Raw genomic sequence first — 57,671 nt, forward strand, 5'->3', positions numbered from 1 at the left:
TTATCTGTGTGCTTGCCTATAGATTATGTACCCTGCTTCGCAAGGAACTTCATCAAAAAGGCATTGACTGCAGCATAGATCAGTGCCTTGAGTCTATGAATGCGATCAACAGGGTCACCACCTTCTATGGTGATATAGCAAAGCCCAAGAAGATAGAGGCGTTCATCGAAGGTGATGAACTGGCATCACGGATCGAAGAGGTCTACGGACTTCAGCAAAAATACTATAGTTAGGTATACGGCTTGACTTGCCTGAAACGCAGATGATTACTGCGTTTCGAGGCATTAGCCTTTTATAACTTGTAAACTTACGCTAGTACAAAAACAATGCTTATAGTTGTGGCATTGTTTTTTGTGCGTTATGATGACACTGAAGATTATTATGATAAACGTGAATGATATTTGTGATTTTGAAAAGTAATACATTATCACATAAATAATATTGTGAAATGGCTGAAATATAGTTTTGGGGTTCCTGGAATCTAGGATGAATGGGAATTTTTTGGTAGAAGTGAGGCGTGAGTAATGGCTGGCAGCAGTAAGGTAGAACAAACGATTAATAAAAAGATAGATTGGATTGACGTATATAGAGGTCTGGCAATAATTTTAGTAGTGGTAGGCCATGCAACAGGCAAATTTAATATGATTATTTATCAATTTCATATGGCAGCCTTCTTTATGATATCTGGGTATACCTCAAAATTAGAACAAAAATCATTTACAAGCGTTTTTATAGAGAAATTTTTTGCGTTGGTAGTTCCATATTTTGGGGTATCCTCAATAGGAATTATTTTTGTGAAAGTATTAGCTCGATTGGGATATTACGATAGACTTTTTCCGAAAGAATATTTGCTTGATATAAAGTCAATGTTTATATGTTTATTCCGGGGAGAATTATATGTTCAGTTTTTAGGGGCCATGTGGTTTTTGATTGCTTTGTTTGGGGCATTCATAGTACAAAAAATAGTTATTGATATTTTAAAGGTGTTCATAAAAAAGTATGTAATTATAAGAATGGCAATTTCTTTGTTGCTATATCTGGCAGCGTATTATTTTATTAGAAATGGGATTAGAATAAGGTTGCTATTTATAGATTTGGATTTTGTATTATTAGCACAGCTATTTATTTGTTTGGGTGATTGTTCCAGGAGGTTGGTGGCTGTTTGGGATCAGGCAGATAATCGCCGTATATTTTGTGCATTTATCTATTTATGCGTTGGCATTTACATATTATATTACTTTGGATTTGTTAAGTGGAATGGTATCGACTATCCAAGTAGATATTTTCATGAGCCATTTATAGATTTATTATGTCAGGTAAATGGATCAATTGTTTTATATTTCTTTTCAAGGATAATATGTAGTGTCTCAAAATTGATTAAAAACGCATTGATATATGTAGGGGGACATACCCAGGGAATTATTTTCTTTCACTTTCTGTTCTTTAAGTTTGTTTTTGTAATATTTAATTATCTGGGTATTATGTCAAATGAGGAGGTAATTGGAGCTGTACCGACTCAGGAGATAGGAAACAAATATTGGTTAATAATATCTGCAACATCAATAGTTGGTAGTTTGGTATTATTCTATTTTTTTAGCAAGGTACCGGTTCTAAGATTTTTGTCAGGGCTTTCAAGGAATAAGTATAAGGCCATTAGCGCTAAAGTCGAGAATTTGTTAGGTAAAAAATAGGATATGAAACTTAAATAGACATGTGAGGTAATAATGAAATCAGTTTTAAGATGTATTGTACTTAGTGCCGTATCAGCATGGATGCTTTTTTCTGCGTTGGATTTTGTGTTTTCAGCAGATGGGTTGAAAGATTATTGTATTGTAAATAATAGCTATTTTCCTTATATGGTAATTGAGTTAGGAATAGTAGTTTTATTTCTTCTGGTAGGGGCAATATGGAGTAATTTGGTAATACCTATATCTGTAATGATTGTCTTTTCATATGTATCTATTTTGTTTTTACCAATTGTATTTGCTATTTTATATGTGTTAATCACAATTATTGTTGGAGAGTCCATAAACAAGAGGGCTATCAAATTATGTGATAAGGGAAATCTTGAAGTGGATTTTCTTATTGGTGCTATGGTATTAACCATTGTCTATGCAGTAATGTCGATGTTCTCTATAGGAGGTTTGAAAAATCTCCGAATAGTGTTTGCTTTTTGTGCTGCATTGGCAATATGTGATAACTTTGGCCTCGTTAAAGAAAAATTAAATAAAGTTGGTAAGATTCTTTTGCAAATGCAATGTACTAGAAATAGGTACTTTGTTTTTTCGCTAATGGTGATTCCAATAATAATACAAATTGGTAGATTAAATAGCTCTATAGATTATGATTCTGCATGGTATGGGCTTAGAGCTCCATATATTTTAGATAATATTAGTGGTATATATGATAAAATTCCGTTTACTGCTGTTGTGTACACATACTCTAAGGGATTTGAAACGTATTCACTTCCATTGTCAAGCACTGATTGTTACGCATTTGTTCCAGCTTTAAATGTGATTTTTACCGTTATGATAATCAGAACAGTATATTCCTTTTGTAAAGAGTTTGTATCAGAAAAAAAATCACTTTTTGCAGCCATAATGGTTTCAATAGTTCCGGGGATTATGAATATGTCAACTACTGCTAAGAGTGATACTATGACGCTGATGATACAACTCTTTTTAATGTATTTTTTTGTCTTATATCTAAGCAGTAGTGATTTTAGGTTTTTGGGGATGACATTTGCTGCGTATATTTACGCACAAACTTTGAAGCCAACTTCTGCTGTGTTTTCAACACTTATCTTGCTTAGTGTTTTTTATTGTTTGTTACTTGATAAGAAGAATAGAGTAAGGATTAACAATATAGGGATTGTTAGTATACTGTTGGCGTTGACAGATTTGGTTTTTATATGGGCGAGAACATATATATTAACAGGTGTTCCTGAGACGCAAGTATGGGGGGGTATATTTAGAAAGATTGGATTTCTTGATAAATATCCTTTTTCTGTGATAGGGATAAGTTCTCAACCGTTAAGTAGTATATTTAGCATCAGCCAATTGAAAATACTGCTTTTAAATTTATATGATTTTTTAATTGATCCTCGGACAGAGAGTGCAATGATAGGGCATATACATGTGGCATGGGGGAGTACGTTTATTACAGGAATAATAATTGTGCTTATTCCTTGTATTGTGTATCATTTGTTCAGTGCAAGAAAACGGCAGCTTAAGGAAAGGTTTATTATTTGTGTTTTTATTTTGCAGTTATGTGCATTTATAGGAATAATAATGCTAAGAAATTGGCTTGACGGGAATTATTTTATGCTCTTATATGCTTGTGCGATTATTGCAGCGGTAGTAGTAATTAGAGTAGAGAAGAAAAAAGAACGTCAGGTGTTTGGGTTCTGGTTTGGATGCTTTTATCTGTGCAATATTCTTTTGCTGTTAATAACAAATTGGTCAATGAGTATAAGGTTTACAGAACCGGATTTCCTGAATAAGGGCTATTATAATCATCTTGCAGAATTTGAGCAATTTATGAGAGATTCATATAAGTGCGATAGGTTATATAGTGAAATGGCGTCAGATATTCATAATAAAGTTTTTGCTGTGGGAGATCATATTTCAGGAGCCAGAATACCTTGTGTGGTGGAGGGGGACTTAGATATAGGAGCTTATGGTAACCGACAACTTGCAACAAATGGGGAATTTCACAAATATATAGAGTTTGGAGAATTTGATTACATATTTGTATTTTCTAACAGGCTAAGCTATGAGGATGCTTGGTATGATAGCATTATTGAACTTTTTGACGCCAGAATGATTTCGAGTGTGGAGGAAGAGAATGGGAATATTCTACTTCGGGTTGGAGAGGCTGACACTGAACAGAGTGAATTATTGAAAAGTGAATTTGTAAGAAGTATAGGAAAGGATACTTGATCGAATGTTGGGTTAAGAAATGAAGATGATTAGAGTTGTTATGCTCACAAGATAAGTAGAAAGAGATTGGAATATGTCAAACAAGAAAATAATAAGTGTTGTTGTACCAACATATAATGAAATTGAAAATGCAGTTCCTGTGGCAAATGCAATTATAGATGAGATTACAACTAATTTGCCGGAATATGAATATGAATTGTTGTTTATTGACAACAACTCTAATGATGGAACTCGTGATGCTATAAGGCAGTTATGCGCAGAAAATAAGAATATAAAAGCTATTTTTAATTTGAAGAACTTTGGACCGGACAATTCGCCTTACTATGGTATGCTACAAGCTACAGGTGATTGTGTGATTTTATTCACCGCTGATTTTCAGGATCCTTTAGAAATGATTCATAAGATGGTCAGAGAGTGGGAAAAGGGCTATAAAGTTATTACTGCCATAAAGAAATCCAGCCAGGAAAGTCCTATAATGAGATTCTTTAGGTCAATATACTATAAGGCTATCAGACAGATTTCAAATACAGATATTATTGAACATTTTACGGGATTTGGTCTATATGATAGATCATTTATGGATGTATTAAGGACTCTTGATGATCCTATTCCTTTTTTGAGAGGAATAGTAGCAGAGTTTAGTGAGAATAGGCTGGAGATGCCGTATGAGCAATTGAAGAGACGTGCAGGCAAAAGCCATATTAAATTCTTCGCTTTGTATGATATTGCAATGAGAAGCATTACTTCTTATACAAAAATTGGATTAAGATTAGCTACTTTTGTAGGGTTTATAACAGCTATTTTGTCTTTTATAGTGGCAATTATTTATTTTGTTTATAAGCTTACTCACTGGAATACATTTAGTGCCGGTATGGCGCCTGTGACAATAGGAATGTTTTTCCTCGGGGCGGTGCAATTAGCGTTTCTTGGATTGCTGGGTGAGTATGTAATGAGCATTAATCTAAGAATTATGAACAGGCCCATCGTTATAGAATCAGAACGTATTAATTTCGATAAGAAGGAAGAATCAGATGTTTAAGGATAAGCGGGTTCTTGTAATAGGAGCAAGTGGACTCATTGGTAGTAATTTGGTTGAGGAATTACTAAAGCAACAGGCAAATGTAGTTGCAATGGGAAGGAATAAGAATAAGCTGGAAGAAGTATTTTCATGCTGTGGAAATAAAGAGCGGCTTTCTTATTGCGAGGGTAATATTGTTTTAGGATTAGATTCTGAGCTTGGTTATTTTGATTATGTTTTTCAGGCTGCAAGTCCTATTTCCGGAGCAGAGATAAAGGCATGTCCAATAGATACGATTGATGCAAATCTTCAAGGAGTTCGTAATTGCCTGGATTATATTAAGTTTATGCGAGATAAAACAGGAAAAAGTGGAAGACTAATAGTTTTTTCTTCTGCAACTGTCTATGGAAATGCTGATAATAATACCATAAGCTTTAAGGAAGACAATACAAACAATGGTGAGAATCTTTCTGCACCGGCTATTGCGTATTCTGAATCAAAAAGAATGATAGAAGTGATTGCCGGGGCTTATGTAAAGCAATATGATTTGGATGTTTGTATAATAAGACCTAGTTATGTCTACGGATATACTTATAATATGCCTAATACTGCTTTTTATGAATTTATTAAAAAGGCACTTAATGGAGAGAATATAGTTATTAATGCTGATAAGATGTCTAAAAGGGATAATATTTATGTAAAGGATGCTGTCAGTGGAATAATTAAGGTCGCCGTTAGTGGAGCAAAAGGTGAAGCATATAATATCTCAACTAATGGAGAAGGTAATAATTATTTGTCTGCATGTGAGATGGCAGAGATTATTAAAGAGTGTGTATGTACCGAACTTGATAAAAATATTTCGGTTATTTATTCAAAACAAAAATGTGAAAGTACACCGGGAGTTTTGCTGAACAATGATAAGCTAAAGAATCTTGGATGGGATATGAAAACAGATGCCCAAACCGGGATATATGAGACCGTAAAAGAGTATTATGAAAATGAGGTTTTTACATGAGCTTTGCAAGAAATTTTGACGAGATAAAAGTATTAGATTGTACACTACGTGATGGTGGATTTGCTTTAGAGGATGCGGATAAGAATGGTATTAAAACGGAAGTGTTTTCTGATATCCAAAGAGATATAATAGCTAAACATCTGGTAAAAACTGGAGCCGAGATTATTGAGGTTGGGGCAATAGAGGTATCTGATAAATCAAAAAAAGGGTTTGGGATTTATCAGACTATAGAGGATATTTCAGATGTTCTGCCACAGAAGAATGATGAAAATCAGTTATATGCAGCGTTTTATCGTGGCCCGGATATACCTATGGACAGTATACCTGATTGGAAACCCGGAATGATAGATGCTCCCAGAGTTTGCATTAGATATTCTGAAATAGAGAAGTCGTTGGATTTTTGTGAAGGGTTGTGCAGAAAAGGATATAAGGTTTTTATCCAGCCAATGGTTACTGTAAGATATACTGAGGACCAGTTGGATATGCTTATTGACCGTGCAAACAAGATGGGGGCATACGCTCTTTATTTTGTGGACAGTTACGGCTATATGACTTCAAAGGATATAAGCTACTATTTCAAGAAATTTGATTCCGGATTGGATAAAGATATTAGGATAGGCTTTCATGCACATAATAACATGGAAATGGCATTTTCTAATGTTATGCATTTTGTCAACAATAGAGGAGACAGAAGAGTAATAATTGATTCCTGTGCAACCGGAATGGGACAGGGGACAGGTAATGTTCAGTCTGAAGTGGTTATGAATTATTTAAATCATGAATTTGATAAAAACTATGATTTAAATGAGATGTTTGAAGTGTGCGATATTGTAAATCAGTTTAACATAGATCAGCTTTGGGGGTATTCTGTTGCCAGATTTATTCCGGCTATTAATAAAACAGCTTATAAATATGCTATGGCATTAAAGAATAATTATGGATTGAACTTGTCTGAAATACAGAATGTTCTTTCGAAGATGCCTGAAGATTTGAGATATAGGTATACACCTGATAATACTAAAGAGCTGCTTGAAAGGGTTAAAGGGAATAACTAATGACAGGTGCAGAGTATATTGTAGATGTGATTACTCAAATGGGGACTACTGATGTCTTTGGAATACCCGGTGCTGTAATATTGGATTTTTTGTATGCTTGCGAGAGTCATCCTGAGATAGAGCCCCATCTTAACTATCATGAACAAATGTCTTCGTATGCTGCTATAGGTTATGCAGAGGCTTCAGGTAATCTTGGAGTAGCATATTCTACGAGAGGCCCCGGAGTAGCAAATATGATAACTGCTATAACTGAAGCATATTTTGAATCAGTAGCAGTTCTTTTTTTAACAGCTCATACTAGTCATGGTAAGTCAAAGCAAAGGTTTTTGACAGATCAGGAAGTGGATTTTACTGAGTCATTAAAACCATTCTGCAAGCTATCTAAGCGAATCGATACAGTGAGTGAATTAAAAGAAGTGCTTCCGGAGGCATGTAAATTGGCAGTTTCCGGTCGCAGAGGTCCTGTTTTTATTGATATAGACACAAAACTGTTTAAGCAGGAGGTGGAGAAAGACTTTATTGAGCTTGATAGCGCCAAAGAGATTACAAGTAAGCTACAGGTGATTGCTGAGAAACTGAAATTGGCAAAACGGCCAATCATACTTGTCGGAGATGGGGTAAGAAATGCGAATGCATATAACGAAATAGAACAATTTGCGATCAATAATGATTTGCCTATTCTTTCCAGCAGAGGAGCTCAGGATATTTTTGCTAAAAGCAGGTGGTACTATGGATATATTGGTAGCCATGGTATTCGTTATAGCAATTTTATTCTTTCAAAGGCAGACTTGATTATTAGTTTAGGGAATAGACTTTCGTTTCCTATGGCCTCAAAAAGCTATAAGAGTATATATGAAAACGCGGTAATAATCCGTATTGACACGGATGAATATGAGTTGGAAAGAGATATTCCTAATAGCATACCTATTCATGCGGATATACATGATGTTAAGCATGAGATAAAATGTATTGACGTAATAAAAAATGAAGATTGGATTAAATGCTGTAATACATTAAAGGAACAGCTAAAAGAGGAAGATATAGCAGAAAATGCCAGCATAATAGCTGATTTTTTGAAGCAAATTGATGAGGATGTTTCATTTGTTTCTGATGTGGGGAATAATGAATTCTGGGTTTCTCGTGCATATGAATTTATTCATCCGAATACATCGTTGTTTTTCTCTAAATCTTACGGAACTCTGGGAGTAGGAATTGGAAAGGCAATTGGTGTTTACTATGCTTCACATAGACCGGTTATATGTTTCGTGGGAGATCAGGGATTCCAGTATAATAGTCAGGAAATGCAATTTATATCTCATTGGCAGCTTCCGATTACAATAGTTGTTTTAAATAATAATTGTTCGGCCATGATTCGTGATAAGGAATTGCAGAAGTATGATCATGCCATTCATACGACTAAGGAGACAGGCTATTCAACCCCTAAATTTTCGCTTTTGGCTGATGCATATGGGGTGAAATATATGGAGTTGAATTTAGGTGATAAGGTAAGGTGTGATTTTCACGAGCCTATGCTCATCGAAATGCGTCTGAATCCTGATGAAAGATTGGTACCATCATTACCTATAGGTAAATCTTGCCAGGATATGTATCCTGAACTGGATAGAGAAAAGTACAGTAAACTAAACAATTTATAGAGGAAAAGTCATGTATATTGAGAAAATTAACAATCCAAATGATTTAAAAAAACTCTCTGCCGAGGAGTGTAAGGAGCTTGCTTCCGAAATAAGAGGGCTTCTTTTGGATAGAGCAAGTAAGATTGGCGGACATGTAGGTTCTAACCTGGGAATGGTTGAGGCTACTATAGCGCTTCATTATGTTTTTAATTCTCCTGTGGATAAGTTTGTATTTGATGTATCGCATCAATCCTATACACATAAAATCCTTACAGGGAGAAAATATGGCTTTTTAGATTCTGACAGATATTCGGAAATAAGCGGATATACAAATCCGGACGAAAGTGAGCATGATCTGTTTCAGGTTGGTCATACTGCAACTTCTATAAGTTTGGCTAGCGGACTTGCAAAAGCAAGAGATATTCGTGGGACAAAAGAGAATATTATTGCAGTAATTGGAGATGGCTCCATGAGTGGTGGAGAAGCTCTTGAGGGACTGGATTTTTCTGCATCTGAATTAAAGAGTAATTTTATAGTTCTTTTTAACGACAATGGAATGTCTATAGCAGATAACCATGGCGGAATATATAAGAATTTTGCAGACCTTAAGGTGGGAAAAGGCAGCGCTGCTGATAATATGTTCAAGGCCTTAGGATATGAGTATATTTTTGTAGATGATGGTAATGATGTGGAGAAAATGATTAGTGTATTTCAGAAAGTTAAGGATACAGATCATCCTGTTGTTATCCATATGGCTACAACAAAGGGAAAAGGGTATGAACCTGCTGAGCATGATAAGGAAGCCTGGCATTGGAGAAGACCTTTTGATTTGGAGACAGGTGAACTTAAGAGTGATTTTAATGGCGAGCGCTATGACAGAGTGATGCGTGATCATTTGCTTGAAAAGATGGCAGAAGATCCGGAGGTCGTTACGATGATTGCAGCTGTGCCTGATTCTTTGAATTTTACTTCAGAACACAGAAAGAAAGCCGGTAAACAGTTTGTTGACGTAGGAATAGCAGAGGAACATGCTGTAGCAATGGCAGCCGGGCTTGCAAGGAATGGATGTAAGCCGGTTTTTGCAACAATGTCTACATTCTTCCAAAGAACTTACGATCAGATATCACAGGAATTGTGCATTAATAATTGTCCTGCGACACTTTTGGTTATAAATGCATCAGTATACTCGGTTAATGATGTAACACATATTGGCATTTTTGATATTCCGATGATGTCCAATATCCCTAATCTTGTATATTTGGCGCCAACAAATAAGCAGGAATATCTTGCTATGGTGGACTGGAGTATTGATCAAAAGGAGCATCCGGTTGCAATCAGAGCTCCAAGAAATGGAGTTTTTTATGCTGATGGTGAGGTTGATAAGGACTATAGTAGTTTAAACAAGTATAAGATTACAAAGAATGGCGAAAAAATAGCTGTATTAGCATTAGGCGATTTTTACCAGATGGGAGAGGAATTAGTTGCTTCGATGGCAGAATCGTTCGGTATTTCTGCTACTTTGGTTAATCCCAGATATATTACCGGTGTTGACTCAGAACTCCTCTCGGAAATTGAGAAAAATCACGATCTGGTTATAACATTAGAAGATGGTGTTGTTGATGGTGGTTGGGGACAGAAAATCGCAAGCTTTTATGGCACCAGTGATATAAAAGTGATGAATTATGGCTTGAAAAAAGAGTTTATCGATAGATACAATCTTAATGAAGTAATGGAGAAAAATCATCTTTGTGTAGATTTGATTGTAGAAGATATTAAAAATCTTAGAATGTTTTGAGTATGAACAATAATGCTAAAGTGGGTTCAATTGATTACTTGGTATCAGAGCTTAATAATAGAATGATAAGTGAGGGAATTGACCCTAGAAAAGGATTGCCTGAATCTTTATTTTTACTGACTGCTTCATTAACGCCAATACCGAATGTGGATCTTTTTGTAACTGATTCTAACAAAAGGTTTTTGCTTAGTTGGAGAGATGACAAATATTACGGATGTGGCTGGCATATCCCCGGTGGGTGCATACGAATGCTGGAAACATTTGAAGAACGTGTGCAGAAGACTGCTATTGAGGAACTGGGCACAAGCGTTATATGTGATAATAATCCGGTCTTAACCGTTGAATCCCTTACTGTGAAGGATAGATTTGCGGAGAATACTAATTTGCAGAGAACGCATAATATTTGTATGCTATTTGAGTGTAAATTACCGGAGGGATATTCTATAGATGGCTTTAATGCTGGAAAAACAGAAAAAGATCAAGGGTATTTGCGGTGGTTCGATTATTTGCCGGAAGATTTTTTGGATGTGCAGGTGCCATTATATAAGGAGTTTATAGAGAGGTGGCTTGAAAGCCAATATTGAATTTTAGTAAGGGAGAAACGAAGTGAAAGTTGTAATTTTAGCAGGTGGTTTTGGAACCAGAATTTCAGAGGAATCACAGTATAAGCCCAAGCCGATGATTGAGCTTGGTGAGCAGCCTATTCTCTGGCATATCATGAAATATTATTCATCATATGGATATGATGAGTTCATAATTCTGGCCGGTTATAAACAGTATGTAATTAAGGAATATTTTGCAGATTACTTTTTACATAATTCTGACATTACATTTGATCTGGCAACTAACAAGATGACTGTCCACAACAATAATTCAGAAAAGTGGAAGGTTACTATTGTTGACACAGGTCTTCATACAATGACCGGCGGTCGTGTGAAGAGGGTTCAGGAGTATATCGGAAATGAGCCGTTCATGCTGACATATGGTGATGGTGTGTGTGACGTAGATTTGGATGCTCTTAAAAAGTATCATGAAGAGCATGGAAAAATTGCTACCATAACTATGGCAAGTATCGCTCAGCAGAAGGGCGTCCTGGATGTCAGCAAGGGTGTAATCAAGTCATTCCGTGAGAAGGATGACATGGATGGAGCGCTTATTAACGGCGGTTTCATGGTCCTTAATCCTGAGATATTTGATTATCTTGAAGGAGATAAGACTATTCTGGAGAAGGAGCCTATGAGAAAGCTTGCAGCTGAAGGTCAGCTCATGGGATTTAGGCACGATGGTTTCTGGCAGTGCATGGATACTCAACGTGAAAAACAGAAGCTTGAGGAGCTGTGGGAGAGCGGCCAGGCACCTTGGAAGAGATGGTAAAGAGTGACTTTTATTTTATAATGTGTTATAAAGAAGGTCTGATTAAAAACAAATTTGATTTTTAATTGAAAAGGAGATTTATATGGCTACTCAGGAAGAAGCAAAGAAGCAGATACTGGACTTGGTGGCAGATTACGCCAGGAATTTTCATAATCAGAATAAGGAGTTCAAGGAGGGCGACCGCATCTCATACGCATCACGTGTGTATGATGAGAAGGAGATGGTAAACCTCGTAGACAGTGCGCTTGAGTTCTGGCTTACATCAGGAAGATATACAGATGAGTTTGAGGCTAAGCTTGCAAAGTATTTGGGAGTAAAGTTCTGCTCACTTGTTAATTCAGGTTCATCAGCTAACCTTGTGGCATTTATGACACTTACTTCACCTCTTCTTGGTGAGAGAAGGGTTAAGCGCGGTGATGAGGTCATCACTGTGGCAGCAGGTTTCCCTACAACAGTTACACCTATCATTCAGTATGGTGCAGTTCCGGTGTTCGTTGATGTAACTATTCCGGGATACAATATCGATGTTAATGAGCTTGAGAAGGCTCTGTCAGATAAGACCAAGGCAGTAATGATTGCACATACTCTTGGTAACCCGTTTGATCTTAAGGGCGTAAAGGAGTTCTGCGATAAGCATAATCTCTGGCTTGTTGAGGATAACTGTGATGCTCTTGGCAGTCAGTATGAGATTGATGGAGTTAAGAAATTCACTGGTACTATTGGTGATATTGGAACCAGCAGCTTCTATCCTCCGCATCATATGACAATGGGTGAGGGCGGTGCTGTTTACACAGATGATGCTCTCCTTAACAAGATCGCAAGATCATTTAGAGACTGGGGACGTGACTGTGTATGTCCTTCAGGCTGCGACAATCTCTGCGGTCATCGTTTTGATAAGCAGTATGGTGAGCTTCCTCTTGGCTATGATCATAAATATGTATATTCTCACTTTGGATATAACCTTAAGGCTACTGATCTTCAGGCTTCAATCGGTTGTGCACAGCTTGATAAGTTCCCGTCATTTGTTGAGCGTAGAAAATATAACTTTAAGTTCCTTAAGGATCTGCTCATTAAGGGTGGCGCTGAGGAGAAGCTTATTCTTCCGGTTGCTACCGAGAATTCAGATCCCAGCTGGTTTGGCTTCATCATGACCTGTAAGGACGGAGTAGATCGTAATAAGGTTGTTGATTATGTTGAGAGCCATGGCATTCAGACCCGTATGCTCTTTGCCGGTAACCTTACCAAGCACCCTTGCTTCGATGAGATGCGCGCAAGCGGTGAGGGCTACAGAGTAGTAGGCAATCTTGAGAACACAGACCGTATCATGATGAACAGCTTCTGGGTTGGCGTTTATCCCGGAATGACAGACGAGAAGCTGGAATATATGGCGAAGATAATTTTAGAAGCGATACAATAAAGCCTTCCCTATGGAGGAATGGTAAAGTAGTTAGGGTCCCTTGGGGGAATAGCAATAATAAAGCCTTCCCCTTTCTAAGGGGAAGGTGTCAGCGAAGCTGACGGATGAGGTTCTTAAAGGTCAGGTAACAAGTGCCTGACCTTAAACCATGTAAGATAGGAGTTTTTGTGAGTAAGTCAGTTAACATTTTTTGGAATATTATTGAAACTATATCAGGAGCGATATTCCGCTTCCTGTTCAGCATCGTAGGCAAGGATTATACTGACTCAGCCCATGAGTCTTTAATGCAGTTTATAAAGTTCGGGATAGTAGGTGTCAGCAACACAGTTATATCGTATCTGTTATATACTTTTACACTCATAGGATTACGTGCAGTAGGACTTTTTGCCGGTTACGATTATCTCATCGCAACCGTCATCGCTTTCGTCCTTAGTGTACTCTGGTCCTTCTACTGGAACAACAAGATGGTTTTCGTTATGGAGGAAGGACAGAGCAGAAATCTTTGGAAGGCACTTATAAAGACCTATATTTCATATTCTTTTACAGGGTTATTCTTGAACAGTATTCTGATGGTACTTTGGGTGCAGATATTCCATATATCTGAGTTCATTGCACCGATCATAAATCTGCTTGTTAGTGTACCGGTGAACTTTATTATCAATAAGTTTTGGGCGTTTAAGGCGGAGTGATACTGTTATTTTTTGAATTAAAGAAGCATATAATAGCGATAACGTAATAGCTTTCCAAACAAAATAGTGATGCATATTTTTGAATAATGCATCTATAACGCATTATTGACAATTATGCGCTATAGATGCATTATTGTGATAAGGAGAAAAGACATGCAAAAATATGTTGCGATAATTGGAGACATAGTACAATCAAAAAAAATCCAAAAAAGGGCGGAAGTTCAAGAAAATTTGAAACAAGTGTTAAATACAATAAATACCATATATCATGAAGATATTGCGGCAAATTTTATCATAACATTAGGCGATGAATTTCAGGGATTGTTAAATGATGGATTGTATGTTTTAGAAATAATACGATTAATTCAACGGCAGCTATATCCTACAGAAGTACGGTTCGGAATCGGATATGGAGAAATAACGACTCAGATTAGTAGAGAAGCTGCAATAGGTGCAGATGGACCCGCCTATTATGCTGCAAGAAACATGATAAATGATCTTAGAATTCAAGAAAAAAAATATAAAAGACAAGCTTCAGACGTGCTAGTGAATGTATATGAGGATGACAATATATTGGTAGATCAAATTAATACGCTATTTAGAATAAATAATATTATTAAAAATGAGTGGTCTGATGAACAAAGAATCACAATAATGGATATGATTCATTACGGAGAAAGCCAGGAATCGTGTGCTAGGAGGCTAGGAACAACGCAATCTACTGTGGCAAGACGATTGTCATCAGGTAAATATATAATATACATGGATGTAGAGAACGTTATAGACAAATCACTTAAGGAGATAACAAAATGACAAAGTATATTTTACCATTGATGATAGGGCATATACTTGGTGACTACTATTTTCAGACAGAAAAAATAGCTGAAGAAAAGGAAAAGAGCTATAGAGGGATAGTTATTCATTCATTAGTGTATATTCTGATTATGATAGTTATGATGGCATTGGCATTCAATAAATACTTTGTATGTATTGGGGTAATAGCTGCTATTGTTCATTTTGTAATTGACTCTCTTAAATATGTGATGATAAAGAAAAGGGTCATAAAAGATGGGTGGTATACATTTAGTATAGATCAGTTTTTGCATGTGTTAACTATAGCGGGGCTAGGATTTGTATGCTTTAAATATAGTTTTGATATGAATACTACTTTATTTGCAAAGATAATGAGTACTTGTTCTTTGGATCCGATTGAATCGTTAAAAGTATGTACCATTATTCTGATGATACATAAGCCTGCTAATGTCATTATTCAAAAATTCCTTAAAGAATACAAACCTATAACTGGAAAAGATAAGAATAGTATATTGGCTACAAAAAATGCAGGAAGGACAATAGGAACTATAGAACGAGTGGTTATGATAATTTTGATTTATTTACAACAATATTCTGCACTTGGACTTGTTCTTACTGCAAAATCGATAACAAGATATAACAAAATTGTAGAGGACAAGGAATTTGCCGAATATTATTTACTCGGGACACTTTTTAGCGTCGTTATAGTGTTGGTATTAAGCTTGTTGTTTTTATAGATTTAGGAACGAAGGAGAAAAAAATGAATTTTGAAAAAATGAAAGATTTCTATAATGGTAAGCGGGTATTCCTTACCGGACACACGGGCTTTAAGGGGAGCTGGCTCTGTGTTATGTTACAGCTCCTTGGAGCAGATGTATGCGGATATTCACTGGCTCCCAACACAGATCCTGACTTGTTTGGAATCCTTGGGCTTGCTGACGAGGTTCATCATACAATCGGAGATATCAGGGATTTTGATGCTCTTGAAAAAGCATATATAGAAGCCAATCCCGACGTGGTTCTTCATCTTGCAGCACAGCCCATTGTGCGTGATTCCTACAAGGATCCTCGCTATACATATGAGACTAACGTTATGGGGACGGTTAATATCCTGGAGTGCCTGAGAAACCATCCCGGTGCAGTATCGTTCTTAAACGTTACTACAGATAAGGTATATGAGAATAATGACATTGAGAATCATGGCTTTAAAGAAGATGAGAAGCTTGACGGTTTTGATCCTTACTCTAATTCTAAGAGCTGCTCTGAGCTTGTGACTCATTCTTACAAGAAGTCATTTTTCGCAGAGAGTGATTCTACTGCAATTTCAACAGCCCGTGCCGGTAATGTTATCGGTGGCGGTGATTTTGCAAATGATCGTATTGTTCCCGATTGTGTTCGTGCGACCGTTAAGGGGGAGAGTATAATTGTTCGCAACCCTTATTCAACACGTCCTTATCAGCATGTTCTTGAGCCTCTTGCTGCATATCTTATGATTGCCATGGAGCAGGCGTCTGATAAGAAGTATGCTGATTACTACAATATCGGACCCCGTGATGAGGATTGTATCAATACCGGAGACCTTGCTGATTATTTTGTTAAGTACTGGGGCGAACCTGCAAACTGGAAGAATATGTCAGAGGCTAACGCTCCTCATGAGGCAAGCTTTCTTAAGCTTGATTGTGCTAAGGCAAGAGAGACATTTGGTTGGGAGCCTGTATGGCATGTGGATGAAGCTATTAGGGAGACTGTTGCCTGGTATAAGGCTTGGAATGATGGCAAAGATATGAAGGAGTTTACGAGAAAACAGATTAGGGAGTTCATAAATAATGAATGACAAATTATTGTAAATACAGAGTATATACTGGTTTGAATTGATGTTGATTATTAAATGTGGCAGTCTCCATATAGATATTTTTAAATCTTTTATGGAGCTGCCATATTTAAAATGCATGAAGTATATATGTGTGTATTTAAAATAAAACAGTTTGTCTATATTATTTGATATGCTATGTTATAGTTTACAAATATATGTCTGTTTTTTATGGGGATGGTTATAATGGAGGTAACGACTATTTGGATTTCAATTATTACGTCATTGCTAGCTTCTATAGTGTTTTGGTTTGTGTTTAATTTTCTTCCTTGGATAGGCAAGCAATTGCGTATTCGTCCAAGAATTGAAAATGATATAATTGATATACAGTTATATTTACTTTTCTTTATTCAGATTCCATTTTTGCAGAGTTTGCATACTTCATCTGTTTTTCAATCCGATATTGTTAGAGAAAAATTAGGAAAAGATAATTTTGAAAATGCTTTATATGGTAAATGTTTATCAGCTGAGAGATGTATAGGGGAATTTGAGCATAGGCTTTTACCGGTTGGAGAGGAACTGATAAGTAGTGCTGAACAGTTAGATAAGAGATTGGATCGTATACAACGCTATTCAGATTACTTAAGTACAAGAGAAATACTTGTTTTGAAAGAAATAGGTGATAGAATACACGCATATGACTTTGTAGAACACAAGGATGTTATAGATGGTATGGAGTTGGTGCCAGTAGATCCGACAATATCTTACATGAGAGATAACTTTTATGAATTATATCTTTTGTATCATAAACTTAATGGGATATCCGCTTCATATTGTTTGGCTAAACGTAATGAATATGAGAACTATTTAATTGCAAAGCGAGAGCTAGAAGATAGGCATTATTTGAGGTTAGTCGCTAGGAAATTTTTTCTTAATAGAGGATATCAAATTCTTATCGATATGCGTTATTATTTCTTGCAGGGTAAAAAGGGAAAAGCAAAACAGAAATTGCAGGAGTATTTAGAACAAGAAAACCAAAAACTAGTCTATTTGCGTGGGGTTTTAGATGATTATTTATTGGAGAATGAGTTTATAGGTTTATTGGAAACTATCAGAGGAGCAGATGAAGTACAGGAATGGACTTCTTGTGTGAATTCAGAAATACTCAGTAAAAAAAATATGGAATTAAGAAATGCTGAGAACAAATCAATGATTCATGAGAAATTGAAAAATAATCCTAAGATAACTGAATATGACAATAAAAAAATCAATATGTTAAATAAACTTTTTAATGGCTATTTGTAATGGTGATTTTTGTTGACTATGTAAGGATGATTATTAAAGATAGATATTGAGGAATAAATGTGGAATAATGCTCTCCTTGGGTTGGCTGACGCGTGAAATGTAGTAATGAAATATATAGCCGATATATATAGTAAAGCAATAGCACTTGAAGATGCTGCGCAAGATGACAATGGCAAGCTTACAATTTTTGAAGAAGCTGGGTGAGTATGGGAAAATTTGAATATGAGAATTTATATAAATTCATAGTATCGGTTGGAGTGTTCTTTTTAGCATTACCGATAGCTGTTGTGTATATGGTATATAGCAGAGATCCTATGCTCATAAGTCAGGAAGATTATGATGCGCTTTCGCAATATTCGAAAGAAGCTGTAGAGTTACATAAGAATATTGGTGAAACAGTACAGAATGGATATCCGATAATTTGCTGTATTTCTTTACTTTTGGGAGTTGTGCTAATAATAGTAGGTATTATTAAATGGAAACAGCTCCAGAATTACGAAGATATAAAGAAGAAAATGGAAGCAGAAAAACTTGTCAGGGAATATAAAGCAAACAAAAGACCTGATTCTGAGGTTGAAAAATCTAAAGAAGAAGAGGCGTTAAAGGAAGAAGGAAGTCCTTGCCTAGGAAATGAGGAAAACATAAATAAGAGGATATCGTATATTGACATTGAAAATGCTTTCTTTTCAGTGGGCATATACGATTATTTACAAAAGAGTGACTATAGTATTGTACAAAACACGGTAATAAATCATATCGATTATGACGCTATAGCTATTTCTAAAACCAGCGATGAGGATGTGATTTTTGAGATAAAATGGTGGAGAAGATATAAGAATTACGAAGCTATCCGGTCGTCTGCATACAGGCTCGAAAGGGCAGCAAATAATTATAAGAATACTAAAGGACGAAAGTGTCAAAAGAAACTTGTAATCGTAACCAGCGAAAGTATGATTGATGAATTAAGCAGCTATGTCGCTGACACTCTGAATAATCACTTTGATGTCAATGATCCTTTTGTGGACATAATAATTGTAAGTGAAGAGAAAATTTTGAGGAGAGTAGAGGTCTAATACTAAATGACACATCATAGACTTGATCCATATCCGATTCCAAAGGATGAAATGCCATTGTATGTTAATGAGCCCTGGCTTATAGATAAATCCCTTTTGGAATATCCTATGCGTTTTGAGCCTGAAGAAGAGGATGATAATGTTCGTGTCTATGTTCCTCTTGATCTGAATAAAGAGGCAACTCTCCGTAGATTAGATCACGTTATTGCTCATTATGGAGAGACTAATGAAAATGACGAGATGGATTTCAGTGTGGATGTGGGAATGATTCTTTCCCAAGTTGAGGTGTATGATCAGGTGTGGTATGTTAGGAATATGCCTGAAGATGGAAAACATAGCAAAGAGGCAGTAGCACTTGTTCGGGAGATTGTGGAAAGTCTAAAAGCCATTCCGGATGGTTGTGCAGAGAGGTTTCCTTTTGAAGATATCACAGAATTGGAGCGGGAATACTTACAGTAATTATGGAGATTGAAAAATGTCTGCAAAATATTACGCAATTAAAGATTTTAAGGATTTAAATGTACCTGAAAATATGGTGATAACACAACATAGCCGTAAAAGATTTACAGAAAGAGGAATCTCGATCCATGATGTATGTATGGCTATTGAAACAGGTGAAATTATAGAACAATATTCCGAAGATTTTCCTTTTCCTAGTTGTCTTATACTTGGAACAAGTAATGGTAAGGTTATACATGTGGTAGCAAGCATTGATGATGGGATTATTTACATTATTACGGCATACATTCCCAATCCTGAAAAGTGGGAGAATGATTGGAGAACAAGAAAGGAGATTAGATCATGAAGTGTATGAAATGTGGGAAGCCTGCATATAAAAGTACAACAACAGAAGCTATTGAAATGGGTTTTGGATTATTGATTATTAGAAATATTCCTTGCTATAAATGTGATGAATGTGATGAGATTTTTTATACAGGTGATGTAGCTTTAAAAGTTGAACATATTACTGAAATGGTCAAATCACTTATGCAGGAACTGACTATTATTGATTACGAAAAGGCGGCTTGATTACAACAAGGAGATAACCCTATATGCCGAAAACATTTAACACTACCGCTGTATGTTTGCCCGAAAAACATTACATGGTAGATATTACAAATCGTATAGAAGAAATTAAGGAATACGTTGATTGTGGCAAGTATTTCACCATCAATCGCGCCAGACAATACGGAAAAACTACGACTCTTGCTGCTTTAAGAAAAGCATTGATAACAGAGTATGTTGTAATCAGTTTGGACTTTCAGGGGATAGGTAATGCAGGATTTAAGACAGAGCAGACTTTTGTTCAGGAGTTATCAAGACTGATACTTGGGAAAACGAGAAGTGGTTTGAGTATTCCTGAATCTATTGAAGAACAGCTAAAAGGTTATGTTGCAAGAACTGAGAAGAAAGCTAAGCTGGGAGAGCTGTTTGATACTTTTACAGAGTGGTGTGCCATATCTGAAAAAGAAATTGTATTGATTATTGATGAGGTGGATAGCGCCACCAACAATCAGGTGTTTTTTGATTTTTTAGCGCAGCTGAGAGAGGGCTACATCCGCAGAGATACGGAGGGTGTTAAGACGTTCAAATCCGTAATACTGGCAGGTGTTACTGATGTAAAACATCTAAAGAGCAAGCTTAGAAACGAGGATCAGCATAAAGTAAACAGTCCGTGGAATATCGCTGCTGATTTTGATGTAGACATGAGTCTTAAAGCAGATGGAATTGCACAGATGTTAGAGGTCTATAAAGTTGATCATAAAATGGATTTTGATTCTACACTAATTGCGAATGAAATATATGATTACACCAACGGTTATCCATATTTAGTAAGTAGGATATGTCAGATAATTGATGAGAGACTTGTCCCGGGAAGCTTTGTAGATCTTTCTGCGGCTTGGACAAGGGATGGTATAGACGAAGCGGTAAAGTTGCTCCTTAATAGTAGTAATACTTTATTTGAGTCACTGTCCGGAAAACTGGATAATTATCCTGATTTAAAAAATGTGCTTAGAAGTATATTGATGGAAGGTACAAGTATTCCATTCAATAATTATCAGGAAGAGCTGTCTCAGATGAAAATGTATGGCTTTATTCGGAACAATAATGGGACGGTTGTTATTTCCAATAGGATTTTTGAAACCTTTTTATATAACTTATTCCTCTCAGAAGAGATTATGAAGAACAATGTTTTTGTGAGAGAAAGTGGGCTTGCTAAGAACATGTTTGTTGAAGGCAATAGGCTGAATATGCCTTTAATACTGGAGAGATTTATAGCTACTTATACAGAAGTTTTTGGGCCTCTTGAAGAGAAGTTTAAGGAAAAAGATGGAAGAGAGCAATTTTTACTGTATCTTAAACCGATTATAAATGGAACCGGTAACTATTATATCGAAGCGCAGACAAGAGATCAGACCAGGACTGATGTCATCGTAGATTATCTCGGGCAGAGATATATTATTGAGCTCAAGATATGGCATGGTGACAGCTATAATGAGGCTGGAGAAGAACAGTTAACCGGCTACCTGGATTATTTTGGAGAGAAGACCGGTTATATGCTTAGCTTTAACTTCAACAAGAAAAAGAAGAAGCAAGGCGTTAGAAGGATAGAATATAAAGATAAAGTACTGTTTGAGGCCATGCTATAGCAAAATAGTTTTCATTGATACTTATGTTGTACAAAATATAGGTCAAGTAACAATAAAAAATAGAGGCTGACAATATGATTACAAGGTGTTATGTAAATAATTTCAAGTCATTAATGAATTTTTCAATAACTCTCAATAATATGAACGTCATAATTGGGAAGAATTTTACCGGAAAGAGTTCCTTTTTGCAGGCACTGGACTTTGTATTTGGCTCTGCACGGGACGATTTTAACATTTGGCTTGAGAGACGTGGACTTAGAGTTGAAAGTATAAAGTCAAAGTTTGGAAATTCAAATAAGATGACTTTTATAAATGAATTTGAGATAGAGGATGAAACTGGGGATTGTTATAAATTAGAGTGGACCCTGGAAGTCAATGCGGTTATTGCTAAGAAGGAGCTATCACTTTTATCTGAGAAAATAGTGTCTGATAATGGCGATGAGCTTTTGAAATATAATAAATCAGAACTGGCCCTGTATGTTATGGGAGAGGATATGGTAGGCAATTTTAGCAATTCCGGCTTGGTTTTCAAATCATCAACACTGAAGAATCTGAGGGATGTAAAAGGGATTGATTATAGGCTCAATCTTCTTATTTCTGAGATAGATAAGTTTAAATCCTTTGATATGCTTACTCCTGAGAATATGCGCCTTAGTAGTAGGGGCACTTCTGATGTGATAGAAGCTAGCGGAAAGAATTTGCCTGCTTTTATTAAGAAAATGAATCCCGAGCAGAAGATGCACTTTTTGGATAAAGTACATTGGCTATTAAACGGAAAGATTTCCGAGGTTGGAACTGAGACTAAGGGTCAGCCCGGGTGGACACAGATTATTGTTGATGAAAATTATGATGGTCGTAATATAAAGATTAACTCTAAAGAGATGAGCGATGGAATGATAAGACTTCTTGCTTTTGTTGCCATTACAGAAATGACATCAAAGGGATCTATCTTCATGTTGGACGAGATTGAGAATGGGATCAATTCAGAGTATGCGGAAAAGGTCATGAGGCTTTTGAACAATACATGTAGGGAAAAGAATGTTCAGATGGTAATAACAACGCATAGCACGGTGATGATGGATTATGTTGATCCGGATAGTCTTATTATGATATATCGAAAAAAAGATGGTACTTCAAAAGCTATAAAGCTGCTGGATAATCAGACTTTTAAGGAAAAAGCAGAATATATGTATCCTGGTGAAATTATATTAAATAATGATATAGAGAAGGATGAGGAGTAATGGGAAGTCAGCTTATTACATGTAATATTAGCTATACCGTATTCTATGATGAACTAAATCAAATGTTGATTGATGCAGTGCAAGGTAGGTACAACAAATAAAAAATTGCAATTTGTATAACAAAAATAGCAATTAGATGCTATACTAGAAATGGAAATAGCATTTGATTGCTATTTCTATAAGAGGAACAACTCATGATTGAGCTGTTCCTTTTTATCTGCTAAAATTCAGTTTATGGGGACACAGGACAAGGCTGAGAAAGCAGCAGAAAAATTAAATAATCAAAAGTATTTACTGTTAACAACTGTGCTCTTTACCCTGGCGACGCTGGTGGTGGGAGCACTTGTTTTTCGTTATTATATGGCAGATCTTGGCAAAACTCAGGAGGTGACTGAGTACGACAAGTACTATGTCATGATAACGGATAACTATAAATCCGACTTCTGGCAGTCTGTCTACAAGGGGGCATTTGATGCTGCTAAGGATCAGAATATCTACGTGGATCTGCTGGGGCAGAACATCGGCGGCGACTATACCTGCGAACAGCTTATGAAAGTCGCAATTGCTTCACAGGTTGACGGAATCATCGTATTTGCAAATGAAAATACGGAGATAACGGATCTGATAAATGAGGCAGTTGAAAAGGGGATACCTGTCATTACTTTATATGGTGACAGCACGAATTCAAAGAGGCTGAGCTTCGTGGGAGTCGGAAGCTACAATATCGGAAGAGAGTACGGACGTCAGATTTTTAATATCATCAAGGAAAAGCGAAGAGAAGATTTCATAGAGTCTGAAAAGATGGGGCATCGCAAGACTATGCAGATTGCCGTTCTGGTCAACACGGATTCTCAGGATAGCGGACAAAATATCATTATATCAGGTCTTCAGGAGACCCTGGAGCAGGAAAATGCTACCAATTCCGAATTTTCCATATCCATAGTTCCAATAGATAATACAAATGCCTTCTCAGTGGAGGAGTCTATAAGAGATATTTTCCTGAATGAAAGCATCCCGGATGTAATCGTGTGCCTTAATGAGCTTAACACGGTTTGCGCATATCAGGCTGTGGTCGATTTCAATAAGGTTGGGGATGTGAATATCCTTGGTTACTACAATTCAGAGGCCATCGTAAGTGCCATAGAAAAGGACGTGGTCTATGCAACGATTTCCATAGACACGCAGCAGATGGGACAGTACTGTATAGAGGCTCTCTCCGACTATTATGATTATGGCAATACCAGTGAGTATTTCACCGCGGACATAACCCTTATCAACAAGGGGAATGTGGCTGAGTACTTGCAGAAGGAGGAGACAGATGAATAGATTTTTCAATCTCCCTCTTCAGAAAAAAATAGTAAGCATATACATGGCGGCCAATCTGATTATTTTCATAGTTAACGTATTTCTGGTTCTGGGAATCAACAACATGGCCAGGGACATGGAGCTGGTCTATCAGGATAACAGACAGCTTAATAAGTTTTCCGAGTCCCTGACGGATGTTCAGGATAACATGACGGATTACCTCAGCTCCAAGACTACGGATTCTCTGGAGAATTATTACAGAAGCGCGCAGAATCTTCAGATGCTTGCAGATGAGCTTGGAGATAAGGTGACGGACCTTGCTTTTAGCAGAATGAAACGCAACATAAAGTATATGACACTAAATTACCTTGAAGGTGTGTCGCAGACGGTTGAGGCAAAGCGCGGAAGAAATGTTGAGAAGTACAGAACCCATTACGAAGAGGCCACTGAGCTCTACGAATATATAATGGATTATATCAGGGGGCTGAACAACGAGCAGTTTGTCAGTAACTCCCAGCGTTATGCTGAGCTCTCAGGCGCCTTCAGGGCATTTGAAAGTCTGTCCATCATGGTGCTCACTCTGGTCATGGCAGGAAATATCATCAGTATCATTATCATAGTTGGAATGATGATTAGTCCTCTGAAAAGACTGGCATCATCAGCAAACGAAGTTGCCGCCGGGAATTTTGATACCACTCTTCCGGGAACGCCTTACCACGATGAAATTGGTATCGTTATCGGTGCCTTCAACAAGATGGTCATCAGTATAAAGGAATATATCATAAGGCAGCGCGAGAGCATGGAGAAGGAGCGCCTCATGCAGGAAAAGGAACTCACCATGGAGGCTCATCTTAAGGATGCTCAGCTTAAATACCTTCAGGCTCAGATAAATCCGCACTTCCTTTTCAACACCTTAAATGCCGGTGCTCAGCTTGCCATGATGGAGGGCGCTGACAGAACCTACGAATATGTCCAGACTGTGGCAGACTTTTTCAGATATAATGTTAAAAATCATGAGACCGAGGTTACTATTGGGGAAGAGGTAACACTGGTTGATAACTATATCAGGATATTGAATGTAAGATTTTCAGGGGACATTCAGTATCACAAGCAGGTTGATGAGAGACTTCTCTCAATATCCATGCCTACCATGGTACTTCAGCCTGTGGTTGAAAACGCCGTTAACCACGGCATCAGAGAAATGGGTGATAAGGGTGTCATAACCCTTAGGGTATACAGAGAAGACAATGATGTATGCATCAGCGTAAGCGACAACGGTAAGGGAATCAGCATTGTTGACATCGACAGGATTCTGGACGGAAGCTGGATTAAGGACGAGAAACAGCCTGACACCAACGGAATCGGAATGGTTAATGTCATCTCGCGCCTCCGTCTCTTCACCGGTAACGACAACGCTGTCGCCATACGAAGCGGTGGCCTTGGCAAGGGCTGCGAAGTCCTGATCCGCCTGCCACTCGCATAATAAAGCCTTCCCCCTCTGGGGGAAGGTGGCCCAAAGGGCCGGATGAGGGTTACACATGTACAGAATTATGCTAGCTGATGACGAGGGTATCGTCATCGATTCAATGAAATTCATCATAGAGAAGGAATTCGGCTCACTCTGCGAGATCGAATTCGCTAAGACCGGCCGGAGCGTCATAGAACTCGCCGAGCGCTTCCGCCCGGACATTGCTGTCATGGATATTCACATGCCCGGCATAAACGGCATCGAAGCCATGAAGGAGATCAAGAAATTTTCCGCAAATACCATCTTCATAGTAATGACTGCCTATGATAAATTCGATTACGCAAAAGAGGCCATAAAACTCGGTGTTCTCGACTACATCAACAAGCCCGTGGACAGGATGAAGATAATCGAAGTCTTAAGAAAAGCCATGGCTCAGATAGACGGGGAACGTGAGAAGAGAAGCAACGACCTTCGTATAAAGGAAAAGCTTGAGACCATAGAGCCCATAATCGAGAACGGACTTATCTACGACATCCTCCTTCAGGAGCACTTCGATGAGGACATCGACAGCTACAAGACGATCCTTGGAATTGAGGAAAACTACGGCTACATGATGGCTATAGTCAGCGGTGACTCCCAGGAGGGAAACCATATGACCAACGCCATCGGAAGCTCTGTAAAAATCTCAGGAAAATACCAGGAGATAAGAGAGGGCGTCAAGGAATTTTTTGACTGTAAAATCGGAAACGTAATGGCGAACAAAATCGCAGTCCTTGTACCTTCCTCTTCCCAGAAGATGGAATATGCCATGCGAACAGAGGTAGTCGAAAGAGCAAGAGACCTGGCAAGATACCTCAGGAAAAAGACAGACATCAAATTCCGCATAGGAATAGGGAAAATAAAACCCTTAAGGGAACTGGGGGACTCCTACCACGAAGCCCTTAACGCACTTATCGCTACGACCGGATCAGTGGCACATGTGGAGGATCTTCCAATCAGCTGCGACTATGACGAGGGCTATCCCATTGATCTTGAGAAGCCTCTTTTCGATGCGGTTTCCAAGGGTGACCTGGACGGAGCCATAACCATTGCCAATAAGTATGCTGACTGGATGAGCACCGCAGCTGCAGGCGGTGACATCATGGACATGCGCCTCAAGGTGCTGGAGTTCTCACTCTATGCAGAGCGCATTATGTACCTTAACGGCGGTCAGACCTACCATTACTCCGGACGAAATCATTATCTTCCTGAGATAATGGCACTCGACACCCCGGATCAGCTTAGGGAATGGTTTATAGGAAAAATTTCAGATGCCTGCAAAAATGTACTGATAAAGCGTGAGGAAAAATCCACGGATGCCATCAAGACTGCGAAGCGATATATTGAAGAGAACTTTTCAAAGGATATCTCTCTTGATGATGTATCCAGGGTTGTGAATATTTCGCCTTACTATTTCAGCAAGATTTTCAAGGAGGAGAGTGGCAGCACCTTCATCGAGTATCTTACGGGAATAAGAATAGAGAAGGCAAAGGACCTTCTTACAAACTCGGATAAGTCCATGAAGGAAATCTGCTCCATGTGCGGATATACTGATCCCAACTATTTCAGCAGGAGCTTTAAGAAAAATGTGGGAGTGACGCCTACGGAGTATAAGGAAGGGAAGACTTCTGCAAAACAGGCGGAATGAAACTAAGGGCAGGAATAAATCTAATAATAGGGAACATAATAATAGGAAAACATAATAATAGAATTATGATAGTAAATAATATAACAAAAGTCATAAATAAGAAAAGAATAGGTAAGGCTAGCATTTTTTTATTAGTTAAAAAAATCGTTGCTATGACAGTCGTCCTCTCTCTGTTAATTGCCTGCCTTTGCAGCTGCTCCGGTGAAGAAATGGGACAGAATAGTCAGAGTAATAACGATAGCGACAAGATACAGATCGGTATGACCTTCGACTCCTTCGTAATTGAGAGATGGCAGAGGGACAGGGACGTATTTGTGTCCATGGCAAAGGAGCTCGGCGCAGAGGTAAACATCCAGAATGCCAACGGTGACATAGCTGAGCAGAAAAAGCAGATTGAGTACTTTATAAAAAAAGGTATGGACGTAATTGTCATAGTCAGCATAGATTCTACGTCAATAAGAGCGAACATCAAAAAGGCAAAGGATGCAGGGATAAAGGTCATAGCCTACGACAGACTGATCAGTGATTCTGATGTTGACCTGTACATTTCCTTTGATAATGAGATGGTCGGAGAGATGATGGGACAGTCCCTTGTGGACAACGGTCTTACGGATGGCAAGGTTCTGATGATTAACGGATCACAGAATGACAATAATGTCCCCATGGTCTGTGAAGGCTTTGAAACCGTGATGGCTGAAAACGGCAACGAGATACTGGACACTTTTTATACAGATGGATGGAAAGCGGAACTCGCGGGTGAGTACATTTATAACAACATGGACATGGTAAATGAGTGCGATGCCATAATGTGCGGCAACGACGACCTTGCAAGCAGGGTTGTTACAGCGCTTTCTGAAAAACGTCTCGCTGGAAAAAAGATGGTAGTGGGACAGGATGCGGATCTCGAGGCATGCCAAAGGATCGTTGAGGGCACGCAGCTCATGACAGTATACAAACCCATCGAGAAGCTGGCTCAGAAAGCAGCGGAGTGTGCCGTGAAGCTGGCAAAGGGCGAGGCTTTAGGGAGCCCTGAGGAAATAGTTAACACTATGAATGATGGAACCTATGACGTTCCGTATCTGAAAATCGATCCCGTGAGTGTGGATGAGAGCAACATTGATGATGTAATAATCAAGAGCGGTTTTCATCTAAAAGAGGATGTATATCTGAACGTGCCCTCCAAGATGCCTGAGAATTAATAGTTTCCTGATGGTATCGATTAATCGTGAATAATAGCACAATTTTAAAATCACAGGACCCTATAGCAAAAAAATGCTATAAGGGTCTTTTTTAATTATTAACAAATTATAAAAATTTGAAGAAAGTCGTAAATTATTCCTATTTTTTCTGTGTTAATGTATATCCTGTAAACGGCGGGTAAAAATATCCGCGAGTAAAATTTCTCAGAAATTTCTCAATAGGGAGGGAAAAACAAATGAAGAGAAAATTAGTTAGTACTTTTCTTAGTGTAGCAATGGCTGCATCACTTCTTGTAGGCTGCGGCGGTGGTTCTGCACCTGCATCATCTGACACAAACACAGATACAGCTACAGAAACATCTACAGAGGCTCCTGCAGATACAGCTACAGAGGAAGCTTCTACAGAGACAACCGAAGCTGCTGATACTACAGCATCAGGCGGCGGAAAAGTTGGTGTTGCAATGCCTACAAAGGATCTTCAGAGATGGAACCAGGACGGCGACAACATGAAGAAGCAGCTCGAGGATGCTGGCTATGAAGTTGACCTTCAGTATGCATCAAACGATATCGCTACTCAGGTTAACCAGATTGAGAACATGATTTCTTCAGGCGCACAGGTTCTTGTTATCGCATCTATCGATGGTGATTCACTTGGAACAGTTCTTGAGCAGGCTAAGGAGCAGGGCATCCAGGTTATCGCTTATGACCGTCTTATCATGAACTCAGACGCAGTAAGCTACTATGCAACATTCGATAACTACATGGTAGGAACAAAGCAGGGTGAGTACATCAGAGATCAGCTTGATCTTGACAATGCTGCAGGTCCTTTCAATCTTGAGATCGTTACAGGTGATCCCGGTGATAACAACGCTAGATTCTTCTACGGCGGTGCAATCGACGTTCTTCAGAAGTACATCGATGAGGGCAAGCTCGTAGTTAAGTCCGGACAGGTTGAGTTCGACGAAGTTGCTACAGCTAACTGGGCAACAGAGACAGCACAGTCCAGAATGGATGCTATCATTTCTGCAAACTACGCTGATGGCACAAAGCTTGACGCAGTTCTTTGCTCAAACGACTCTACAGCACTCGGCGTTACAAACTCTCTTGAAGCTAACTACACAGGCGATTGGCCGATCATCACAGGTCAGGACTGTGACATTGCAAACGTTAAGAACATGATCGCCGGCAAGCAGTCAATGTCAATCTTCAAGGATACACGTACTCTTGCAGCTAAGACAGTTGAGATGGTTGACGCTATCATGAAGGGCACAGATGCTCCTGTAAACGATACAGAGACATATGACAACGGCACAGGTATCATTCCTTCATACCTTTGCGAGCCCGTATTTGCAGATGCAAACAACTATAAGGAACTTCTTATCGACTCTGGTTACTACACAGAGGATCAGCTTCAGTAATACAAACTAAATGTATTCTTTCGGGGCGGGTATACATGACCCGCCTCGAAGTATGAAAAAATCTTCATTACAAATCTCATGGAATAGGGTAATTAAATAATGGAAAAGCAGAATGAGAAAAGGAGGGGTTAAGTTGGCGAAAATATTACTTGAGATGAAAAATATCACCAAAACCTTCCCCAACGTTAAAGCACTGGACAACGTAAATCTCCAGGTTGAAGAAGGCGAAATCCACGCACTGGTAGGTGAAAACGGAGCAGGTAAATCCACACTGATGAACGTACTTAGCGGAATCTATCCCTATGGTACCTACGAGGGCGATATCATATATAACGGTGAAGTCTGCAAGTTCAACGATATCAAGGACAGTGAGGGAAAAGGTATCGTTATCATTCACCAGGAGCTTGCACTTATACCATACATGACAATTGCGGAGAATATGTTCCTTGGAAATGAAAGAGGAACAAAGTTTAAGATTAACTGGAATGAAACCAGTGAGCTTGCCCGCAAGTATCTTGATATTGTCGGACTTAAGGACAGTACCGAGACAATGATTAAGGACATAGGTGTTGGTAAACAGCAGCTTGTTGAGATAGCAAAGGCTCTTTCCAAGAACGCAAGACTTCTGATTCTTGACGAGCCTACATCTTCACTTAATGAGTCAGACTCACAGGCGCTTCTGGATCTGATGCTTAAGCTGAAAAAAGAGCAGGGACTTACATCAATCATTATTTCCCATAAGCTCAATGAGGTCTCCTATGTTGCAGACAAGATTACGGTTATCCGTGACGGTTCTACAATCGAGACGATGACCAAGGGTATTGATGATTTCTCTGAGGCCAGAATCATAAAGGGCATGGTTGGACGTGAACTCTCCGACCGTTTCCCCAGCAGAGAGCATCATGTTGGCGAGGTAAAACTGGAAGTTAAGAACTGGAATGTTTACCATCCTTTATATATGGACAGAAAAGTCGTTGATAACGTTAGCATCAATGTTAAGAAGGGTGAAGTTGTAGGTATTTCCGGACTTATGGGTGCAGGACGTACAGAGCTTGCAATGAGTATTTTCGGAAGAAGCTACGGCGAGAATATTTCCGGTCAGCTTTTCATAGATGGACAGGAAGTTGTATTAAAGACCGTACAGAGTGCGATCAAGCATGGACTTGCGTACGTAACTGAGGATAGAAAGGGTAACGGACTTATCCTTACAAATCCCATAAAGATAAATACAACACTTGCAAACCTCGAGGAGGTAAGTAAGAGAAGGATAATCGACAAGGATAAGGAGTATCAGGTTGCTGTTGATTATAAGCAGAAGCTAAACACCAAGGCTCCTACCGTAGAACAGAATGTAGGCAATCTTTCCGGTGGTAACCAGCAGAAGGTACTTCTTGCAAAATGGATGTTTGCCAATCCTGATATTCTTATACTTGATGAGCCTACAAGAGGTATCGATGTAGGCGCAAAATACGAGATTTACTGCATTATTAACCAGTTGGTATCTGAGGGTAAATCAGTTATCATGATTTCCTCCGAGCTTCCCGAGATCCTCGGAATGTGCGACAGAATCTATGTCATGAATGAGGGTAGAATGGTTGGAGAACTCGATGGTAAAGAAGCAACTCAGGAAAAGATTATGACTTATATCTTACAGTCGTCCGGAAAGAAGGAGGTTAAACATGAATAAGGACCAGGTACTTGGCTTTTTAAAGAAAAACACTATGATTTTTGTTCTCATCATAGTAGTTGCATTTTTTTCATTGAGAACAGGCGGAGCAATTCTGCTTCCCATGAACGTTAGTAACTTGATTTCACAGAATGCATACGTATTTGTTCTTGCAACAGGTATGCTGCTCTGTATCTTAACAGGTGGTAACATCGATCTGTCCGTAGGTTCGGTTGTCTGCTTCGTAGGTGCTGTCGGAGCCACACTCATGGTTAACTTAAAGGTTCCTGTATGGCTCGCAATCCTTATCATGATCGTGATCGGTACTGCAATCGGTGCTTTCCAGGGCTTCTGGATTGCGTTTGTAAGAATTCCTCCTTTCATCGTAACACTTGCAGGAATGCTTGTTTTCAGAGGACTTTCCAACGTAGTACTTAACGGACTTACAGTTTCAATCAAGGATAAGAGCTCCTTTGTAAACCTTTTCGGTGGCGGAGCTGACTGCTATATCCACGATATCTTCGGAAATGGTTCACTCAACCTTACATGTCTCTTCGCAGGACTTGTTGCTACAGCACTTTTCATCATGATGCAGGTTAGCACACGTATGCAGAGATCAAGAAAGAATTATGAGGTTGAAAATTTCGGAGCCTTCGTATGTAAGCTTGTTGCAATCTCAGCTGTAATCGTTGTTTTCTCTTACAAGCTTGCTCAGCACAAGGGCCTTCCTACAGTTCTCATCTGGGTACTCGTAGTAGTTCTTGTTTACGGTTACATCACAAGCAACACAACTGTTGGTCGTTACTTCTACGCAGTAGGTGGTAATGAAAAGGCTACAAAGCTTTCAGGTATCAATACAAACAAGGTTTACTTCCTTGCTTACACAAACATGGGATTCCTTGCAGCTCTTGCAGGTATGATCACAATCGCAAGACTTACATCTGCTCAGCCCACATACGGCCAGAACTACGAGATGGATGCTATCGGTTCCTGCTTCATCGGTGGAGCATCTGCTTACGGCGGAATCGGTACTGTTCCCGGAGTTATCGTCGGTGCGGTTCTCATGGGTGTTATCAACCTTGGTATGTCACTTATGGGTGTCGACGCCAACATGCAGAAGGTGGTTAAGGGTGTCGTTCTTCTTGCAGCCGTTATCTTCGACGTTGTCTCCAAGCGTGGCGGTAAGATGATCGTTAAGAACTGATTTGGTTGATAATTAAAAAGTTTGGAAATATCTTGGGAAATGATTAGTTTTTAATTTAGCTTTCTATCTGAAAAAGGATAATCGTTTGGGGGAACAAACGATTATGAGGGGTGAAATGAGAGTGCCTTGCCGGCTACGGTGAGGCACTCTTTTTGTGGGTTTAGGCATTTTTCTTTATTATATTTTTACTATTTCATACATTTATATGTGGTAAAATATAAATGGTTATTAAAGCCTTCCCCTCATCCGCCCCTTCGGGGCACCTTCCCCCCAAGGGGAAGGCAGGGATGTCCAATACAATTTAAAGCCTCCCCCCAAGAGGAAGGCAGGGATGTTCAATACAATTTAAAGCCTTCCCCTTGGGGGGAAGGTGCCCCGAAGGGGCGGATGAGGGGATCTATACAAGCAGAACTCGGATGAGGGGACCCCAATTACGCAGGAGGCATTTTCATGAATCCTACAGATATCTACGAAAAATACAAATCCATCGCACAATCTGTCACAAGCCCGTGTGCCATCCTTGCTGTCACGAAAAACGAGGACGATACAGCAGGTGACATCAGAATCCTTGTGGCCAACGACAAATTCAGCATGACAGGAGAACCCGTAGAGGGCGAACTTTACACAAAATTCCTGCCAAGAGAAACTGAATTCGATGATATGTGCATGCGTGCAGCCTTTGGTGGGGAGAAGATCCATACCTATGTAAACTCTACAAAATCCTTAGGTGCCTGGTCTGACAATATCCTCCTTCCGCTGCAGCCCTCCGAGGACGGGAAAACCGGCTACTGCCAGTTTATCTATGACCTTACAAAGGAGATGGATGCGGGCAAGTTTTCAACCATATCGCCCACCGTTGCGGGATTTGTAATTAAAAGCTGCCTGGAGCTTAGAAGCGACAATAACTTCAAGGTCAACATGAGGCAGGTCATTAATGATATAAGGATTTTTACCAATGCATCCTTTGCAGGTGTCATAGCTATGAATCGCGCAAAGGCAAAGTCAGAACTGATTTGTCAGAGCATTACCGGTGAGGCAATTCCGGCAGGTCAGACTTTTTCAGACCTTACCTATGATATCATTGAAAAATGGGGTGAGCTCATAGGCGAGAGCGACTGTTTCGTAATGCGTGATAAGGCGGATATCGACAATGTTATAGAACCTGTAGCGCCGAAATGGGCGGGGATGCTCAGGATGGAGGGAATAGAAAGCCTTTGCCTTGTACCGCTTTTGCAGAGAAAGGACACAGTAGGCTACATTCTCGTCGCGAATTTTGATGTGGAAAAATCGCTCACAATTAAGGAAACCCTGGAAATTCTGTCATTGTTCGTATCCTCGGAGATGGCAAATGATCAGTTTTTAAAACGTCTCGAGTGGCTGACAAACGTAGATATGCGAACCGGTGTGAGAAACAGATCCGCCATGAACCGCGTAGTTGATGAATATGCGGAGCAGCTTAAGTGGCAAAAGAGTCCCTTTGGCGTTGTCTTTTGCATGATGAACGGACTCAAGGCCCTAAATGAAAAGCATGGACATGATGCCGGAAACAAGGCACTTGAGAGAGCGGGCAAGATTTTGAGCGAGGTTTTTGATGAGACCGAGGTCTTCAGATCAGCCGGCGAGGAATTCGCGGTAATCTGTGAAAATGCCAAAGAGAAGGATTTTCAAGAAAAAGTGAAAAAACTAAGGGAGAGAGGTTCTGACCCCGATGGTGTATATTTTGCCATAGGTTATGACTATGACAATACTGAAGGCGACCTTAGAAAAGCACTTAGAAACGCTAATAAGCAGATGCTTGAGGATAGGGAAGTTTTCTATACTAAGTTCCCTGAAAAGAAAAGGGATTAACTTCCTGGAAAATAAAAGGGAAAAACGTGCTTAAATGGTAAGAATCATACAGTGTATGCTCTTTCACGGCGCATCCAAATCCATTCGGAGGAGGGTGCGTTTTTTTGTGCTGCATTAGCTATTTTCGCATACAGTTGTAGGATTTTATAGGTTTTGAGCTTTCTTTATAAATTATTGAACTGGATATATATCAACTTTTTTTAAAGAAAATTATTAGATTTTATAAAATTGCATAGAATTTTCAAGATTGAAAGAAGAATTCTCTATGTTTTTACGAAAGGTCTATTGCTAGAATGGCTAATGTAATCAAAAACGTGTGCGTTTTGCACTAATGAATGCACAAATGTATAGGAGGACAAAGAAATTATGAAAAAGAAAGTAGTTAGTCTTTTGACAGTAGCAGCTCTTTCAATGTCAATGCTCGCTGGTTGCGGCAACAAGGCAGCAGACACAGCTAAGGACGCAGCTGAGACAGCAGAGTCAGCAGTAGAGGAAGGCGCTGAGGCAGTTGCAGACGCAGTTGAAGAAACTGGCACAGAAGTTGCTAACGCAGTTAGCGGTGACCTTGCAGACAAGAAGGTTGGCGTTTGCATTTATCAGTTCTCTGATAACTTCATGACACTTTTCAGAAATGAGCTTCAGAACTACCTTGTAGCACAGGGATTCAACGCTGACAACATCACAATCGTTGATGGTGCTAACGACCAGGCTACTCAGACAAACCAGATTCAGAACTTCATCACAAGTGGTGTTGATGTACTTATCATCAACCCTGTTAACTCTTCATCAGCAGCAACAATTACAGACCTTGTAGTTGGCGCTAACATCCCGCTCGTATACATCAACCGTGAGCCCGATGCAGACGAGGAGCAGAGATGGGAAGACAACGGCTGGAACGTATGCTACGTAGGATGTGACGCTCGTCAGTCCGGTACATACCAGGGTGAGATCATCGTTGACCTTGGCCTTGACACAGTTGACCTTAACAAGGATGGCAAGATCCAGTACATCATGATCGAGGGTGACCCGGAGAACGTTGATGCTCAGTATCGTACAGAGTTCTCAGTTAAGGCTCTTGAGGATGCAGGTCTTGAGGTTGAGTGCCTTGATGACGAGGTTGGTAACTGGGATCAGGCTACAGCTCAGCAGCTTGTTGCTAACGCACTTTCAGCTCATCCTGAGACAGAAGTAGTATTCTGCAACAATGATGCTATGGCACTTGGTGCTCTTCAGTCAATCCAGGCAGCTAACAGAACAGTTGGCACAGACATCTATCTTGTAGGTGTTGATGCACTTTCAGAGGCACTTGAGGATGTTATCGCTGGAACAATGACAGGTACAGTATTCAACGATCACTTCTCACAGTCACACAGCGCAGCTGACGCAGCAATCAACTTCCTTAACGGTCAGACAAACGATCGTTACATCGGTTGTGATTATGTAAAGGTAACAGCTGACAACGCTCAGGAGATTCTTGACTCAGTTAAGTAAGCTGAGAGAACTTAGCGAGGTATTTTCGAGCTTAGTTCGAACGTGTTCTGGCGAACCCGAAGGGTGAGAGCAGAACTTCCTTATGAAATAATTAGAATATTCGGTAGTGCGGATGCACAGGATGCATCCGCATTACTATTGACTAATCACCAGCCAGCGGTTTGGTCTGGCAAAAAGCATTGATATAAAAATTGTTTTTAGTATTTAGGAGGGATTATGGCATCAGAATACAAATTGGAACTGAGGGGCGTATCCAAGTCATTTCCCGGCGTTAAGGCACTAGATAACGTTCAGTTAGCAATTCGCCCAGGTACAGTGCATGCACTGATGGGAGAGAACGGTGCCGGAAAATCCACACTTATGAAGTGTCTGTTCGGAATCTACAAGATGGACGCCGGTGAAGTTCTTATAGATGGACAGAAAGTAGTAATAAATAATCCTGATGAAGCCATGAAAATGGGTATCGCAATGGTGCATCAGGAATTGCAGCCGGTGCCTGCAAGAAGCGTCGGTGAGAATATGTATCTGGGAAGATTTCCGGTTAAGAAAATCGGACCACTCCAGGTAATTGATCATAAAACAATGTACGAAGAAACAGAGAAGTGGCTGAACGAAGTTGACATGCACTTTGATCCCAAGGCAATGTTATCAACACTGTCAATCGGACAGATGCAGTCAGTAGAAATTGCAAAGGCAGTTTCACATGATGCCAAGGTTATCATTTTCGACGAGCCTACATCTTCTCTTTCAGATAATGAAGTTGAAGCGCTTTTCAAAATCATGGAGAACCTCAGAAGTAAGGGAGTTGCCATGATCTACATCTCACATAAGATGGATGAGATTAAGCGCATTGCAGATGATATAACAGTAATGCGAGACGGAACCTACGTCGGAACATGGCCGGCAGCAGATCTTACTATTGATGACATCATAGCTAAGATGGTAGGACGTGAGCTTACAAACATTTATCCTCCTAAGGATAGAGAGTTCGGAGATGTGATAATGGAGGTAAATGGTTTATCTTCAATTCACACCAGATCCTTCCAGGATGTTTCCTTCAATCTCAGAAAGGGTGAAATCCTTGGATTTGGCGGACTGGTAGGAGCTCAGAGAACTGAGCTGATGGAAGGTATCTTCGGAATCAGAAACCTTTCAAAGGGAGAAGTAAAGATTCACGGCAAAAAGGTTGAAATCAAGAACTCCAGAGATGCCATGAAGGCCGGAATAGGAATGATAACTGAGGACAGAAGAGCAAGAGGTATTTTCGGATGTCTTTCCATTAAGGATAACGTTGGTGTATCAGTTTACAACAAGTTCCTGAAGGCAGGATTTGTACTTGATCACGCAAGTATAAACAAGGTTGTTGATGACAGCATAGACAAGCTCAGAATTAAGACACCCAGTAAGCAGGAACATATAGCAAACCTTTCAGGTGGTAACCAGCAGAAGGTAATTATTTCCAGATGGCTTGCAAATGATCCGGATATCCTCATAATGGATGAGCCTACAAGAGGTATTGATATCGGAGCTAAGCACGAGATATACGAAATAATGACAGAGCTTGCTAAACAGGGCAAGGCAATCATCATGATTTCATCAGAAATGCCCGAGCTTCTCGGCATGAGTGACCGAGTAGTCGTAATGTGTAACGGCAAGAAGACCGGTGAGATCGACAACGAAGCAGATATGACTCAGGAAAAAGTAATGAGCTACGCAACAATGTTTTAAAGACTAGAATATATTTTTGGTTGAAATGATGGATATACCTCTTGCCTTCCCCTTGGGGGGAAGGTGGCACGAAGTGCCGGATGAGGGGATAAAAAAGGAGATTAAAATGGAAAAGACAAAGCAGCAGAAAATGAAAGATTTTCTGATCAATAACGGAGTTATCATAGTTATGTTCATCCTGGTTTTCTACACAGGACTCACAAACAAGAACTTCCTTACATTTGGTAACTTCCTCAATATTCTTACAAACATGGCACCCCGTCTTGTTATCGCTCTTGGTATCGCAGGATGCGTTATCACAGCAGGATGTGACCTTTCAGCAGGTCGTATGATCGGTTTTGCAGCATGTATCGCAGGTACACTGCTCCAGAAGATTGACTACTCAGGAAAATTCTTCCCTGATATGGAACCCATGAACGTATTTGTAGTACTTCTTATTGTACTTGCAATCACAGGATTTTTTGGAGCAATCACAGGATTCTTCATTGCATTCCTTCACGTTCCGCCATTCATCGCAACACTTGCTATGATGGAAATTGTTTACGGTCTTGCACTTATCTACACAAACGCAACACCTCTTGGTGGATACGTAAAGCAGTACACAGACATCGCTACAGGTAACATCGCAGGAATCAGCTTCCTTGTACTTATTGCAATCGGTGTAGCAATTATCACATGGTTCATCTTCAACATGACTCGTCATGGTAAATACATGTATGCAATCGGTGGAAACCCGCAGGCAGCAGAAGTTGCAGGTGTTCCGGTTAGACTTACAATGATCCTCATCTACATGAAGGCAGCTATGATGTATGGTCTTGCAGGATTCATGCTTGGCGCAAAGGCCGGTGGTGCATCAGTTAACCTTGGTTATGGTTACGAGATGGAAGCTATCGCAGCTTGTACAATCGGTGGTGTATCAGTTACAGGTGGACGTGGTAAGGTTTCAAGTGCCATCATCGGTGTAGCAGTATTCGAGCTTTTGAAGGCAGCTCTCCAGTACCTTGGAGTAAACGCAAACGCTCAGTACATTGCAATCGGTATCGTTATCTTCGTAGCTATCTCACTTGATATCAGAAAGTATGTTGCTAAGAAGTAATTCGTAATGATTTCTATTAGGGCTAAGGGGGTATGTCTCCTTAGTCCTATTTTTTGTTTCATAGGAGATTCTAAGTTCGAGAGCAATCTCGATAAGTGATCTGTACACTCTGCGAGAGGAATATGTTACAACTTTTTATGGAAGCTTAATTCTGAAAAAGATGGAAAGAGTGGTTAGAAAAAGATACAATTAAAGAGAAGTAGCAAGATAACTAAAGAGAAGTAGCAAGATAACTAAAGAGAAGTAGTAAGACAATTAAAGAGTAGTTTAAAAATACAATTGATGTTATAGGTTAGGGATATATTTAAATAGCATCAAATAGATTATGTAAATATTTAAAGTAAACTAAGAGATTCACTGTAGGCTGTACCTCTTAGTTTGTAGAAAATATGTAGAAGAAAGGTAAAATATGACATTAAACAATATATTAGAACAATCAGGAATTTCACTTTTATTATTTGTAATTTGTGCTTATTATGCTTTCAGACTTCTTGTTCTGAAGGACTACAAGGCAGTCCGTGGCAAAACGGAGAAGCCACCGAAAGACGTTGAAGGCTATTGCAAGGCAGCAGGCCTTGTTATTGTATTCTTCGGGATTTCCACACTTGTCATGGCAGGTCTTGTGCTCGTAAGCCCTGTTGCAGGCCTTGTTCAGATCGTTGCCTGCACAGCAATCATGGTTGTTATGTGGAAGAAAGTAACAGATAAGTATGCGTGAGATAATTGTACGCGAGTGGGGTGAATATTAGCAGGGAGATATACCCCGCAAGCCAGGCTAATTCATCATATAATAATGAAAACATAAGAAACGGGTGAACAAGTATAAGCTGAAATTCACCCATAGCAAGATAAAATTTGTTACTGGTTGAATAAACTGCTTACCAAGTTCAACTACAAATAAGATTTGTACGCGAATGGGGTGAATAGTAGCAGGAAGCTATAGCCCGCAAGCCATACGATTTCATCCTATAATAAAAATCTGCAGAAAAGGGTGAACAAGCAGAAGATGAAATTCACCCATAGCAAGATAAAATTTGTTACTGGTTGAATAAGCTGATTACCAAGTTCAACCACAAATAAGATTTGTACGCGAGTGGGGTGAATAGTAGCAGGAAGCTATAGCCCGCAAGCCGGGCGATTTAATCCTATAGTAAGGAAATATGCAGAAACGGGTGAACAAGTAGAATAAAATAGTCACCCAAAAAACATGAGATAGAAAAAGTGGATACATAATCTTCAAAAAATAATAGCCAATACAACTCACGCCCCCAAAGCGTTTGGAGAATAACTATATGAAATACTCAGTACTACTTGTGGATGACGAAGAAGAGGTCACCCAGGCGATAAAGAGAAAACTAAATTGGGAAGAGATGGGCTTCGAGGAGCCAAGATACGCAAGGAACGGGCTTGAGGCTCTGGAAGTGTCGGAGGATCAGGCTCCGGACGTTGTCATGACAGACATACAGATGCCCTACATGACAGGACTTGAGCTGTCGAAAAAGCTAAAGGAACTTTACCCCGGAATCAGAATCATTATCTTCTCCGGTTATGATGAATTCGAATATGCCAAAGAAGCAATAAGACTTGAGGCAGAGGAATACATCCTAAAGCCCATAGACGCAGGGGAACTCAAGAGCGTATTTGAAAGAATCCATGAATCACTTGATAAAGAGCGCGATGAGAGACAAAACCTTGAAAAGCTGAAAAGTTACTACATGGAGTCACTTCCCCTTTTGCAGGAGGACTTCTTTGCGGCGCTTCTTGATGGAAAGCTTGAGGAAAAGAGAATTCCCAAATACCTTGAAGACTACAGTATAAAGCTTGATGGACCATTCTTCTGTGTAGCCATATGTCACATTAGTACATCGGAGCTTCCGGAAGGTGTAAGCCACGTGCTTCTCTCGGTTTCGGTAAGGAGGCTTGCTGAGGAGAGAGTTGATTCTTCATATAACGCAAAGTTCTTCTCATACCTTGGAAGCACAGTCATGATTGCACAGCTCACTTCCACGGAGGCCAAGACAAAATTCACTGATGACTGTGACAGATTCTGCAGACTTGCAAGAACTGTCTGCAAAGCCAATGTTACAATAGGAATAGGCGAAATTGTCGGAAGTGTGGAAGATCTGAAAACTTCTTATGATGGTGCAAAGGACGCTGTTTCATACCGAGTTCTCTACGGAACAACAAAGGCCATAAACATCTCTGAGATTGCGCCGCCTGTGGTAAAGCAGACTGTGGACCTTGAGGCTGACCTTCATGAGATTTTCAAGAAGATAAAAATGGAGGATGAGGCTGCTCTCGGAAAATCGGTTGAAGACTACATAACAAGCGGAACGTCAGTTGACATGTCAGTGTCGGAATACAAATTTTTCGTGCTTGAAATGATAAGCGAGATTTACAGATTCATGCGCGGCAATCAGCTAAATACTGATGAAATCTTCGATGCGGAAAACGACGCCTATGACAAGTTATCACAGCTTGAAAAGACAGAGCTCATGACGTGGCTTAAGGAAACCTGCGCAAAGCTCCAGAATATGCTCCGTGAAAAAAGAACCGACACTACAAAGTCATTTGTAAATAAAGCCATAGATTATGTTGCGGATCACTATGCCGATCAGGATTTGTCAGTGGACAGAATCTGCTCTGAGCTATCCGTGAGCAGTGCCTATTTTTCAACAGTTTTTAAGAAGGAGACAGGAAAAACCTTTGTGACTTATCTTACGGATTACCGCATGGAGAAGGCGCTTCAGCTCCTTATAGAAAAAAATGAAAAAACCTACGTAATAGCACAACAGGTAGGTTACGGAGACCCTAATTATTTCAGCTATGTTTTCAAAAAACAATTCGGAACCTCACCATCTAAATACAAGCAGGGACTATCTTAGAAAATATCTGCTTAAGCTCTATCCACGTACTATTCAGAGCATCATTCTGATATCCTTCACGCTGGTATCATTGGTTTGCATGCTCTTTTTAGGTATGTCCATGTATCAGAGATTCGAGGGCCGTTCACGTCAGATGATGACTGACAACTCTCTTCAGATGCTCGCAAGTACCACAAGCAGCATCGAGGACTATCTGCGCAGAATGCGAAGAATTTCGGATGCCATGTACTATGACGTAATAAAGGACATGGATTTTGAATCCGAGGATCTTTCCTCCGAGATGAGTCTTCTCTATGAAGCCAATAAGGACAATCTTGTGAGCTTTGCGCTTTTTGCAAGTAACGGCGATCTCATTAGTGCAGCTCCCATTGCCCTGAAAAAAGACAATGCGCAGATACCTGAGCAGGGCTGGTTTTCTACGGCCTTTGCCAGTCTGGAAAATCTCCACTTTTCAACACCACATGTTCAAAACCTGTTCCTGGATGAGACGGACTATCGCTATCACTGGGTAATATCCCTAAGCCGCGCGGTTGAGCTTAACTACGGCGGAAAACCCAGGATGGGCGTTCTTCTCGTGGATATGAATTATCAGACGATTCAGCAGATGCTTGAGAGCGTAAACAAGACCAACTCAGACCAGTATGTTTACCTGATAACAAGCAACGGGCAGCTCATCTATCACCCCAAGGCAGAGCAGATTTCCCTTGGAATTCATAATGAAAACTTTGCCCAGGCAGCAGGCTATGACGACGGAGTTTACGAGGAGAATTTTGAGGGTGAAAAGAGAATAGTCGTTGTGGACACCGTAAGCTACACCGGATGGAAACTTGTCAGTGTAACTCCGATAAAAAACTTCTATCTGGGCATGCAGAGCACGAGATATTTCGTTATCCTTGTTGCCGCACTTACTGCTCTTGCCATGATTTTCATGAACCAGATGGTGACCATGAAGGTTACGCAGCCTCTCAGGAAACTGAATGAATCTATTAAGAAAATTGAAGCAGGAAAAACGGATTCTGCAATTTACATAGGCGGAACCTCGGAAGTAGAGCATCTTGGAAAAACGCTTCAGCGCTCACTTGATGAGATTAACAGACTGATGAAAGACATCGTCATCGAGCAGGAGGAAAAGCGAAAGAGCGAGCTTGATGCCCTGCAATCACAGATAAATCCTCACTTTTTATATAACACTCTTGATTCCATCGTGTGGATGATTGAGGGAGAGCACTACGAGGAAGCAGTTTTCATGATAACCCAGCTGGCGAGCCTGTTCAGAGTATCGCTGAGCAAAGGACGCACCATCATTCCGATAGAGGATGAGCTGAGGCATGCTGAAAACTACATGAACATTCAGAAGATAAGGTTTAAAAATGCCTTCACCGTGGACTATGATATCGCACCGGAAATAAAGGAGTGCCTGACTGTTAAGCTGATTGTGCAGCCACTTCTGGAGAATGCGATTTATTATGGTGTGAAAAATATGGATGAGGACGGTGAGATTACCGTTCGTGGATACAAGGAAGAGAACGATATTTTCATAGAAGTAATCGACAACGGGTACGGAATTCCTTCTGAAAAGCTGCCGTATATCCTGACTGAGGATAAGCGCGCAAGCAAGAACGGTTCGGGCGTTGGACTCATCAATGTTCACAAGAGAATTCAGCTGAGATTTGGTGAGGAATACGGACTTAAGATTGAGAGCGAGCCTGATGAGGGAACGAAGGTCACGATACATCTGCCGGCAATACCTGCTACCGAGGAAAACAGGGAGCGGCTTGAAAAGGGAGGTGCATATGCCTAAGAACAGAAACAGGGCGTTCATCGCGGTGGCAATAGTACTTGTGGTAGCGATTTTTATTTCTGCCTATGCACTTATAAAGAGCTCTGCGGAGGATGAAACCTACAATATTTCAGTGGTTGTTGAGGATGGCCAGAATGACAGATGGAACGCCTTCAGACTTGGCGCAGAGAGTGCAGCTACAGACAGAGGCGTAATGATAGATTTTGTAAACACATCCGCCTTTAATAGTGTGGAGGATGAATTTTCAGTTATTGATAAGCAGATACTGGGCGGCGCCGATGCGATTGTGACAAATCTGATAAAGAGCGTCGGAACTACGGAGTATATTAAGGATATCAGCGGAAAAGCGGTCCTGGCTTTTACGGAGACCGGAGTTGAAACGGATATCGACATAGAGGGCAAGTTTGCGACTATTTCACCAAACAATTATGAGATTGGGCGTGCTCTTGGAAACGAGGTGCTGTTGAGGCATCAGGCAGGGCTTTCCGATCTTAGAATAGGTATTGTCTCAAAGAGGATGGACACTTACTGTGAAAAGGATAAGCTTACAGGGCTCTATGACATTTTGGATGTGATAAAGACAGATGCCACCTGGTGTATAATACTTGATGGAGAAAACGGAAACGATTTAATCAGGAATAGATCTGCTGATGTGCAGATTTTCAGAAATGATCTTCACGAAGGAAATCTGTCATTGATAAAAAAGGTGTACAGGGAAAATCCTGTTGATATTATCATCGCACTGGATGATGAGAGTCTGCAGGCATCGGCCGAACTTTTGGGAGAAATTGAGAATGCCTATTCCTCAGGTTTGACAGTGTATGATTACAAAATGGATGAGAATGGGAAGCTTACGCCTTCCTATGAACTGTACGGAGAGGGGATTTCCATCAGGAATATCTCTTATCTGGACAGCGGCAGGATTGTCAGCATGATCGTGCCAAACGAATTCAGCATGGGCTACAGAGCGGTTGAAAAAGCTGTAGCAAAGCTCGACCACAAGCTTTCTCCTATGACGGATGATACTGTGGAATACCGTGTAATTAATCAGGAGAATATGTTTAAGGATGATAATCAGAAATATCTTTTCACGACGATACAGTAGAAAAATATTTGTTTGGGTAGTTTGTGTAGTATTGACTGTTGGGATGCTCTCAGGGTGCGAAAAAAAGGCCCCTGAATCTAATGAGATTAAAATCGGAGTTTGCTGCTATGACCAGTATGATACATTTTTATCCCAGCTAATCAAGTGCTTCGAGAAATGTGTTGAGGACGGTGTGAACGTGGAGTATGTCTATGCTTCGCAGAGCCAGATTACGCAAAATGAGCAGGTTGAAAAGCTGATTGCCAAGGGCGTGGATGTGCTGTGCGTCAATCTTGTGGACAGAACTGCGCCAAATACGATAATCGAACTTGCGAAGAAAGCGGATGTTCCGATAATTTTCTTTAACAGGGAGCTTGTTGAAGAGGATATTACCCAGTGGCCAAAGCTCTACTATATCGGCTCTGATGCTTTTGAATCCGGAAGAATGCAGGGAGAACTTGCGGCAAATATGATCAGAAGAGAGTCCTCCAAGGCAGATAAAAACGGGGACGGACGCATTCAGTATGTTGTGCTGGAGGGCGAAGCCGGGCATCAGGATGCAATTGTGCGTACGGAGTATTCCGTAAACACGCTTATCGATGAGGGTGTGGAGGTTGATAAAGTGGGCTACGCCATTGCAAACTGGAACAGGGCTCAGGCGCAGACCAAGATGGCACAGCTCATTGAGAGAAACGGTGATGGAATAGAGCTTGTCCTTGCAAATAACGATGACATGGCTCTTGGCGCTGTGGATGCATACAATAGTGCGAAGATTTCAGCTGACGAGAGACCACTTATCTTCGGAATTGACGGAACGGATGTTGGTCTCGAAGCGGTGGTCAACAAGACCATCATGGGAACCATCTATAATGATAAGGAAGGCCAGGCGAGAGCAATGTATGACCTTGCAATGGCGCTGGCTAAGGGTGAATCTGTCAGCTCCCTGAACCTCGAGGACGGCAGATATATCAGGACTCATTATGAAAAAGTGGATGCAGCAAATGTGCTGCAGTATATACATAAGTAAGGCGGTTATAAAAGTAGATGTTTTTTCTGCTGAAATGAAGCTGGCTTAGGATTATGTGCAAGGATTAATGGGGAAAAGCTTAATACTGAGATGGATAAGAAACTTAAATCCTGAGATGGATAAGGAAAATTTAAGCCTGAGGTTTGTTTATGAGAATAGAGATTATAGACGATTTCGATCCGAAAAAAATCCAGATAAGCGGTCAGTGTTTCCGTGTAAAGGAAACTATGCCCGGGGTGTTCAGATTTATCACTGGGGAGCATGTTCTTTATATTAAGAAAGCAGGGGATGATAATTCTGTATCTGCATCGACTTTGAAGCAATTTGACATTTCGTGTACAGAAAAAGAATGGGAAGAAATCTGGAAGCCATATTTTGACATGGACAGAAGCTACTCCGAAATCTGCAAAACAGAGTATGGAAAGCATGATTTTTCAGACCGGGCAATTGATTTCGGAAGGGGCCTTAGGATTCTTAAGCAGGACAAGTGGGAAATGCTGATTTCCTTTATCATATCTCAAAGAAAGAGCATTCCTGCTATATCCAGCGCGGTTGAGGCACTCTGCACTAAGTTTGGAACACGGATTAACGTTAAGGGAATGGATGATTTTACCAGTGTTCAAGTGGATGGAAAATCTGTAAAAGGTAGCTGCTCGGTAAATAACGAGCATGCCTGTGAAGTAACAACCAGTGCACTAAATGCTGAGCATGCTTATGTTACAGATGTGGTTTATGCCTTTCCGACACCGGGTCAGATGGCAAATGCCACGCTGGAAGATTTGAAAGAATGCGGGCTTGGCTACAGAGCTCCTTACGTGTATGATGCAATTAGAAAGGTAAATAGTGGCGAGCTTGACCTTGAGAAGATAGATGAACTGGAGGATGAGGAGCTTTTTAATGCACTTATGGACGTTCATGGCGTCGGTAAAAAAGTTTCTAACTGCGTATGCCTTTTTGCCTATGCGAGGATGGGCAGAGCACCTGTGGATGTCTGGATTTCAAGGGCTATTGATGAAGAGTTTGGAGGAGTTAATCCTTTTCCTGAATATGGGGTGAACGCAGGAATAATACAGCAGTACATTTTTTATTATGAGAAGAATTTTCCCAAAATGGGGGATTGAGAACAATAAATAATAATTATATTTTGTGGATAATATTTAAATAGAAATATGGGTACCTGTCGTTGGAATTATGTACTAGTGTAGCTGTTTCATATTAACTCGACTATATATTTGCTAAAATCCGAATTTACTGCGTTGTCATCAGTCGCCGATGGAGCCCCATCGCCTCCTTCTTCCGCCTTGTAAATTACAGATTTTATCTAAATAATATAGTCGAGAAATATAAAAACAGCTACACTAGAAGATGAATTGTCTGGATAAATTCGACTTACCAGGAGGTGCACTATGAATCATAGGAAGAGCCTGCTAAACAATAGGAAGAACCTGCTAAATTATTTGAAGAACCCTCTAAAAAATTGGGAGAACTCACTCAATAAGATTGTTTGTGAACTTCTGTCAGTTGCCTTGGTTTGCTGTATTGTAAGTTCGTTAAGTGTGGCTATTTTTCCTGCTTATAGAGCGAAGGCCGAAACGGGACATATCGTGGACATTGATTCACCTGACGGCCCAAGAGGTTATGGCGTGTATATTGGTGCAACCTCGGAGCAGCTTCACACCAAGCTTGATAAGGACAAAAGCATAGGCCTTGCGATAATCGATGCGCAGAATGTCTCGGCTGAGGATTTGAGATCATTCAGGGCACATGGAAGGCGGATTTACAGCTACCTGAATGTGGGATCCATAGAGGATTTCAGGGATTACTTTGACGCCTTTTCAGGAATCACCTTAGGAGAGTATGCGAACTGGCCGGGCGAATACTGGGTCGATGTTTCTGAACAAGCCTGGCAGGATTTCATAGTGGATAATGTTGCAGCGGAGATAGTCCTAAAGGGGGCGGACGGATTTTTCATAGATAATACGGACGTCTATTATAATTATCCTCACAGCTGGATTTACAAGGGACTTGTGAATATAATTACAAGGCTCAGGGACACTTATCATCTGCCGATTATCATAAACGGTGGCGATACCTTCGTCTCCAAACTGATGGACGAGGGGAAGACAGAGCTCATAACCGGAGTTAATCAGGAGGCTGTTTTTAGCACCGTTAAAGATTATGAATATGGCTTGTTTGGAGAACAGCCTGCTTTGGACAGGGCGTATTTTGAGGAATATCTTGCCAGAGCAAAGAAAGAGGGTCTTATTGTGTACATGATCGAGTACACGCGGGATATGAAGCTTGTTGAGAAGATCAAGGAGTTCTGTAAGCAGAATGGATATAAGTGTTATGTTACTGATTCATTGAAGCTTGATGGGAATGTGTAAATTCATTTGAGCCTGACAGAGTTGATGCATGTTTTTTGAGGATAGAGTTCCGGTCAGCAGTCATTTTACCACAAACAGCTGTTCGGAACAAGCGTGCGATTCATCCTGCACCCTATTAGGATGAGGTTTTCTCGCCAGGTATCTATAATTATAACAAGAAGGTTGGGGATTTATGGAAAGATGTGTAATAGTTGGGGGAGCTACAATTGGAAATTATAAGTTTGTCCGTGATCACATTAGGGATACTGATTTTGTAATCTACTGTGATTGCGGACTTTCTCATATGGAGAGTCTGGGAGCAGCGCCATCTTTGATAGTCGGAGATTTCGATTCTCATGAAAATCCGCATATGGATGTGGAAACAATTGTGCTTCCCACTGTGAAGGATGACACTGATACTGTTTATGCGGTTAAGGAAGGAATAAAGAGAGGCTTCACGGATTTCCTGCTGGTGGGAGTTCTGGGCAAGAGGTTTGATCACTCCCTTGGAAATCTTGCTATCTTGCTGATGCTTGATTCTGAAGAGTTGTCGGGTATGATTGTTGATGACTATTCGGAGATTACGGTGTTGTCCTGGGGAAGGAATACTAATTGTGGCTGCGCAAAAGAGGCTGACGGAGTTGTGAATTCTTTTGAGGAAGGAAATAGCCTAGTAACTGACACTCCTGTTACTGCGGAAATAACTGATTCCTGTAAATATTTCTCGCTACTGGCAGCAGGAGGAGATGCGCACGGAGTAACTATCGTTGATGCCAAGTATAATATTGAGGATGCAGACCTTACCACAAATTTTCCTCTTGGGGTATCCAATGAAGTCCCTGTCGGGAATATAGCAAAGGTGAGCATAAAAGAGGGGCGGCTGTTCTTGATAAAGATTTTTCAAGAGTGAACTTTTATGCTTGGGATTAGTTTATAGATTCTTGAGTCCGCTTTTGTTTTTGTTTGCAAGAAGTCATGACATTGGGAAAAACTTATTACGTCAAATAGTACTTTTTAGAGAGAAATGGTGTAACCCTCAAAAGGCTGTTATTCCCAAAGATTGATTTGTTCGCGAATAGACGTAACTCATTTAGGAAGTGTGTTCCCGCAAGCCTGTGTAATTCAGTCAACGGAGTCGAAAATGTCTATAATGGTCTACCTAAAAAAGGGGGCGGTAGACCAATGAGATAATTTTACTGTCAATTGACGTAAAATGCATAGAATCAGATTTTTTCCAGCTCTGAACATTTACGTCAATAACTGGCAGAATTCAAGTGTTGGAATAATGGCTAAAATTCGTTTAAGTCTATATTAAGAATTGTTCGCGAGTTGACTTAACTCCTGCAGGAAATATTATTGCCGCAAGCTAAACTGTGTCAGTCAAAAAATACAATAATAGGCTTGTTGGGCTATCACCTAAATATCGATTACGTCAACACAAGAATATTATGAAGTATTGACGTAATCCGAAAAACAAGTGTCTATGATTTCTTGCAAGAAAAAGAGGATTATCATACAGGATACCTATAGAACAAAAAGTACAGAAACTTAGGGTTAAAAAGTATAAAAAATACGGTTACATAAAGAACCAAAACCACAGAAAATATACGGTGCAAGAGAAACATAACAAAAGCACACTTGACAACATAGAGGCATGTAAAATGCTAAAAGCAAGTTAAAAAAGAAAGCATGCTAAATAGCAAGCAGAACAAGCAAGAAAAATAAGTAAGAAAAGCAAGAAAATAAGAAAAACCAAAGACAAAATCATACAATAGAGAGGTTTACGCATGAAATTTACAAATGACAACGGAGCCTTGATCGCAAAGAGGCAGGGAGAGACTGTAAGGATAGAGCCCTGGGGAAAGAATGCCCTGAGAGTGCGCACAACAATGTATCCTGAATTTACAGGAAGAAACTGGGCACTGACAGCTAATGATGAAGATGATCCGGGCGCATATCACTGTGACAAAGACGACCAGTACATCAGCAAAACAGCAGAAGCATCAAAAGAGAATACGACAACAAATTCCGTAGTTTCCATCACAGCAAGAGAAGATGGACCCTTCGCAGAAATCAAGAACGGAAGAGTAAAGGCAACTGTGAACTTTGCTGGAGTCATTACCTTCTACAAGGATGACGAGATGTTCCTCAGAGAGTATTTCAGATGCTATGGCGGAACAGAGTCAAAGGAATCAAGATGTCTTAAATATATAAACAGAGATTACAGACCTCATGTGGGTGGAGACTATCGCATCACACAGAAATTCGAGAGCAATGATGGCGAGAAAATCTTTGGAATGGGTCAGTACCAGCATGCATACACAGATCTCAAGGGATGCATACTTGACCTTGAGCAGAGAAATTCACAGGTATCTGTTCCGTTTGCTGTATCAAGTCTTGGCTATGGATTCTTGTGGAACAATCCTGCTGTAGGACGTGCAACCTTCGGAAATAACTACACAGAGTGGGTGGCAGAGTCTACGAAGGAGCTTGATTACTGGATTACGGTAGCTGATACACCAAGAGAAATTATTGAAAATTACACCGAGGTTACAGGTCGTTCACCTGAGATGCCTGATGACCTTCTGGGACTGTGGCAGTGCAAGCTTCGCTACCGCACACAGGAAGAAGTGCTTAAGGTAGCACATGACTGCAAGGAGCACGGAGTTCCGATAGATTGCATAGTTATCGATTTCTTCCACTGGACTGTTCAGGGCGACTGGAAATTTGACAAGACCTACTGGCCTGATCCCAAGGCGATGGTTGACGAACTTCACAGCATGGGTATCAAGGTGGTGGTATCCGTATGGCCTACAGTTGATAAGAGAAGTGAGCATTTCTACGATATGCTTGAGAGGGGCCTTCTTGTGAAAAATGAGAGAGGCGGACTTCAGAACTATGACTTCGAGGGTGACTGCACAGTTTTCGATGCGACTAATCCGGAAGCCAGAGAGTATGTATGGGAAGTATGTAAAAAGAACTACTATGACCTTGGCATAGATATGTTCTGGCTGGATAACTCTGAGCCTGATCTTGTAAAATACGATTTCGATTCACTCAGATATTACATGGGACCTGCTCTTGAAGTAAGCAACATCTATCCTCAGTACTACAGCAGAGTCTTCTACGATAAGATGACAAAGCTCCAGGATAAGCCGGTTGTAAGCCTTCTTCGTTCCGCATGGGCAGGAAGCCAGAAGTACGGAAATGTCGTATGGTCAGGTGATGTACCCAGTACCTTTGAGGCATTAAGAGATCAGGTGGCAGCAGGACTCAACATGGGACTTGCAGGAATATCCTGGTGGACAACAGACATCGGCGGATTCATGACAGATGATGTAAATGATCCCGATTTCAGACAGCTCCTTATCAGATGGTATGAGTTTGCGGTATTTTCACCCATCCTCAGAATCCACGGAGACAGAGGCCCTTACGATATCCCGCCGCTTGACAACAGAAGCTTCGGGGGCGGATACCTTCACACAGGTCAGGACAACGAGCTTTGGAGCTACGGTGAGGACAACTTCAAGATCATGAAGGATCAGCTTAACCTCCGCCATGAGCTTAAGCCTTACATCAAGGAACTTTTCAAGGAGACCAGTGAAAACGGATCACCTATCATACGTACACTCTTCTATGAATTCCCTGAGGACAAGAAGGCTTGGGAAATCTACGATGAGTACATGTTTGGTGACAAGTATCTGGTAGCACCGATTCTGGAACTCAACAAGTTTGAGAGAGAGGTTTACCTCCCTGCAGGAAAGTGGGAAGATATTAGAAACGGAAGATCCTACAACGGCGGAACCACAATTACCGCTGACGCACCGATCGAGTCCATTCCGGTATTTAAGAAATTATAAAGTAGTAAATAATAAGTTTTGAAAAGATAAAAAGAATTAAAGCCTTCCCCCTCTGGGGGCGCTCAACGTCCGGGGAACGTTGGCTTAGCGCCGACCGAAGCGGAGCGAAGAAAGGTGTCAGCGAAGCTGACGGATGAGGGTTATGAGAAAAAGCATCCTTCGCACAATTTCATTAGTTCTTTCAGTCTGCATCCTATCCGGGTGCAGACTTCCTTTTCGTGCAGACAATCTCACAGAGGGTGAGCGCAAGTACCCTGAATTCCTGACAATCGATGTATACGACACCCAGGCTAACACCCAGGGACTGCAGCGCGGATGGTTTGCAAAAATAGTCCGCGACAAATTCAACATGCAGATAAACATAATCTCCACCAACACAGATATAAGCTCCGACGCGACCTTTGAGACCATGCGTGCATCGGGAAAACTCGGGGATATCATCCTGACAAATGTGGATAACGGCAGACTTTCCGAACTTGTGCGCGAGGGACTGGTTCTCGATATGACACCTTACCTTGAAAAATGCGAAAATCTCAGCAAGTACAAAGAGCAGATTGCAGCTACTTCAGCCTTTGCGGAGGTGGAGGGGAACTGGGCGGTGCCAAGCGAGATATCGGATTTTCCAACGACGGAGCCCTCTGAAAATACAGAGCCCACAAACGCTCCCACCATAAGATGGGATTTATATAAGAAAGCAGGATATCCACAGCTTTCAAGTCTTGAAGATCTTTTACCTACTCTTAAGACCATGCAGGAAATGGCAGGTACAAGTGATTCGGGAAAACCGGTCTATGCCTTTAGCCTTTTCGGGGATTGGGATGGAGATGCGATGCAGAACGCCGGAGCGCTGGCATCACTCTATGGTTATGACACCCAGGGCTTTGTCATGCTGAATCCTGAAAATGGTGACATTCAGTCCGTAGCAAATACCGACTCGGTTTACCTTAAAATGCTTCACTTTTTATATGAAGCAAACCAGCTTGGATTGGTGGATCCTGAATCTCCGATGCAGAATTACGAGACAGTCGCTTCCAAGTTTAAGGACGGGGCAGTGCTCTATTCTTTCTGGCCCTGGATGGGAGAGTCCCTCTACAACTCGGATGAACATCTTGCAGAGGGAAAAGGCTTTGCTTCAGTGCAGATCGATGATGCCAGCTATATTTGCTGGGGAAATGACCCTGACGGAAAACAGAGCTTTTCCATAATGATCGGAGGAAACACCAGGGATCCGCAGAGAATGGTGGACTTCGTGGACTGGCTCTATTCGGATGAAGGAATAGAGTGCTGCGGCTCTCCCACTGGTGATTTCAGAGGACCGGAGAATCTTACCTGGGAAAAAACTGAGGACGGGCCAAAGCTCACGACTTTTGGAATTGATGCCTTTATCAACATGACGCAGGATCTGGAGGTTCCTGAGGAATTTGGCGGTGGAACCTGGACAGAGGGCGTTTCCGGACTCAATTTTAAACCTGTTGATCAGAAAAACAAGGATGATGAAAACATAGATTTTTATTATCAAAGTTGGGACGACTATAGGGAAAAGACTGCGGTAGGGATCACCGAGGACTGGCAGGAACATTACAATACAACGCTTACGCCAATACAGTATTTTAATGAAAAAAAACTGATATCCGTAATCCCGGGCTCCGACTGGGCGATGCAGGATTATCCTGACTACATCAAAACCGTAGAGCAGCAGTGCAGACAGACCATAATTGATTACTCCTGGAAAATGGTTTTCGCAAAGGATGAGGAGGAGTTCCAGAGTCTTAAGGAAACCATGCTGAGTACTCTTGTAAGATTAGGATTCGATCAGGTTATTGATATAAACACACAGTATGCACAGGAGAGATATGAAATCCTGAGAAAAGCAGCAGAAGGAAGAACCAAAGCTACCGAAGATCAGACGGAAGTTCAAAAAACGGAAATAACTGCTGAGAAAAATAAGGAGTCAGCTGATATTCAAGCTGAGAATTCAGCGGAGGTGACACCATGAGCCGCCGGGGAAGAGTCGGCAAGCAGATGTACCTGATCTTGCTGCTGACTTTGATAATACCGATCGGAATTATAGGTATAATCGCAGCTGTCCTTCTTATGAGACAGATGAACAGCAGATACGAGGAGCAGGTCAAGGCTGAAAACACCAGAGTTAAGTCCATCCTCTTCGATGTGACTTCCAGCCTTTACACTAACTTGGAGCCTGTGCTTTCCGTTCAGGCCTACAGAGATTTGTTTTCCTCTGAGACTTTTGGAGAAGTGGAGGAGAGGGAATTTAACGAGGTAAACCGCACAATCACTTCTATGAAAAGGACAACCGCTTCGATTTCAACCATAAATGTCTACACCAACAATCCTAAGATTCCCACGGGAAGCTACATTATAAATGTGGGGACAACGGGAGTAGAGGAAAATGGGGATGCAGCAGGAAAAGCTGCGGGGAGCGGTGTGGCTGACGATCCCTTTTCAAGGTATGAGTGGTATAAGGGGATTGACCCTGACGCCTGGGAATCCTACACCTGCATACATGTGCCGCTAAACGAGTACGAGAATGCTTACGAGCTGACTTTGGTCAGAAGATTTAACACGGGTAATTCCGATAACAGGGCCTATGCGGTTGCGACAGTCAGCACCAACTACCTAAGGAACAGACTGATAACTACTGACAATTATATGCTGGCCTGCCTCGATGGTACACCTGCCTTTTTCTCATCTGAATATGATGACAGAGAAAAAGAGATGCCGGAGATTTTTTCAGAGAACACAAGTAATTACAACTATCTCGGGGATATTATGCTTGACGGAAAAGTGGCTCTGACCTACGTATCAAGCTTTGCACCCTATAAAGTTGACAGCAGATTTTTCGTGCTTGTCGGAGACTACGGAGCACATAAGGCAGTAAGGGAAATCCTTTTTGGATTCTTGCTGGTACTTATCCTTGCAATCCTTGGGCCTGTGATAACGATAGTGCTTTATTCAAGGTATTTTACCAGCAGGGTTTATACCTTAAGAGAAGCCATGCACCGCGCAAGTACGGGAGATTACGACATAATCGAGAGCATTAGCGGAGACGATGAGCTTTCGGACACTTTTAATGACCTAAAGCTCACTACTGAGCAGATAAGGGACAACGAGGCGAAATACTACGAGGCAAAGATCCGCGAGCAGGAGCTTGTGAACATGCAGCAGAACATGGAATTCAAGATGCTCTCAGGACAGATAAATCCTCACTTTTTATATAACACCTTAGAAGCCATAAGAATGCAGGCTATCCGCGGTGGGGACAGGGATGTTGCAACATCCGTGAAGTATCTTGCCAAGATAATGCACTACGTCCTTGAGAGTACCGGCACCAGCACCTCGAAGCTCTCGGACGAATTAAAACATGTGGAGAGTTACCTACAGATTCAGAGGCTTCGCTTCGGCGAAAAAGTCGCCTGGAATTTTTATATTTCAGATGAGGTGAACACGGACGAATACAGAATACTGCCACTTTTGATTCAGCCCATCGTAGAAAACGCCATAAGCCACGGACTTAAGGATATGGACAAAAACGGACACATCAGCATCGTTGCCGAGTACGAGAGCAAAATAAAGAAAAATGATGGCAATAATTTAATTATCACAATAAATGATGATGGCAAGGGAATGACCGAGGAAGAGGTCATCGCCCTTAATAAATCTCTTGATGAAAAGAGAAATGACCAGGACGGAAAAGGTGCGGCGAGCATCGGACTTTACAATATTCACCAGAGGATAAAGCTACACTACGGTGAAAACTACGGACTAACAATAAGATCCCAGGAGGGGAAGGGCACCAGTGTGGAGCTTCGACTACCAGATTAAAGCCTTCCCCTTGGGGGGAGAAATAAATGTACCTAACTGAGGGCAGCTTAATTAAAGCCTTCCCCCTGGGGGGCGCTCAACGTCCAGTGGACGTTGGCTTAGCGCGGACCGAAGCGGAGCGTAGACGGTGGCGCAAAGCGCCGGATGAGGGGAAAAGGAGACACCATGAGAGACAAAAAACAATTACTACAAAACTGCATGAACAGAATGATCGAGGAAAACGAGCTGGTTGGCGTAAACCTTCTTGTCCTGAAGGACGGTAAGGAAGAACTCTACGCCGAAGCAGGTTACGCAAACCGCGAGGAGAAAAAGCCTTTTAAGCGTGACACAATTGTAAGACTTTACTCACAGAGTAAGCCCGTCACAGCGGCAGCAGCTATGCTTCTGATTCAGGATGGCGTGATCGAACCCTACGAACCTGTAGGGAAATATATCGAGAGCTTCAACAATCAGGAAATAGTTGAGGCAGGCGTAAGAAGGCCAGTAAGATGGGACCGTCCCATGTTTATCAAGGACCTTCTTGATATGACTTCAGGTCTTGTTTATCCTTTTACAGATTCACCTGCTGAGATTGAGACAGGTAATCTCTACAATGAAATGATAGACAGATTTTCCACAGACAATATGATGAGTACCATGGAATTTGCAGAGCGTCTTGGAAAAGTTCCGCTCGCTTTTCAGCCCGGTGACCACTTCAGATACGGTACAAGCGCAGACATTCTTGGTGCTGTAATCGAGAAGGCGTCAGGAATGAAGTTTGGTGAATTTCTGCAGGAGAGACTTTTCACACCTCTTAATATGAAGGACACCGGTTTTTATGTACCTGATGAAAAGATGGACAGATATGCCATGGCATATAACTGCTATGGCGAGGAGCCCGTACCCTACAGTGGAAACAACTTGGGTATCCGTGATGACGGTAAAAAGAATGCATTCGAGTCAGGCGGCGCCGGACTTTTTTCAACAATTGATGACTATGCCAACTTTGCAAGAATGCTCATGAACGGCGGAACCTTCGAAGGAAAGGAAATCCTCACAGAGAGAACGGTTCGCTTCATGACAAGTCCTCAGCTTACGGATGCTCAGCAGAAGGACATGGAGAGCTGGGTGTGCCTTGGCGGATTTTCATATGGAAACCTTATGCGTATTATGAAAAATCCTGACAAGTCCGGTATCATGGCCGGCCTCGGAGAGTACGGCTGGGACGGTTGGCTCGGACCATATTTCTGCAATGATCCGGAGAGTAGGACTACAGTCCTTATGCTCACCCAGAGGGTTGACTACGGCACCGGCCCTGCAACCCGTAAGTTCAGGAATATAATTTTTTCCTGATTGGCATGTACAAAAATTACTGTATTTTATGTCAGATTAAACGGGTACTTGAAATTCACATATTCTTCTAAAATGACACTCGTAGGAACGACTGCTAAAAACGGCAGACACCTGCGAGTGTTTTTTATAAGGACAAAAAAGTTCTTATATGGGAGGATAAAAAAGTGAAAAAGGAAAAAGTGGCGAGAATCGCCTATTATCCCTATCGAATCATTTCTGTTGCGCTTCTTGTGATCCTGTTTTTTCCGGGATTAAACGTAGCAAGAGTAAGCGGTCTTATTAACAGAAGCACATCGCTTCTTACAACAGGATTTTCCTACGGAAATTTAATATCAAACTTCGGAAGAGCTTTTAGGAAAGGCTGGGTTCTGGAGTCAACAATGAGGCTTCTCAATCTGTCCAGCCTGGCAATATGCATCGGCATCATCGCTTGTGCGGTGGGTGCGTGCCTGTCACTCGGAAACAGGAGATGCAAGTTTGCAGGAAACCTCATAAGCACAGTCGGAGCTGTGGTTTCAGCTTGCTCTATGGG

General features: G+C 40.8%; 46 protein-coding genes (1 of these 46 running past the window's edge). All 46 read left to right on the forward strand.

The window, feature by feature from the left end; all coding sequences use genetic code 11:
- The coding region (locus tag G602_RS31180) for a hypothetical protein (protein WP_026658583.1) at positions 1-233 on the forward strand (233 nt) is incomplete at its 5' end.
- 291 nt (positions 234-524) lie between these two features.
- Entirely contained in the window at positions 525-1,691 is a 1,167-nt protein-coding gene (locus tag G602_RS0122880; protein ID WP_026661116.1) for an acyltransferase family protein, read from the forward strand.
- Positions 1,692-1,724: 33 nt separating this feature from the next.
- Entirely contained in the window at positions 1,725-3,941 is a 2,217-nt protein-coding gene (locus tag G602_RS0122885) for a glycosyltransferase family 39 protein (RefSeq protein WP_026661118.1), read from the forward strand.
- A 73-nt stretch (positions 3,942-4,014) separates the two neighbouring features.
- Entirely contained in the window at positions 4,015-4,980 is a 966-nt protein-coding gene (locus G602_RS0122890) for a glycosyltransferase family 2 protein (protein ID WP_026661119.1), read from the forward strand.
- Entirely contained in the window at positions 4,973-5,974 is a 1,002-nt protein-coding gene (locus G602_RS0122895; RefSeq protein WP_026661120.1) for an NAD-dependent epimerase/dehydratase family protein, read from the forward strand. Before G602_RS0122890 ends, G602_RS0122895 begins: the two co-directional genes overlap by 8 nt.
- Positions 5,971-7,029, forward strand: coding sequence for a hypothetical protein (locus G602_RS0122900; protein ID WP_026661121.1), 1,059 nt, complete (start codon positions 5,971-5,973; stop codon positions 7,027-7,029). Before G602_RS0122895 ends, G602_RS0122900 begins: the two co-directional genes overlap by 4 nt.
- Positions 7,029-8,684, forward strand: coding sequence for a thiamine pyrophosphate-binding protein (locus G602_RS0122905; protein ID WP_026661124.1), 1,656 nt, complete (start codon positions 7,029-7,031; stop codon positions 8,682-8,684). The genes G602_RS0122900 and G602_RS0122905 overlap by 1 nt, the downstream gene beginning before the upstream one ends.
- A 10-nt stretch (positions 8,685-8,694) precedes the next feature.
- Complete coding sequence (locus G602_RS0122910; RefSeq protein WP_026661125.1) at positions 8,695-10,458, forward strand: 1-deoxy-D-xylulose-5-phosphate synthase; 1,764 nt, start codon at positions 8,695-8,697, stop codon at positions 10,456-10,458.
- Between the two features lie 2 nt (positions 10,459-10,460).
- On the forward strand, positions 10,461-11,042 hold the full coding sequence (locus G602_RS29580) for an NUDIX domain-containing protein (RefSeq protein WP_049945437.1): 582 nt from the start codon (positions 10,461-10,463) through the stop codon (positions 11,040-11,042).
- Between the two features lie 22 nt (positions 11,043-11,064).
- Entirely contained in the window at positions 11,065-11,832 is a 768-nt protein-coding gene (rfbF, locus tag G602_RS0122920; RefSeq protein WP_026661126.1) for a glucose-1-phosphate cytidylyltransferase, read from the forward strand.
- Positions 11,833-11,914: 82 nt separating this feature from the next.
- On the forward strand, positions 11,915-13,249 hold the full coding sequence (gene rfbH, locus G602_RS0122925; protein WP_026661127.1) for a lipopolysaccharide biosynthesis protein RfbH: 1,335 nt from the start codon (positions 11,915-11,917) through the stop codon (positions 13,247-13,249).
- A 167-nt stretch (positions 13,250-13,416) separates the two neighbouring features.
- Entirely contained in the window at positions 13,417-13,938 is a 522-nt protein-coding gene (locus tag G602_RS28165) for a GtrA family protein (RefSeq protein WP_026661128.1), read from the forward strand.
- A 153-nt stretch (positions 13,939-14,091) separates the two neighbouring features.
- On the forward strand, positions 14,092-14,751 hold the full coding sequence (locus G602_RS0122935) for a SatD family protein (RefSeq protein WP_044933411.1): 660 nt from the start codon (positions 14,092-14,094) through the stop codon (positions 14,749-14,751).
- The gene (locus tag G602_RS0122940; RefSeq protein WP_026661130.1) at positions 14,748-15,488 is read left to right on the forward strand and encodes a DUF3307 domain-containing protein; all 741 of its coding nucleotides are present in this window, start codon (positions 14,748-14,750) and stop codon (positions 15,486-15,488) included. Before G602_RS0122935 ends, G602_RS0122940 begins: the two co-directional genes overlap by 4 nt.
- 23 nt (positions 15,489-15,511) lie before the next feature.
- Positions 15,512-16,585: a CDP-glucose 4,6-dehydratase gene (gene rfbG, locus G602_RS0122945; RefSeq protein ID WP_026661131.1), complete on the forward strand. Its 1,074-nt coding sequence runs from the start codon at positions 15,512-15,514 to the stop codon at positions 16,583-16,585.
- A 222-nt stretch (positions 16,586-16,807) separates the two neighbouring features.
- Positions 16,808-17,866, forward strand: a complete 1,059-nt coding sequence (locus tag G602_RS0122950) for a hypothetical protein (RefSeq protein WP_026661133.1) — start codon at positions 16,808-16,810, stop codon at positions 17,864-17,866.
- A gap of 206 nt (positions 17,867-18,072) precedes the next feature.
- Complete coding sequence (locus G602_RS0122960; RefSeq protein ID WP_026661134.1) at positions 18,073-18,939, forward strand: hypothetical protein; 867 nt, start codon at positions 18,073-18,075, stop codon at positions 18,937-18,939.
- Between the two features lie 6 nt (positions 18,940-18,945).
- The gene (locus G602_RS0122965; protein WP_026661135.1) at positions 18,946-19,398 is read left to right on the forward strand and encodes a hypothetical protein; all 453 of its coding nucleotides are present in this window, start codon (positions 18,946-18,948) and stop codon (positions 19,396-19,398) included.
- 16 nt (positions 19,399-19,414) lie between these two features.
- Entirely contained in the window at positions 19,415-19,744 is a 330-nt protein-coding gene (locus tag G602_RS0122970) for a DUF4258 domain-containing protein (protein ID WP_026661136.1), read from the forward strand.
- Entirely contained in the window at positions 19,741-19,968 is a 228-nt protein-coding gene (locus G602_RS0122975) for a YgiT-type zinc finger protein (RefSeq protein ID WP_026661138.1), read from the forward strand. The genes G602_RS0122970 and G602_RS0122975 overlap by 4 nt, the downstream gene beginning before the upstream one ends.
- A gap of 23 nt (positions 19,969-19,991) precedes the next feature.
- Positions 19,992-21,590: an AAA-like domain-containing protein gene (locus G602_RS0122980; RefSeq protein ID WP_026661139.1), complete on the forward strand. Its 1,599-nt coding sequence runs from the start codon at positions 19,992-19,994 to the stop codon at positions 21,588-21,590.
- A 74-nt stretch (positions 21,591-21,664) separates the two neighbouring features.
- Positions 21,665-22,831, forward strand: coding sequence for an AAA family ATPase (locus tag G602_RS0122985; RefSeq protein ID WP_026661140.1), 1,167 nt, complete (start codon positions 21,665-21,667; stop codon positions 22,829-22,831).
- Between the two features lie 198 nt (positions 22,832-23,029).
- Positions 23,030-24,157 carry a substrate-binding domain-containing protein gene (locus G602_RS0122995; protein ID WP_026661142.1) on the forward strand — a complete coding sequence of 376 codons (1,128 nt, stop codon included), beginning with the start codon at positions 23,030-23,032 and terminating at the stop codon, positions 24,155-24,157.
- On the forward strand, positions 24,150-25,619 hold the full coding sequence (locus G602_RS0123000; protein ID WP_044933414.1) for a sensor histidine kinase: 1,470 nt from the start codon (positions 24,150-24,152) through the stop codon (positions 25,617-25,619). The genes G602_RS0122995 and G602_RS0123000 overlap by 8 nt, the downstream gene beginning before the upstream one ends.
- Before the next feature lie 55 nt (positions 25,620-25,674).
- Complete coding sequence (locus tag G602_RS0123005) at positions 25,675-27,291, forward strand: response regulator (RefSeq protein WP_026661144.1); 1,617 nt, start codon at positions 25,675-25,677, stop codon at positions 27,289-27,291.
- A 152-nt stretch (positions 27,292-27,443) separates the two neighbouring features.
- Positions 27,444-28,490, forward strand: coding sequence for a substrate-binding domain-containing protein (locus G602_RS0123010; protein ID WP_044933445.1), 1,047 nt, complete (start codon positions 27,444-27,446; stop codon positions 28,488-28,490).
- Positions 28,491-28,726: 236 nt separating this feature from the next.
- Positions 28,727-29,908 (forward strand): multiple monosaccharide ABC transporter substrate-binding protein, encoded by a 1,182-nt coding sequence (chvE, locus tag G602_RS0123015; RefSeq protein WP_026661146.1) that lies wholly within the window; start codon positions 28,727-28,729, stop codon positions 29,906-29,908.
- 133 nt (positions 29,909-30,041) lie between these two features.
- Positions 30,042-31,595: a multiple monosaccharide ABC transporter ATP-binding protein gene (mmsA, locus tag G602_RS0123020; RefSeq protein WP_026661148.1), complete on the forward strand. Its 1,554-nt coding sequence runs from the start codon at positions 30,042-30,044 to the stop codon at positions 31,593-31,595.
- Entirely contained in the window at positions 31,588-32,778 is a 1,191-nt protein-coding gene (gene mmsB, locus G602_RS0123025) for a multiple monosaccharide ABC transporter permease (protein WP_026661149.1), read from the forward strand. Before mmsA ends, mmsB begins: the two co-directional genes overlap by 8 nt.
- 450 nt (positions 32,779-33,228) lie before the next feature.
- Entirely contained in the window at positions 33,229-34,626 is a 1,398-nt protein-coding gene (locus G602_RS0123030; RefSeq protein WP_026661150.1) for a GGDEF domain-containing protein, read from the forward strand.
- A gap of 366 nt (positions 34,627-34,992) precedes the next feature.
- Positions 34,993-36,117, forward strand: a complete 1,125-nt coding sequence (locus G602_RS0123035) for a galactose ABC transporter substrate-binding protein (protein WP_026661152.1) — start codon at positions 34,993-34,995, stop codon at positions 36,115-36,117.
- Between the two features lie 216 nt (positions 36,118-36,333).
- Positions 36,334-37,845, forward strand: a complete 1,512-nt coding sequence (locus G602_RS0123040) for a sugar ABC transporter ATP-binding protein (protein ID WP_026661153.1) — start codon at positions 36,334-36,336, stop codon at positions 37,843-37,845.
- 106 nt (positions 37,846-37,951) lie between these two features.
- Complete coding sequence (locus tag G602_RS0123045; RefSeq protein ID WP_026661154.1) at positions 37,952-38,941, forward strand: galactose/methyl galactoside ABC transporter permease MglC; 990 nt, start codon at positions 37,952-37,954, stop codon at positions 38,939-38,941.
- A 409-nt stretch (positions 38,942-39,350) separates the two neighbouring features.
- On the forward strand, positions 39,351-39,659 hold the full coding sequence (locus G602_RS0123050; protein WP_026661155.1) for a hypothetical protein: 309 nt from the start codon (positions 39,351-39,353) through the stop codon (positions 39,657-39,659).
- A 574-nt stretch (positions 39,660-40,233) separates the two neighbouring features.
- Entirely contained in the window at positions 40,234-41,826 is a 1,593-nt protein-coding gene (locus G602_RS0123055; RefSeq protein WP_026661156.1) for a response regulator, read from the forward strand.
- Positions 41,768-43,627 carry a sensor histidine kinase gene (locus G602_RS0123060; RefSeq protein WP_044933417.1) on the forward strand — a complete coding sequence of 620 codons (1,860 nt, stop codon included), beginning with the start codon at positions 41,768-41,770 and terminating at the stop codon, positions 43,625-43,627. The genes G602_RS0123055 and G602_RS0123060 overlap by 59 nt, the downstream gene beginning before the upstream one ends.
- The gene (locus tag G602_RS0123065; protein WP_026661158.1) at positions 43,620-44,732 is read left to right on the forward strand and encodes a sugar ABC transporter substrate-binding protein; all 1,113 of its coding nucleotides are present in this window, start codon (positions 43,620-43,622) and stop codon (positions 44,730-44,732) included. The genes G602_RS0123060 and G602_RS0123065 overlap by 8 nt, the downstream gene beginning before the upstream one ends.
- Entirely contained in the window at positions 44,695-45,738 is a 1,044-nt protein-coding gene (locus tag G602_RS0123070; RefSeq protein WP_044933420.1) for a galactose ABC transporter substrate-binding protein, read from the forward strand. The genes G602_RS0123065 and G602_RS0123070 overlap by 38 nt, the downstream gene beginning before the upstream one ends.
- Positions 45,739-45,887: 149 nt before the next feature.
- Positions 45,888-46,859: a DNA-3-methyladenine glycosylase family protein gene (locus G602_RS0123075; RefSeq protein WP_026661160.1), complete on the forward strand. Its 972-nt coding sequence runs from the start codon at positions 45,888-45,890 to the stop codon at positions 46,857-46,859.
- A gap of 285 nt (positions 46,860-47,144) precedes the next feature.
- Positions 47,145-48,125: an endo alpha-1,4 polygalactosaminidase gene (locus tag G602_RS0123080; RefSeq protein ID WP_049945440.1), complete on the forward strand. Its 981-nt coding sequence runs from the start codon at positions 47,145-47,147 to the stop codon at positions 48,123-48,125.
- Positions 48,126-48,297: 172 nt separating this feature from the next.
- Positions 48,298-49,014, forward strand: coding sequence for a thiamine diphosphokinase (locus tag G602_RS0123085; protein WP_026661162.1), 717 nt, complete (start codon positions 48,298-48,300; stop codon positions 49,012-49,014).
- A gap of 877 nt (positions 49,015-49,891) precedes the next feature.
- Positions 49,892-51,964 carry a glycoside hydrolase family 31 protein gene (locus G602_RS0123090; RefSeq protein ID WP_026661163.1) on the forward strand — a complete coding sequence of 691 codons (2,073 nt, stop codon included), beginning with the start codon at positions 49,892-49,894 and terminating at the stop codon, positions 51,962-51,964.
- A gap of 142 nt (positions 51,965-52,106) precedes the next feature.
- Entirely contained in the window at positions 52,107-53,960 is a 1,854-nt protein-coding gene (locus G602_RS28170; protein ID WP_049945441.1) for a hypothetical protein, read from the forward strand.
- A complete protein-coding gene (locus G602_RS28175; RefSeq protein WP_026661164.1) occupies positions 53,957-55,807 on the forward strand; it encodes a sensor histidine kinase in 1,851 nt (616 codons plus the stop codon). The genes G602_RS28170 and G602_RS28175 overlap by 4 nt, the downstream gene beginning before the upstream one ends.
- A gap of 165 nt (positions 55,808-55,972) precedes the next feature.
- Positions 55,973-57,139 carry a serine hydrolase domain-containing protein gene (locus G602_RS0123105; protein ID WP_026661165.1) on the forward strand — a complete coding sequence of 389 codons (1,167 nt, stop codon included), beginning with the start codon at positions 55,973-55,975 and terminating at the stop codon, positions 57,137-57,139.
- A 164-nt stretch (positions 57,140-57,303) separates the two neighbouring features.
- Positions 57,304-57,671 carry the 5' end (the start) of an ABC transporter permease subunit gene (locus G602_RS0123110; protein ID WP_081676144.1) on the forward strand. 1,069 nt of this gene lie beyond the right edge of the window, so only the first 368 of its 1,437 coding nucleotides appear in the window; it begins with the start codon at positions 57,304-57,306; the stop codon falls past the right edge of the window.

The organism is Butyrivibrio sp. AC2005 (assembly GCF_000424145.1).
Classification (GTDB): domain Bacteria; phylum Bacillota; class Clostridia; order Lachnospirales; family Lachnospiraceae; genus Butyrivibrio.

Coding starts and splice junctions, on each gene's coding strand:
- G602_RS0122880 (WP_026661116.1), top strand. CDS start 525: ATGGCTGGCAGCAGTAAGGTAGAACAAACGATTAATAAAAAGATAGAT.
- G602_RS0122885 (WP_026661118.1), top strand. CDS start 1,725: ATGAAATCAGTTTTAAGATGTATTGTACTTAGTGCCGTATCAGCATGG.
- G602_RS0122890 (WP_026661119.1), top strand. CDS start 4,015: ATGTCAAACAAGAAAATAATAAGTGTTGTTGTACCAACATATAATGAA.
- G602_RS0122895 (WP_026661120.1), top strand. CDS start 4,973: ATGTTTAAGGATAAGCGGGTTCTTGTAATAGGAGCAAGTGGACTCATT.
- G602_RS0122900 (WP_026661121.1), top strand. CDS start 5,971: ATGAGCTTTGCAAGAAATTTTGACGAGATAAAAGTATTAGATTGTACA.
- G602_RS0122905 (WP_026661124.1), top strand. CDS start 7,029: ATGACAGGTGCAGAGTATATTGTAGATGTGATTACTCAAATGGGGACT.
- G602_RS0122910 (WP_026661125.1), top strand. CDS start 8,695: ATGTATATTGAGAAAATTAACAATCCAAATGATTTAAAAAAACTCTCT.
- G602_RS29580 (WP_049945437.1), top strand. CDS start 10,461: ATGAACAATAATGCTAAAGTGGGTTCAATTGATTACTTGGTATCAGAG.
- rfbH (WP_026661127.1), top strand. CDS start 11,915: ATGGCTACTCAGGAAGAAGCAAAGAAGCAGATACTGGACTTGGTGGCA.
- G602_RS0122935 (WP_044933411.1), top strand. CDS start 14,092: ATGCAAAAATATGTTGCGATAATTGGAGACATAGTACAATCAAAAAAA.
- G602_RS0122940 (WP_026661130.1), top strand. CDS start 14,748: ATGACAAAGTATATTTTACCATTGATGATAGGGCATATACTTGGTGAC.
- rfbG (WP_026661131.1), top strand. CDS start 15,512: ATGAATTTTGAAAAAATGAAAGATTTCTATAATGGTAAGCGGGTATTC.
- G602_RS0122950 (WP_026661133.1), top strand. CDS start 16,808: ATGGAGGTAACGACTATTTGGATTTCAATTATTACGTCATTGCTAGCT.
- G602_RS0122960 (WP_026661134.1), top strand. CDS start 18,073: ATGGGAAAATTTGAATATGAGAATTTATATAAATTCATAGTATCGGTT.
- G602_RS0122965 (WP_026661135.1), top strand. CDS start 18,946: ATGACACATCATAGACTTGATCCATATCCGATTCCAAAGGATGAAATG.
- G602_RS0122970 (WP_026661136.1), top strand. CDS start 19,415: ATGTCTGCAAAATATTACGCAATTAAAGATTTTAAGGATTTAAATGTA.
- G602_RS0122975 (WP_026661138.1), top strand. CDS start 19,741: ATGAAGTGTATGAAATGTGGGAAGCCTGCATATAAAAGTACAACAACA.
- G602_RS0122980 (WP_026661139.1), top strand. CDS start 19,992: ATGCCGAAAACATTTAACACTACCGCTGTATGTTTGCCCGAAAAACAT.
- G602_RS0122985 (WP_026661140.1), top strand. CDS start 21,665: ATGATTACAAGGTGTTATGTAAATAATTTCAAGTCATTAATGAATTTT.
- G602_RS0123000 (WP_044933414.1), top strand. CDS start 24,150: ATGAATAGATTTTTCAATCTCCCTCTTCAGAAAAAAATAGTAAGCATA.
- G602_RS0123005 (WP_026661144.1), top strand. CDS start 25,675: ATGTACAGAATTATGCTAGCTGATGACGAGGGTATCGTCATCGATTCA.
- G602_RS0123010 (WP_044933445.1), top strand. CDS start 27,444: ATGACAGTCGTCCTCTCTCTGTTAATTGCCTGCCTTTGCAGCTGCTCC.
- chvE (WP_026661146.1), top strand. CDS start 28,727: ATGAAGAGAAAATTAGTTAGTACTTTTCTTAGTGTAGCAATGGCTGCA.
- mmsB (WP_026661149.1), top strand. CDS start 31,588: ATGAATAAGGACCAGGTACTTGGCTTTTTAAAGAAAAACACTATGATT.
- G602_RS0123030 (WP_026661150.1), top strand. CDS start 33,229: ATGAATCCTACAGATATCTACGAAAAATACAAATCCATCGCACAATCT.
- G602_RS0123035 (WP_026661152.1), top strand. CDS start 34,993: ATGAAAAAGAAAGTAGTTAGTCTTTTGACAGTAGCAGCTCTTTCAATG.
- G602_RS0123040 (WP_026661153.1), top strand. CDS start 36,334: ATGGCATCAGAATACAAATTGGAACTGAGGGGCGTATCCAAGTCATTT.
- G602_RS0123045 (WP_026661154.1), top strand. CDS start 37,952: ATGGAAAAGACAAAGCAGCAGAAAATGAAAGATTTTCTGATCAATAAC.
- G602_RS0123050 (WP_026661155.1), top strand. CDS start 39,351: ATGACATTAAACAATATATTAGAACAATCAGGAATTTCACTTTTATTA.
- G602_RS0123055 (WP_026661156.1), top strand. CDS start 40,234: ATGAAATACTCAGTACTACTTGTGGATGACGAAGAAGAGGTCACCCAG.
- G602_RS0123060 (WP_044933417.1), top strand. CDS start 41,768: ATGTTTTCAAAAAACAATTCGGAACCTCACCATCTAAATACAAGCAGG.
- G602_RS0123065 (WP_026661158.1), top strand. CDS start 43,620: ATGCCTAAGAACAGAAACAGGGCGTTCATCGCGGTGGCAATAGTACTT.
- G602_RS0123070 (WP_044933420.1), top strand. CDS start 44,695: ATGATAATCAGAAATATCTTTTCACGACGATACAGTAGAAAAATATTT.
- G602_RS0123075 (WP_026661160.1), top strand. CDS start 45,888: ATGAGAATAGAGATTATAGACGATTTCGATCCGAAAAAAATCCAGATA.
- G602_RS0123080 (WP_049945440.1), top strand. CDS start 47,145: ATGAATCATAGGAAGAGCCTGCTAAACAATAGGAAGAACCTGCTAAAT.
- G602_RS0123085 (WP_026661162.1), top strand. CDS start 48,298: ATGGAAAGATGTGTAATAGTTGGGGGAGCTACAATTGGAAATTATAAG.
- G602_RS0123090 (WP_026661163.1), top strand. CDS start 49,892: ATGAAATTTACAAATGACAACGGAGCCTTGATCGCAAAGAGGCAGGGA.
- G602_RS28170 (WP_049945441.1), top strand. CDS start 52,107: ATGAGAAAAAGCATCCTTCGCACAATTTCATTAGTTCTTTCAGTCTGC.
- G602_RS28175 (WP_026661164.1), top strand. CDS start 53,957: ATGAGCCGCCGGGGAAGAGTCGGCAAGCAGATGTACCTGATCTTGCTG.
- G602_RS0123105 (WP_026661165.1), top strand. CDS start 55,973: ATGAGAGACAAAAAACAATTACTACAAAACTGCATGAACAGAATGATC.